Genomic DNA, 57671 nt, shown 5'->3' on the forward strand with positions numbered 1-57671 from the left:
CGACAGCTTCTTCGGACCGTATTGGGCGATCACACGGTTCGACGACATCAGAGAGATCGAGGTCAATACCCAGGTATTCTCCTCCGATTCGCACTTCGGGGGTATTCAGCCCTACGATCTGCCACCTGAAGCCGCGTTGCGCACCTTCTTCATGATGGATCCGCCCGACCACACCCAACACCGTGAAGTGCTCAAGATCCTCGGGCTACCCCAAGGCGTTGCGGCGCTCGAGAACCTGATTCGCCAGAGCACGCGCGAGGTGCTTGCCGGTCTGCCCCGGGGCGACGAGTTCGACTGGACGGAGCGCGTGTCCATCGAGCTCACTTCAACGATGCTCGCGGCAATGATGGGCTACCCGATCGAAAAACGACGCGACCTCGTCTACTGGTCGGAAGTCATGACATGTTTCCTTGACGATCCCGATGCTCCGATCTCTTCGGAGCAAGAGCGCGAGGCCGAGAAACTGAGATTCGCTGAAACAATGATGACGCTGTGGGAGCAGAGTTCCAAAGAACCAGCGAGCACTAGTTTGCTGTCAATTCTGGCCCATAGCGATCTCATGAACTCACTGTCGCTTCAGGAGCGAATGGGTACGCTCCTCACCTTCCTAGTCGGCGGGAACGACACCACCCGAAACACCATGAGTGGCGGCCTTTGGGCCTTATGGGAGCATCCAGACGAGCTCCGCAAGCTGCGCGAGACGCCCACGCTCGTGCGACCGTTCGTTCAGGAGTCGTTGCGATGGCAGACTCCGGCGTTATGCATGCGGCGAAACGCGCTGCAGGACATCGACTTCAAGGGTAAAAGCATCAAAAGGGGAGACAAAGTCATTCTGTGGTACATCTCCGCCAATCGGGACGACGAGGCCATCGAACGGGCCAGCGAGTTCATCGTAGATCGGGAGCGGCCGTCCCGGCATCTAACTTTCGGCCACGGTATTCACCGCTGCATTGGAGCGCGGCTCGCCGAGGTGCAACTGGCGATCCTCTGGGAGGAATTCTTGGCGCACGGATACGAATTCGAAGTCCTCGCCAAGCCCGAGTACGCCTATTCATCCGCGTTCCGGGCCATCCGCCACCTGCCGGTACGCATAACGAACTAGTTATAACGACCAGGCAGGTGGTGAACGGCCTGGCTTGAGGACGAAGATGAGCACCTCGGGTATCGGTGTGGTGCCACGCAACCCGAACACCGCGGTCCTTATGTCTCAACGCTTTTCGCCACCACGCTGCCGCCGACGACACTGTTCGCCCGCTTCAGCACCGTCCCATCCAGGTGGACATGCTCGATGCGTCCGCAACCAGCTGATGGGCCGGCCGCACAACGCGGTTCCACTCCCCGAAAAGCGCATTGGCGCCGCTTGGAGCGAGAGCGCATCGTCTTTGGGTGAGCCAATCCGTATCCGCCGTTACACATGAGACCGATCTCCGGCCGGCGACACCCCTGTGGACGGTCGACCAGGTGTCCGAGGTGCTCGAACTGCAGCGGCGTGCGCAGCTGGAAGCCGGACCGCCCTCGCACGCCCTGCGTGTGGACCGACTTGACCGGCTCGGAGCCGCCCTTGCCGAACACGCCGACCGCATCGTTCGGGCGGTCAGTGCCGATTTCGGCAACCGGCCATTCGGTGGAGCGCTGGCTGGAGAAGTCCTTCTCCAGCTGGAAGAGATCAGAGCTACCAAACGCAGCCTGCGGGCGTGGATGGCGCCGCAGCGACCGCAACCCAAATACGTGCGTGCCGTCGGCGTGCAGGCCTGGGTCGAGCCCACCCCGTTGGGGGTGGTCGGCATCATGTCACCCTGGAACTTTCCTGTCGGGCTCTCAGTGCAGCCGGCGATCGCGGCGATCGCGGCCGGGAATCGCGTCATGATCAAGATGTCGGAGATGGCCCCCCGGACCGGCGAAGCCCTGCACACCGCGCTAGCGGAGCGATTTGGGGTCAAGGAGCTGGCCGTGGTCTGCGGCGAACTCGACGTGGCCGTGGCGTTCAGCGCCTTGCCGTTCGACCATCTGTTCTTCACCGGCTCCTCCGCGGTCGCCAAGCAGGTGTCGCGTGCTGCTGCAGCGAATTTGACGCCCGTCACTCTGGAGCTGGGCGGCAAGAACCCGACCGTCGTCGGTACCGGGGCGGACATCGCCACGGCCGCGAAGCGGATCGTCACGGCCCGCCTGGCCAACAGCGGTCAGATCTGCCTGAGTCCCGACTACGTATTCGTCCCGCGCCACCGCACCGGACAATTTCTCGACGTCGCTGAAAAAGCCTGTCGTGCAGCACTTCCGACGCTTCTCGACAACGGCGACGTATGCACCATCATCAATGACAAGCATTACCAACGAATCTGTGCGCTGATCGAGGATGCGCGCAGACGCGGCGCCGCGCTACGCCAAGTCGTCCCGCCCGGCGAGCAGATTCCGCCGCCGGCAACCCGAAGGATTCCCTTCACCCTGATCAGCGACGTCACAGCCGACATGGCGATCATGCAGGAGGAGATCTTCGGACCGGTGCTCCCGGTGATCGGCTACGACGACATCGCTGAAGTCATCGACTTCGTCAATGCGCGGCCGACTCCGCTCGCGGCGTACTGGTTCGGTCCGGACTCGCCCGCCTTCCGCACCTACGCTGCCCGTACCCGCAGCGGCGGAGTGACCCGGAACGACTTTGCGCTGCACGCGACCGTTCCGGGCCTTCCGTTTGGCGGTGTGGGATCCAGCGGAACCGGCTACTACCACGGTCGGTATGGCTTCGAGACCTTCAGTCACATGCGGGCGTTCGCGGTCTCGCCCGTGCTCTTCAGTCCCGTCGCGCTGCTCAGCCCGCCTTTCAACCCTCGCCTCGAGAAGGTACTCGCCGCGGGCATCGCCATGTGGGGGAGGCGCTTCGTCAAGCGATCGCGGCGCCGGACCAACGGCCGTGCCCGCGGCGAAAGCACGACCCGGTGACTGTCGTGAGAAAGCGTATATCCGGCAAGTGCGGAACTGTCCCCGGGGGCCAGGCCGGAGTGGGCGGATCCGCAGTCGAGTACGTGATACACGTGGCGGGCGGCCCTCGATGCAATTGTACCGGCCGACCGGGTGACTGGCGCTGAACACCAGATCCAACCAGGTGATATCACTGACCGCGATCGGCGCGGCACCGTGATATGTCAACAATCACGTTGACACACACGCCGGCGGTAGTGACCCTCGTACCACGGTCGCACGACCCCCGGGGCTGCAACCAGATCCAGCGGACCCCGGCCCGCGGCAGCCACCGGGTGCCCTCAGCCCCCTATTGCGGCCGTGTAACTCTTTCGGAAAGGCGGCGCAGATGGAGCTCGGAGTCTATTCGTTTGCCGAGACTGTGCCTTATCCCGGCGGCGATACACCGACAATCACAGCCGCTGAGCGCGTCCGCGAGATCATCGAAGAGATCGAGATTGCCGACCAGGTAGGGCTGGATGTCTACGGACTCGGGGAGCACCATCGCAAGGAATTCGCAGTATCGTCGCCGGCAGTCGTTCTTGCCGCGGCAGCCGCGCGTACCAGCCACATCCGACTCACCAGTGCCACCACGGTTCTCGGGTCGGCCGATCCGGTACAGATCTTCCAGGAATTCGCCACCCTCGATCTTGTCTCCGGTGGACGCGCCGAGATCATGGCCGGGCGCGGAGCATTCACGGAATCTTTCCCGCTTTTCGGCTACCGCCTTGAGGACTACGCACAGTTGTTCAGCGAGAAACTGGACCTGTTGCTGCGCTTGCGCGACCGCGACACCGTGTCGTGGTCGGGCAAGTTCCGGGCGGCCCTTCATGACCAGCCCGTCTTTCCTCGGCCCGTACAGCATCAGCTGCCCGTCTGGGTTGGTGTCGGAGGCAACCCAGACTCTGCTCGGCACGCCGGCGCGGCGGGTCTACCGATGGCGCTGGCCATCATTGCCGGCGACGTCCGCCGATCCGCACCACTGGCCGAGGCGTATCGCGCCGCCGCCGCTCAAGGCGGGCACTCCCAGTCCGCCCGGATCAGCATCAATTCGCACGGTTATGTGGCCGGCACGACACAGCAGGCGATTGATGACTCCTACCCGGGATTCGTCGAGGGGATGCACGCGTTCCTCGGCACCCCGCGACACATGCTGCCCAGCCGCGACCAGTATGCGCAGGAACTCGACATTAATGGTGCGCTCATTGCTGGCAGCCCAGAACAGGTCGCCGAGAAGATCATTCATCAACAGCGCCTGTTTGGGCATGACCGCACCTTGCTGCAGTTCAGCGTGGGCACCCTGCCGCACCGCCACGTGCTTGACGCCATCGAACTTCTGGGCACCAAAGTCGCACCAATTGTGCGAACAGAACTTTCCCAAAGCTCCGGGCAATCGGGCTGATCGCCGCCCGCGCCTGGTCGGGCCGTCTCGAGATAGTTATCCCATACGCTTATCCCATAAGTTGAATCAAGTCGGGCGCAAAAGGCTTGCGAGCGGGATTGTGCTTCACGTCATCGCAGCCGGCGCCGTGTATTCGAGGGTTGTGACCAACAGTCCCAATTCAGCTGTGCGCGTTATCAAGTCGTTAGACTCTAGAATCCCAAAGCGAGAAGCCAGAGCGACAGACGCGGAGTTTGAGAATAGGGAGATCTGATCGCGTCCAACCGGAATTAATAGGAATATCGCACCTCGATTGCAGAATGCTCCATTGACCTCCGGGTCAGCGGCATTTCAGCAGCGTCGAGTCGTCGACACCGGGCACCGGCACGGGCGTCGCGCCAGTCGAGCCCTGCAGCCAACTCTAACCGGGTGTGGTGCGGACGGGCTACGTGCTGCCAGACGTTGCCGGAACGTCGGGGCGATGGGCCCCGTTGAGCAACTCTTTTTCCGTGAACCCCGTTTTGAGCCGTTGTCGAACGGTGGTGAGGAACCGGGCCGCGTCGGCGCCGTCGACGACGCGGTGGTCGTAGGTGATGGAGAGATACACAACGGCGCGCACGCTGAATCCGACTGCACCGTCCGGGCCCCGCAGGGGAACCACTCTCTCGACCACGGAACCGGTACCCAGGATTGCCGATTCGGGTCGGTTCAGAATCGGCGTATCGAACAAGGCTCCTCGGCTGCCCGTGTTGGTGATGGTAAAGGTGCCACCCGTCAGGGCGTCGGGACTTATCGTTCCGGCGCGTACGTGGTCTGCCACCTCGGCAATGCCGGCGGCCAATTCCGCGATGCTCAGCCGGTCGGCATGGCGGATGACCGGGACGATCAATCCTTTGGGACCGTCCACGGCGATTCCGAGATTTACGCTGTGGTGATAGGTGATTTCGGTGCAATCCGCGTTGACCGAGGCGCTGAGAACAGGGTGCTCGGCCAGGGCTTCCACGGTTGCCTTGGCGAAGAACGGCAGAAATGACAGTTTGGTGCCGGTCGCCTTCTGGAATTCCGCTTTGTGCGCGGTGCGCAACGTGCTGATGCTGGTTACGTCGGCTTCAACAACGGTGGTGAGCTGGGCAGAACCGTGCAGTGACTCCATCATGCGTCGGGCGATCGTTTGACGGATCCTGGGAAGCTTTTCGACTGAGGTATCGGCGCCGTTCGTCACCGCGGGAGGCGCCGTGGCAACCGAGACGGACGGAGTGTCAATGGGGGTGTCGGTCTCGGCCGGTCCATCGGAGGCAGCACTCTGGGCGGCCGCACTCCCGGATGGGGTGGCAGCTTCAGCCGTCACGGGTTCGGGCTCCGCCGTCATAGGTTCGGGCTCCGCCGTCACGAGTCGGGGCTCTTCGTCGGGCTGCGAGGCGGGAGCGGTGGTGATGGTGGCAAGGGCTGCACCGACTTCCACGACGTCGTTCTCTGCGACGAGAATGGTGGCGACGGTGCCCGCGTGCGGCGAGGGGATCTCGGTATCAACTTTGTCGGTCGCGACTTCCAACAACGGCGTTTCGACCTCCACCGTGTCGCCTGGCTCGACGAGCCAGCGCGTAACGGTAGCCTCGGTGACGTCCTCGCCCAGGGATGGCAGGATTATAGTGAACTCCGCGTCTGTCATGTTTTTCCTACTCACTCGGCGAGATCGAGCGCGGCGCGCACGATTGAATCGGTATCAATCTCGTGGTACCGGTACACGTCGTACAAATCGCCGACCTGTCCGAATCGGCTGACGCCTAACGACTTCAACGGGACACGATTGATTCCGGCGAGGAAGGCCAGGGTGTGGGGGTGTCCATCGAGAATGGTGATCATCGGCGCGGCACGTTGAGCCGGGAAGATCTGGTCGAGGATCCAGGAGGGTTGGTCACCCCGGCCTTGGCGAGCCTGAAGGGATTCGAACAGCAATCCAGGATTGGTAACGCAGACTACCTCGGCGGCGAGCTTCATCTCTGCAAGCCGATCTGCCGCCTCGATTGCTTCGGTGACCATCGCGCCGACAGCCACGATGCACACCGCTGGGTTCACGCACGGACGCAGCGTGTACCCGCCGGCGATGACCTGGCGGCGACGGCGCTCCCGAGCTGCAGGATCGGTGGGCAGATCGGCGAGGTCCTGGCGAACGGGCCGGGTGGACAGCCGCAAGTAGGAAGATTCACCGTCCGGGCGGCCCAGCCGCGAAATGCAGTGCAGCAGTGTCCATTCGACTTCGATGGCGAATGCGGGTTCGTAACTGATGCAGCCGGGTTGCTCAAGCCCGATCGAGGGTGTCTTGATCGATTGATGCGCACCCCCCTCGGCCGCTAGCGTGACTCCTGCCGGGGTTCCAACAAGAATGGACTGGCCACCGGCATAGATGCCGTAGGACCAGGGCTCCAGAGCTCGCTCGACGAAGGGGTCGTACAGCACGCCGATGGGAAATAACGGTTGTCCCCAGCGACTCCAGGTGGCGCCGAGCTCCCCGAGCAGCCCTACCAGGTTGGTTTCGGCGATCCCGAGTTCCATATGTTGGCCAGTCGGCCTCTCGCGCCAATGCAGGATGGTTTCACGGTCATCGTCGAACCAGTTGTGGCGTTCGTCGGGTGACCAAATACCCACCTTGTTGAGCCAGCCTGCGAGGTTAGTGCTCGAGCTGACGTCGGGGCTTACGGTGACCACTCGCTTGGCCACCTCGGGGGCCTCGCGGCTCAGGTCGAGCAGCGTTCGGCCCAACGCCGCCTGGGTTGTGGTGGTGGCAAGCGGAGTGCGGCCGATTTCGGTGGGCACCGTTGGCGGCACTGCGATTGTCGGCGCGGTGCGGCGCAGACGCTGCGCGGCCGCTAAGCACAGTTCACCGGCCAGGGACTGGGCATCAAAGCGCTGCCAGGGTCGTTCGGGATCATTGCCCAGGGTTTCTGCCAGGTGCTGGAATTGCTCGACGGAAAGAAGCGAGGAATGGTTCTGGGGGTGTCCTTGGGTCGGCAGCCCGTACCCCTTGATGGTGTAAGCGATGATGACCGTCGGCCGGGAATCGTCGATCTCCGCGAACGCCGACCGCAGCGTGTTCAGGTCGTGGCCGCCCAGGTTGCCGATGGCTTTGATTAGGGTGGCGTCATCGAGTTGCGCTATGAGTTCGTTGATGGCCTCGGCATCAGGCTGCTGGGCGGGCAACCGCCGGCGCAGTTCGTCGGCCGTGCAGCGCAACAGCCGCTGGTACTCGGGATTGGGCATCTCCACAATCCTGCGACGCAGCGCCGATCCGCCCGGACGGCCGAAGAGCTGTTCGAGCAACCGGCCGAATCTGACTGGGATGACCTGCCATCCCGCCGCGGAGAACATTGATTCCATCCGCCCGGCCGCGATGTTGGGCACCACCCGGTCGAGGGACTGACGGTTCATGTCGATGATCCAGACGATTTCGCCAAGCTCCTGGACAGCCGGATCCAGAATCGCTTCCCAGACCGCGCCCTCGTCGAGTTCGGCATCACCGACTAGCGAGTATTGACGGCCCGACCCGGTGCTGCCGAAAGCGGCGTCGACATAACGACGCGCGATCACGCCCCAGATTGGTGCGGTGGCGCCAATCCCCACGGACCCGGTCGAATAGTCCACCGGGTCTGGATCCTTGGACCGACTCGGATAGCTTTGCAGGCCGCCGAACTGCCGCAGAGTCGTCAGGTAGGACTCGTCGAGTGTGCCGAGCAGGTAGTTGATCGCATGCAACACGGGTGAAGCGTGCGGCTTGACCGACACGCGGTCGCCGGACTGTAGCTGCTCGAAGTACAGCGAGGTCATGATCGACACCATTGATGCGCAGGAGGCCTGATGACCGCCGACTTTCAGCCCGCTGGGATTTGGTCGAACGTGGTTGGCGTGATGGATGATTGCGGTCGACAGCCACAGCACGCGTGCGGCGATTTCATCGAGTGCCGGTTCCCTCTCGGCCTTGGCGGCTGGCACATTGGGCTGGATTGTGGTCATCGTGACTCCCTGTATGCACGCTCGCTGCATGTGACGACTGGTTCTTGCCGACGGTCTCGGCAAGATGGGAAGGGATCGGTGGCTCCGGTCAGAGCAGGCCGGACAGGCCGATGCACATTTCGGTCAGCAAACCGTTCCCGAAACGGTCGAACCCGGAGAAATTGATTTATTACCAAGGGCTGGTCAACGCCTTGGCTTCAACAGGAAGATCGGAGCAGGATGCACCGGCCACCGATGTCCATCACTTCGACCTGCCGCGATCTCGCGCTGTGACGGGCGACGGAGGCTCATGACGAAAATTGGACCGCGCGGCACGATTACTCAACCGAGCGCGGAGAGGTCGACATAGACGCGGTAGCCCTTGATGAGGTCGTCGGTGTTGAAGGTAAGGACGACCGCGGCCGGATATTCGCTTGTCGTGTCGTCGAGCTGGACGTACCGCACCCGCAGTTCAACGACAACAGTGCGCTGAGCAAGGTCTGTGTAAAAAGAATTGAGGGTGTGTCGAACGCTCTTGACTGCGTCTTTGTGCAGGGCAGCAAATTCCAACATCGCGTCAAGTCCCTTGATGGGCGCGTTGTTGGCGAATCGGAATTCTATGTCTCGGCTCAGATAGTCGCCGAACGATGCGAATTCCCAACGATCGGAAAGCGCGAAATAATCGGTGATCTGGCGCGCCCACCTTACCTCTGAGGTTTCCTCAAGGGTTGCGTCGTCGATAGTCACGAAGCATCCTTCCATAATGGCAACGAGCGTCATGGTGGTCAGTTGGTGTCGCTCGCTCCACAGCAGCGTAGGGTCCCGCACCCTTCTCAGTCAACACTGATGTTGATCGGGCGAGCAGATCGCCCGCTAAGCAGCTTTACTGCAGTGAACTGTGGGAGTAAGCGGCGCCGAGGCGCGTGACTTGCTCCGCGGTTAAGGCCAGATCCGCCGCCGGAAGTATCCCCTCGAGTTGGGACACTGTGCGTGCGCTCGTGATTGTTGCGGTGACGTGGTCTTGGGCGAGCAACCAGGCCAGGGATACTGCGGCGACCGTGGTCTGGTGAGCTTCGGCGACGTCGTCGAGTACTGCCAGCAGCGCTATGCCGTGTGCATCAAGGTAGAGCGTCGGGTTCGCCGGGCGCGCCTCGGCGGCGGTGCGGACGCTGTCCGTCGTGGTGCCCGGCCGATACTTTCCAGTCAGGAACCCGGCCGCCAACGCGTAGTAGGGCATCACGGATAGCCCCAACTGGTCGACTACGCTGGCATGCGTTGTCTCGAAGTCGCGTTCGACCAGGCTGTAGAGCGATTGAGTGGCCGCGAACCCAGCGAGATGCTCACGCTGGGCGATCGCGGCTGCCCTGGCCAACCGCTCTGCGCCGAATCGAGAAGCAGCGATGTAGCGCACTTTTCCCGCGCGGACGAGCGCGTCGAGACCCGATAGGGTCTCTTCCAGCGGGGTGTCAGGATCGTCGGTATGGGCGTACAGCAAATCAATCGTATCGACGCCCAGCCGCTTCATGCTGGCCTCGGTATACCTGCGGATGTTGGAGGCGGTCAGTCCGCCGGTCATGCCGTCGAGGCACCCGATTTTTGTCGAGACCACCATGCGGTCCCGGCAGCGTCGCTGCCGCATCCACTCGCCGATGATGGTTTCTGATTCACCGCCGACGTTGCCCGGCAAGAATTTCCAGTACACATCCGAAGTATCAAAGAAATTTCCGCCGCCTTCGGCGAACGCGTCGAGTACGACGAAGGCCTCATCTTGGGCCACGGTCCATCCAAAGACGTTGCAGCCCAGGCAGATCGGAAAGACCTCGAGGTCGGTGTGGGCAATGGCGCGCATCATTTTCCAGGGGGAGCGACGGCTGGCGGAGTGGCTCAGGTTCGGGCGAACTGGACGGGAACCGTCCATTCGGACGGGGGCACCGACGCCGGCGGCTCCGGCGTGATGATCGTCAGATGACGTTCGGGGCGATCCTCGGCGTTCCATACGCGATATGGCGCCCCGGCGGGTACCACCACCAGATCGTGGCGGTTGGCGGTGTGAACTTCACCGCTGACGTCGACCGTCAGTGCTCCTTCTAAAACGAACCAGAACTCATCGAAGGGATGCACGCTGTAACCCTCCGGAGCAGGGCAGGGCGCGACACGGGTGACCGCTATCATGCCGTGCTCGGAGCCGCTGGCGCGATTTGCGAGCACCTGCACTTCGAGCCGGCCGCCGGGAACACTGGACCACCCATCTGGGCGCACGGGGGTCAGACAGTTTGGCGGGGGCGGCGCCTGAAGGTCCGAACAGAGTTCCTTAATGGGAATCAACTTCCCACCGCTGGCCGGAACCGGCGCAGGCAAGAGAATCTCCATCTGGACGACTTCGTCCACTCCCTCGTTGAGGGCGTAGTGGGGGAGCCCCGCGGGGATTCGGACCAAAGTGTCGGCCTGTGCATGCACCTTGTCGATGCCCAGCTGTACGTCGGTGGCGCCACTGAGAACGAAATAGAATTGGTCGAATCGATGCGTGTGCAACGGATCCGCGACAGTGCCGGCGGGAATGCCTCCCTTGACAACCGCGCAGTTCTCCAGGTGAGCCATGAACTCGGGAGAGTGGGTGCCCGGCTCGGTTGGGATGTCGTCAAATCGTCTTAGCACTCGCATGGATGTCCTCCTCGACAGCAATAATGAATGTGTTCGAGAGATGAGTCAACAACTATGTTGATCACTATAGATACCGAGTTGCGCTTAGTGACCCGTGCCATCAGGCGTGCGGATTACGACACACCAGGCACCATGGGGTCCGGGGATATTCACAATCACAACGACTCGCGGCCTGGAAAAACAAAACCGCTCAGGAGCCCCTTCTTATCCTGCGATCGCGCAGCAGCATGCCGAGCTCACGTACCAACCCGCCTACCCTTGTGCCTCCTGATGGGCGCGGATGCCTTTGCCGTCAACAATAGTGTTGACACTGCGGACGCGGAGGTGGCACCATCCGGTGGCGGCCTCCTCGCCAACGTCGAGGCGCACGGCGCTTTGAGCGCCGAACCCCATCCTGGTTTACGGAGAGACTCGCCTGGCGCCCACCGAGCGCTTGCCCTCAGCCCCTGGAGGTTCGATGCAGGGTCTGTCTGCCACATATATGCAAAGGATGGTTCATCGGCGATGTTCATCGCGACCTGCGTTCTCAGCGCTGTACTGGCTGCACTGCTCGTGCTTTCGGCATACGGAAAGCTCACTCGCAACCCTGAACAGACCGCCACCATAGTGAAAGTCGGTTTTCCCGAGCGCTACATCTGGCTGCTCGCATCGTGCGAGCTCGCGGCTGCAGCAGGCATCGTGCTGGGTTTGTTCTGGTGGCCGATCGGGATCGCTGCGGGAATCGGCGCGGTGCTGTACTTCGTTCTCGCTGTTGCCTCGCATCTCCGACGAAAGATGTACGACGTGCAGTCGTCGGGAGCCATTCTGCTGCTCTCCGTGGCGGTGCTTGTCTTGAGAGCGCTCACGATCTAGAGCTTTTGTAGACCGCATCGCCATAGGATTCGCTGAGTTCACCCCTCGGCACCTGGGCTGGACCAGTGAGCGCGACGCGTGTGCGGCGGTCTCATCATCTGGTGTCTAACGTCCGGCCTGTGCCGTCGATCCAGCGTCGCGCGCGCGAGGGTCGTCATCTCCGACTGAACGGGCACAAAGGTCGTCAACGTTGACGTTGACTCTCACTGATTAGTCGTCCTAGGATGATCCCTAGTTATACGCATTCCGTTAGGGGGATCCGCCGATTAGCAGTCAGCAGCACTTGCGCGCCGACGTGCGCGAATTCGTCGGTCACGAAATGGCCGCCCGGGGGCTTGAACGGCACTGCGATTCCTGGATGATGGGCTTTAGCCCGGAGTTCAGCCGCGCGTTGGGTGCCCGCGGATGGGTCGGAATGACCTTTCCGCGTGACTTCGGCGGTGCTCAAGTTTCCAGCGAGCAGCGCTACGTGGTGATCGAGGAACTTCTGGCCGCTGGGGCACCGGTCGCCGCCCATTGGTTCGCTGATCGCCAGGTCGGGCCGGCCCTGCTGCGCCACGGAACGCCAGCGCAGCAAGCTGAGCATCTACCGCCGATCGCGCGTGGTGAACGGTACTTCTCGATCGGAATGTCTGAACCCGACAGCGGATCCGATCTCGCATCGATCAGAACTCGCGCCAAAGAGGTCGACGGCGGCTGGAGACTGAGCGGTGCGAAGGTGTGGACCAGCCTCGCCCACGTGGCCCATTACGCCCTTGTCCTCGCGCGAACCGAGCCCGTCGACAGTGATAACCGGCATGCAGGGCTTTCGCAATTCCTGGTCGACCTGAAAAGCCCCGGGGTCGAGGTTCGGCCGATAATTTCTCTCGACGGCGGCCACTACTTCAACGAAGTCATCTTTGACGACATCCCACTCGCCGATGATGCGCTACTCGGCGCACCGGGACGAGGCTGGGCGCAGGTGATGCAAGAACTAGCCCTGGAGCGCAGTGGCCCGGAGCGATTCCTATCCACGATGCCGTTGCTGCGCTGCCTCATCGAACGCGGCCGTGTCTCCGACACCGTTGAACTCGGGGTGTTGCTGGCGCAACTGCGCAGCATTCGCGCCATGTCGCTCGAAGTCGCTCAGGCGCTCGGTCGAGGCGAGACTCCCAATGTCGAAAGCGCTGTCGTCAAGGATCTCGGTACCCAATTCGAGGGCAGAATCGTCGGACTGGTGCGTGCCTCTTTCGGAGTCGGTCCGGACCTGGACTCGGACGATGAGCTGGCCAGGCTGCTGGCGGAGGCCGTATTGCGCGGCCCCGACCGTACATTGCGCGGCGGCACGAACGAGATTCTGCGAGGCATCGTTGCTCGAGAGCTGGTCACCTCATGACCGGCCAGATCGGTGAGGCCGTTCGTTCCACCCTTGACCACCAGTCTCAGGCGGGCGCGGACTGGGCCTGGGACGAATCGGCGGGCCGTTCAGCTACCCAGCAGCTCGCTGCTGGAGGCTGGCTGGGAGTGGGGCTCGACGGCGATCTGGACGGGGAAGGGGGTGACCTCGCCGACGCGGTGGCGGTCGTCGATGCGGTCTCCAGTGGCGGTTGGCCGTCACCAGTGGCCGATCTCGTTTTGGTGACCAACGGCGTCAAGAGCCTTGCCGGCATAGCTGCGGACGATGCCGGCCTGACCGTCGTCGTGCCCGACATCGGCTGGATCGACGACGACGGCCGCGTCAACGTCGACGCGGACTGGGTACCGTGGGCCACCTGGGCCAGCCAGCTGATCGTGATCATCGCGGACCGCAACGGCGACGCGGGGATCGCCGTGATCGACGCCGATTGCGCACAGCGCGCGCCGCGGCGCAGCCTCAACGGCGCACCCTGGGCCAGCGTCATTGTCAGCGGAGCTCCAGCCACGACGCTGATCCCCTTGCGCCGTCCGGCCGAAGAGGTCGCCGAGGAGATACTGGTATGCGGCGCCTTAGCCCGCAGCGTGCAGATCTCGTCGGCCCTGGCCCGGGTTCAAGAACTGACCGTCGAGCACATCGCGACCCGCAAGCAGTTCGGTCGGCCACTGTCCGCGTTTCAAGCGGTTCAGCAGAGCGTCGCCGCACTGGCAGGAGCCGTCACGGCAGCGCAGGCCGCCGTCGCCGATGCCACGCGCGGAGTCTCACACGCGGCGCAGCTACGCACCGATCCACGTCTGGCAACGGCCAAGATCCAGACCGCAAAGGCGGCCACCGAAGTGGCGGCCGTCGCACACCAGCTGCATGGTGCGCTGGGTACAGCGCGTGAGCACGAGCTGCATCGTCATACGTTGAGTCTGTGGACCTGGCGGGAGGAGTTCGGCGCCGAGCACTACTGGGCAAGTCGGCTGGCCAGCGACGCGTTGGCCGCGCCCGACCTGTGGGCGTGGCTTACCGAGGACGGCGCGGGCGTTGAAGTTGCCCGAGTGCCGTGATGGCTCCAGTGGTGAGTGTCGACCGTCGTGGACCGGTGGCGGTCCTTGCTTTGGACGATCCCGATCGGCGTAACGTGCTGTCCGCTGCCATGGTGGGCGAGATCGCGGTTGCGATGGATGATCTGGAGGCCGATCCGGCGATACGAGCGTTAGTGGTGACCGGTGCGGGCACGACGTTTTGCGCCGGAGCCGAACTCGCCACCCTCGAACAGGCCGCAGAAGGCGACTTCGGGCTGATCCGCGGAGTTTACGGGGGCTTTCTGCGCATCCTGAATTCCCCACTCGTCACGATCGGAGCGATCAACGGTGCGGCGGTGGGCGCCGGGTTTAACTTGGCTTTGGCCTGTGACGTACGTGTCGCCGCCGACACAGCCCGTTTCGTATGCCGGTTCGCCGAACTGCGCATCTTTCCCGGGGGAGGTCACGGTTGGCTGCTCTCGCGGGCGGTCGGCCATCAACAAGCAACCCTGGCGCTGCTGCTCGGTCAGACGTGGAACGCCGACCAGGCATACCGGGTAGGACTGGTGGCCGATGTCGTTGACCGCCCGAAAGTAGTTGACAATGCCATAGGACTCGCCGCCGGTCTCGGCGACATGGAAGCCGAATACGTGCGACGGCTGGTGGGCTGGTTGCGCCGAGCACCGCTGGTAGCCGATCACACTGACGCGCTCGAGACCGAAGCGGTGCAGCAGGAATGGTCAACGCGCCGCCCCGCGTTTCTTCGCGGGCTTACCGACATCAGGGCGTCGATCGGACAGCGGAACGCGAAGCCGGCGGTCGACAGGGCGGGGGCGCCGTCCATCCGGAAGGGTGGGACCGTCTGATGAGCCAAAACGCTCATGCGGAACAGGAATTCGACCTCGTGGTCACCGAGCGCCGTGACGAGGCTGAGGACGTCGTCGCGTTGCGGCTCGCACGGCCAGACGGCGCCGGGATGCCGAAGTGGCAACCGGGCGCCCACATCGATCTGATGCTCGACTGCGGCCTTATCCGACAGTATTCGTTGACCGGCAACGCCGTTTCAGGCGGGTCCAGCTGGGAAATCGCGGTGCTGCGCGAGCACGATGGGCGGGGTGGGTCGCGGTGGATCTTCGACTCGCTGCAACCCGCATCGAAGGTTCGGGTGCGAGGCCCGCGCAATCATTTCGCGCTGGAGCCGGCGCCGAACTACCTCTTCGTTGCCGGCGGGATCGGCATCACGCCGATCCGTGCGATGGTGGCCGCCGCCGAGCACGCCGGTAATCCATGGCGGCTGCTCTACGGCGGGCGCCGCGCTTCCTCGATGGCCTACGTGGAGGAACTGGTATCAGAGTATGGCGAGAAGGTGCTCGTGCGGCCCGAGGACCAATTCGGCTTGCTCGACCTGGCCGGCTTCGTGGCCGAGGCACCGCCGGGGACCAAGTTGTATTGCTGCGGGCCGGAGCCGCTGCTGACGGCGGCCGAACGGCAGTGTGCCAGCGAGGCGGCGTGTGACCTGCGGGTCGAACGTTTCTCGGCGCGCCCGGCCGAGCCCGGCGTCGTGGACCGCGAGTGCGAGGTGGAACTCGCTCAAACCGGCGCCACCGTAACCGTGCCGCCCGGGGTGTCCATTCTGGCCGCCGCCGAGGAGGCGGGCGCGTTCGTGACGTCGTCGTGTGAGGAAGGCACCTGCGGATCCTGTGAGACCGCGGTGCTCTCCGGCACACCCGAGCACCGCGACTCCGTGTTGAACGCCCAGCAGAGGGCCGCCGGGGACACCATGATGATCTGCGTATCGCGATGCGCGGGCGGCAAACTGGTGCTCGACCTGTGAACCTGATAGTCCTTATTCGGTCTGCTCGGCGTCGATGAGCTCGATCGCCGCCATCGGACAGGCGTCGGCGGCCTTGGTCAACTCGGCGTCGGTCCACTGACCGTCCGGGTCGAACACCGAGAGGCCGTTGGCATCGAGATGGAAGGCGTTCGGCGCCTTCTGCACACATTGGGACGCGCTCGCGCACAGGTCGGGATCGACGAACGCGTGCATCCGGGACTGCCCGCTCATCGCTCGCGAAACCGGACTTCGAGGCTTTGCAGGCTGCGGGAGGATAGCGTCTTGTTGTAGCGCAGCTCGGGGGTCAGCACCTCGATGCCGGAGAATTCCTCGCTGAGGTATGCGTAGGCCTCCTGAGCCTCTAACCGGGCCAGCGGCGCCCCCAGGCAGGTGTGTATTCCCTGGCCGAATCCGAGATGCTTATTAGGCCAGCGGGTGGGGTCGAACTGCTCGGGTGCGTCGAAGAACTGCGGGTCGTGGTTGGCGCCGTGCTGGACCAGCAGCAGCCGGTCGAGCTTCTTGATCTGTTTGCCGTGCAGTTCGAACCCCTCCCTGGCCCAGCGCGCGAGGCCGCGGATCGGCCCGTCGAACCGCAGTACTTCTTCGACCGCGGTGCGGACCGTCCGGGGGTCGTCAGCGACCTGCTGCCAGGTGCCGGGGAACATGTCGAAGGCCACCACACCGTTGGAAATCAGGTTCATCGTGGTCTCGTGTCCGGCGAACACCATGAGAACGACGTTGGCGATGATCTCCTCTTCGGTGAACCGTTCGCCGTCGAGCTCGGCGTGCACCATGCCGGAGATCAAGTCGTTGCCCGGCTCGCTCGCGCGGGCCCGCACGATCGGGCGGATCAGGTCGACCAGGCCTTGCATCGCCTTCGCGCCGGTTTCGAATCGGTTCGCGTTCTGCCCCTCGAAGAAGATCACCGCGCCAAGATCTTCCGACCATTCACGCAATTGATGACGGCCCTCCGCGGGCACCCCGAGGTACTCGGCTATCACCACGACGGGCAAGGTGAAGGCGAATTCGCCGAGGAAATTCACCCGCTCGCGGCCCCGCAGCGGCTCGGCCAATTCGCGCACCAGTTCGCGGATGCGCGGCCGCAGCACATCCACGCTCTTCGGGGTGAACGCGGTGTTGACCAAGGACCGCAAATGGGTGTGGTACGGGCGGTCCTTGGTGAACATCCACTTGTTCATGAAGTCGATGAGCTGCTGGTAACGGGAGGCGGAGCCGATCAGGTCCTTCGCGAACGGCCCCTCGAACCTGTCGGAGGACAGTCGGTCGTGATCACGAAAACCGGCGGCGACGTCGTCGTACGCGGTAAGTATCCACCCGTTCCAGCGAGCGTTCCAATACACCGGGTCGGTGTCACGAAGGCGCTTGTAGAAGGTGCGCGGTTCGTTGATGGCCTCGAAGCTCAGGAGGTCGTCGAGGTCGGGGGACACGGTTTGAGACGACTCTGGCACATGTGCTCCTTGGTCGGGGGTGGCGGACGCTTTCTTGGTGCGCGACCGATGGACCCGCAGCCGATACCGCGGCGGCATACCCATCTTCAGTCGACCGACCTTCTTGTGTCAACATTCGCGTTGACGGCTCACAGTCTCTTGGGAGGACGGCGACGCCACTTGTCACGTATCGGCTCTCGGCCAAATGTGCCGAGAACTCGGCCAAACTTAATCAACAACTGTGTTGACAGTTTCAAAGTTGTCGACAAGTATGAGGCCCGTGAACGTGATCGAACACACATCAGCGCCTCATTGTGAGTGAGCAGGCCACTCGGCCGGACCGTCTCCGGGCGGCGTTCGGCTGGGTTTGGTGCGACGGTGTCGCCGCGTCGATTTCGGTGTGGCCGAAGGCGAGAGGAGCGTAGAGAAATGGCGTCTGATCTGGAGTTGGCGCATGTGGTGTTCCAGACCAGCAGGATCAACGAGATGAGGGACTTCTACGCGCAAGTTCTCGGCGCTCGCGTGGTGTTCGAGACTGATGAGTCGTGTTTGATCACCTTCGACGAGGAGCATCACCGGGTGGCATTCACCCAGCCGCCATTTCCGCTAGAGAACAAGTCGCCCGCGGCCGCGGGGCTGCATCACTCCGCGTATACCGTCCCCTCGATCGACGCGTTGTTGGAGCGTTACTCGGAGCTGGCCGCGGGCGGGGTGCAGCCGGCGGTTTGCGCCCAGCATGGGGTGACCACATCCATGTACTACCTGGATCCGGATGGCAATTTCTGTGAGTTCCAGGTGGATAATTTCCCGACTCCCGAGACGTCAGTCGAGTACATGGAGGGCCCTGAGTACTCCGCCGATGCTGCGGGGCCGACCTTCGATCCTGAGCGGATGATTCAAGCGCGACGCGAGGGCGTGGATGTCGGGGTGGTGTCGACGCGGTCGTGGGCGTTGGCGGGGGCGCCGCTACCGGGGGTGATGGAGGCGTTCGGGGCGGCGTTGGCAGATTACGCCTCCGCGAGGTCCTGAGCGCATGCGACTGCTGAATTACCGGGGGCGTGCTGCACTCTTGGCCGGCCCAGGTGAGGGAATCGATGTCGAGGCGGCGTTCGCCGCCGACCTCGGGTCGATTTACGACCGCTGGTCGGAGTTTTGCTCCTGGGCGTCGGGCGCAAGCGATTACCCGAAGTTTCCTATCGAGGACGACGACATCGGACCTCCCGTGCCGGCGCCTCGCCAGGTTTTTGCGGTCGGCTTGAACTATCGGGACCACGCCGAGGAGGGTGGTCTGGGGGTCCCCGACGAGCCGATGATCTTCACCAAGTTCCCGGCCAGTGTCACTGGGCCGTTCGCCGATATCGAATTGCCCTCTGACGCAGTCGATTTCGAGTCCGAACTGGTCGTCGTAATAGGTCACCGCGCCTATCGGGTGCCGGAAGCTCTGGCCTGGGATTACGTGGCGGGCCTAACCGGTGGGCAGGACCTGTCCGAGCGGCGTCTGCAAACGTCAGGCGCTCCTCCGCAGCAGTTTTCGCTGGCGAAGTCGTTTTCCGGATTCGCCCCAATTGGTCCGTACCTTGTCACCCCCGATGAACTCGACAACCCCAACGACATCGGTTTGGGGTGTCGGCTCAATGGCCAGCCCATGCAAACTGACCGCACTAGAAACATGATCTTCTCGGTCGCGCAATTGGTTGCGTACCTGTCGGCGGTGCTACCGCTGCTGCCGGGGGATCTGATCTTCACCGGTACACCGTCGGGCATCGGGTGGACACGTGACCCCCAGGTGACATTGAGTGCCGGTGATCAACTGGTCACCGAATTCGACGGAATCGGGTCGATGCGCAACCACTTCATAGCAAAGAGCTAATACAGAGGAGTAACTCGGTCATGCGAGAAATCAATGTCCCGGTGTTCGTCGTCGGCGGCGGCGGCTGTGGGCTGTCGTTTTCCATATTCCTGTCCAACCTCGGTGTCGAACATCTGGTGTGCGAGCGTCGGGAGGGGACCTCGCGCAAACCCAAAGCGCACTATCTCAATCAGCGCACGATGGAGATCTTCCGTCAGCACGGCATCGCCGATTCGTTGCGAGCTGCCAGCGCCCCCATCGACAAGATGGGGCGGGTGCAGTGGATGACGTCGCTAGGGGGCGATGGCCCGCTGGATCGTCGGGTGTTTCACACGATGGAGGCCTTTGGTGGGGGGTCGTTGCGGACCCGTTACGAGGAGGACTCGCCGGTGTTGTCCGGCAATTTGCCGCAGATTCGACTGGAGCCGTTGTTGCGGCGCTGCGCGGCGGATCGAGCACCGTCGAGTGTGCTGTTCAACCATTTGGTAACCAAGGTCAGCCAGGACGCCGATGGGGTCACCGCGCTGGTCGAGAACAATGACAACGGAGAGGTGTTTCGGGTCAACGCCCAGTATCTGGTGGGTGCGGATGCGGGCCGGTTGGTCGGTCCGACGTTCGGGATCGACGTGCAGGGCCCGACCGGTCTGCTGGAGATGGTGGGTGTGCACTTCAGCGCCGACCTGTCGCAGTGGTGGAACGACGACATCTTGTTGACGTTCTTCACCAACCCCGAGGGGGTTGGAGACTTACTGGGCAGTGGTGCGATGGCGGTGCTGGGTCCGACCTGGGGCAAGCATTCCGAAGAGTGGGTTATCCAGTTCGCGTTCGGTGCCAACGATCCGGCCCGTAAGAACGACAGGGCCATGGTGCCGCGAGTCCGGGAACTGCTCAAGCTCCCGGATCTGGAGTTGGAGGTGCACGGAATCAACCACTGGGTGCTCGAGGGGATCCTGGCCGACAAGTATCAGGTCGGGCGTGCGTTTATCGCCGGTGACGCCGCGCACCGTCACCCCCCAACCACCGGTCTGGGGTTGAACACCGCCTTCGGTGATGCGCACAATCTGGCGTGGAAACTGGCGTTGGTGCTCAACCAGGGCGTCTCGCCAGCACTGCTGGACACCTACGGGCCCGAGCGCCGAGAGACCGGGCGAGAGAATGTGGACTGGGCGATGTTCACCTTCATGAACCATGGGGTGCTGGACGCTGGGCTGGGTTTGACTCCGGGGGCGCCGCTGGAGCAATCCAAAGCGGCGTTCGAGACGTTATTCTCCGACAGTCCAATGGGTGAATGGGTACGCGCGCGCGCCGAACAGGTGTTCCGCACGCACCACGTCGAGACGCAGGCCCACGACCGCGAGATCGGCTATTCCTACCGCTCCGGCGCTTTGGTCCCGGATGGCACGGAGCCTCCGCCGCGCGACCCGGTGGGCCTGGTCTACACGCCGACCACCCGCCCCGGTCACCGACTGCCGCACGCCTGGATCGAGTCCGCGGAACGGGGCCGCGTTTCCACCCATGACCTGACCCCGGTCGAACCGTCATTCGTACTGATCACCGGTGACGACGGCAGCCCCTGGCGGGAGGTGGCCGAACGGGTGGGCAAGGGTCTGGGCGTGACCGTCATACCCGTGTCCATCGGCGAGCGCGGCGACTACACCGACCCCAGTGGCAAATGGCAGGCCGTCCGGGAGATCGGCGACGGCGGGGCGATCCTGGTCCGCCCCGACAACCACATCGGCTGGCGCGCCATGTCCGCCGTCGCCGACCCCGGCGTCGAACTCACCACCGCGCTCGCCCACGTACTTGGCGCCCACACCTAACGCAGAAGCACCAGCAAAAAAGAGATACGGCGGGCATCGTGGAAACCCATGACCTAACGGCGGCCATTCAGCAGTATGAAAGTGTCGGCGCGTTGTTGGCGGCGCGAGCGGCTGAGCATCCCGACCGCACCTTGCTCAAATGGGAGAGCCAGTCGATCAGCTACCAACAAATGTTCGACGACGCCTGCCGGGTCGCGCACTCGTTGTCTGAACAAGGTATCGCCAAAGGGGACCGCGTGGCGGTCATGATGGCGACATCGCCGGACTGGCTCAGGGTGTGGTTCGGCACCGTTCTGCTCGGCGGAGTGTTGGTTCCGATCAATTCCGCGCATATCGGCGACGGACTGCTTTATCAGCTGAACGATTCCGAGGCCGCAGCGGTGATTATTGACGCTGAGTTCGTGGAGCGTGTCGAGGCGGTCGCACAGAACTTGTCGATCAAGCGCGTATTCGTCAGGGGCCCGGTGCCAGACACGTCGACGCTGTCGCAGGTGGAATCCCTGGATAAACTGATGGGTGGAACGACGGCGAGTGTGCCGGCGGTGTCGGTTTGGATCGAGGATCCGGCGACTATCCTCTACACCTCGGGTACGACTGGGCCGCCCAAAGGTTGCGTCTTGCCCCACGGCCAATACGTGGCGGCTGCGTTCCTTCATGCCGACCACTGTGGGTACGACGCAGACACTGTCATCTACACCTGCCTGCCACTCTTTCACATCAATGCGCAGATTTACTCGGTTCTTTCCGCAGTATCTGCAGGCGCCACATTGGCGATGGATCAGCGATTCAGTGCGAGCCGGTTCTGGGGCAGGCTGCGTGCCGTGGGTGCGACGGCCTTCAACTTCGTTGGGTCGATGGCGATCTCGTTGTGGAATCAGCCTCCGAGCCCCCAGGACAGGGACCATAACGCCGCGGTCGCTTTCGGCGTTCCCATCCCACTGGACATTTGGGGTGAGTGGGAAGAGCGATTCGGATGCAAAGTCGTCTACGCCTACGGTATGACCGAGAACGCCTTACCGGCAATTTTTCACCACAACGAGACTCCGGTGTTGCCACGCTTGCGGGGCGCCGCAGGCAAGGGAAGTCTGACCACCGAGGTCGCGATCGTCGACGACCGGGATAACCCCGTCGCGGCCGGGGTTACCGGGGAAATCGTGACTCGACCGCGAATCCCGTGGACGATGATGACCGAGTACTGGCGCAAGCCACAAGCCACCATCGAGGCGTTCCGAGGCTGCTGGTTTCACACTGGCGACTTGGGCTACGTGGACTCCGACGGATACCTGTTCTACGTCGATCGGAAGAAGGACGCCGTACGACGAAAAGGGGAAATGGTGTCTTCGTGGGAGGTCGAGACGGCGGTGGGACGGTTCGCCGCCGTCGAGGAGTGTGCGATGGTGGCAGTGCCCTCAGAGATGGGCGAAGACGAGATCATGGTGGTGGTGGTGCCCCGCGACGGCGCCCTCGTCGATCCGGCAGAGTTGATTGAGTTTTGCCGCGACCGGATTCCGAAATTTCAGATACCCCGCTACGTGAGGATCGTCGCCGATCTGCCCATGACCGCGACAGCGAGGGTCGCGAAGTATCAACTCCGCAAGGAGGGTGTGACCGCTGATACCTGGGACGCTGCGGCCGCCCCCACAATCGGCATATGAGTCAGGACAATCCACGTCGTGTCGAGATTCGGGATTCCAGTCAACAATGGTGTTGACGTAACCTTCGTCAGCCTTTTATTGTCGATCAATCCGCTTGATCGTGCACTCAACGACGGTCCAATCCAACCAATCGGGAGACTCGGATGACAGCTGTGGCGGCCGCATTGGCCCGAGGTGCATCCGAGCGCTGGGGCGACCGTGAATGCACGAGTCTGGATGACGACCGACTGACCTTCACGCAGCTAGATACCTGGGCGGATCAGGTGGCGCGCAACTTTATTGACGCCGGAGTCGCGCCCGCAGACCGTGTTCTGGTGCTGCTACCCAACTGCCTCGAAATACTGCCCGCCGTCTGCGCGGCGTGGCGGATCGGCGCGGTGGCGACGCCGGTAGTCGCGATATACCGGCAACACGAACTACGTTCGATCGTGCGGGAGGTGCAGCCGGCCGTCGTCGTGACGGCAGTGGAGTTCGCCGGCCGATCGATGTGCTCCGAACTTGACGACTGCTTCGATGAGATCGGTTTTCAGCCCGTCGTGAAGTACGCGACGGGACTGAATGCAGGCCAGGCCACTTCGTGGCGCCCATTCCCAGGGCGAAATGAAGCCAGCGGCCCGTCGATATCCATCCCCATGCCATCCGAGCCCGACGCAGAATGCCTGCGGCTCTACACATCTGGGTCTACCTCGGCGCCGAAAGGCGTCAGATTGTCGTCAACGGCGGTCATCGCGGGTGCGCTGCAGTATCAGAGGAGCCTGGACTTCGGGCCGGATGACGTCAGCGCCGTACTGTCGCCCCTCGCGCACGTTGCAGGTTTGCTCGGTGCGTGTTTGGTGCCGCTGACGTCCGGAATACGCAGTGTCGTTCTCCGGCGCTGGAACCCACGCGCAGCTGTCGACCTCATCGACCGGGAAAAGGCAACTTGGTCACTGGGAGCCGCTACCTTCCTGCACGACATTGTGAAGGAATACGACGAATCGGACCGGCCGCTGCACAAACTCCACTACTTCGTCTGCGGTGGCGCGCGGACCCCACCTGAACTCATCGAACGGGCCGACGAGCATGGGATCAAGGCGTTCCGGGCCTACGGAATGACGGAATGCGCCGGCAACGCGACATTCGCGGAGCCCACCTCATCTCTGAGTCGGCGGGCGCACTGGGATGGACAGATCAATCCCGGCGTCGACATCCGGATCGTCGATCCGTCCGGCGCCCTCGTCGCGGAGGGCGAAGAAGGCGTGATCGAGATCGGAGGTGCTCAGGTGATGCTGGGCTACTGCGACCCAGAGCTGACCGCACAACAGATGCGGGAGGGGTGGTTCGACACCGGCGATGTCGGCAGGGTCTCGCCCGACGGTTGGGTACAGATCACCGGACGGACCAAGGAGATCATCAATCGGGGCGGAGAGAAATTTTCCGTCAAGGACATCGAGGAGGTCCTCACACGTCATCCAGACGTGGAGGCCGCTGCCGTGATCGGCGTTCACGACGATCGACTTGGCGAAGCCGTCTGCGCCTACGTCGTGCCGAATAAGGGTTCATCGTCGTTCGACCCGAAAGCGCTGGCCGACTTCATGATCGAAGCGCACATGACAAAAGCCAAGATTCCGACCGAATGGCATCAACTCGAGTCGCTGCCCATATCGGCGACCGGAAAGGTGCAAAAGCATCTCCTGCGCCAAGATCGGTCTTAGGTCCGAGGACATCGTGTATCGACTCAGCCCGGCAAAACAGGAGTCAGTCGATCACTTCATTGGTGGCAAATAAAATCCGAAAGAAGAAAGAAGGTACCGATGAGCGACCTGCGTGGAAAGGTAGTCGTAATCACCGGTTCGGGCCGAGGAATTGGAAGAGAGCATGCGTTGGCATTCGCCGACCTCGGCGCACACGTGATCGTGAACGACTTGGATTCCGACGTCGTCGATTCGGTAGTCGGAGAGATCTCCTCCGGCGGCGGATCAGCCGAGGCGAATAGCGACGACATATCGAGTTGGGATGGCGGGCAACGGATCGTCGAACAGGCGATTGCCAATCACGGCAAGCTCGACGTCCTCGTGTGCAATGCCGGTATCGTCCGTGATCGCATGGTGTGGAATATGACCGAGGCCGAGTGGGACAGCGTGGTGTTGTCACATTTGAAGGGCCACTTCGTCCCCATCCGAACCGCGTGTGCGCACTGGCGTGAGACCGCGAAAAAGACCGGCGTTCCCGCCAACGGGCGGATTATCACGACCTCGTCCGAGGCCGGACTCTACGGTCACGATGGCCAAGCTAACTACGCCGCAGCCAAAGCCGGTGTCGTGGGACTGACCTTCGGCGTAGCTAGGGAAATGCAGCGGTACGGTGTGACAGCCAATGCCATTTGCCCGCGCGGCCGCAGCCGAATGACCGATGGCGCATTCGGTGCGGTAGAACTCAAAAGCGGAGATTTCGACCTCTGGGACCCGGCAAACGTCGCCCCGTGGCTGACCTACCTGGCCAGCGATGCCGCCGCGAACATCACCGGGCAAGTGTTTGTCGTACACGGCGGCACGGTCTCATGGCTCAAAGGCTGGACCGAGACTGCAAACATCGAGCAGGATCGCCGTTGGACCCTCGAGGAACTCGACGAAGCGGCAGCCCAACTGATTCCAGAACTTTCGGTGGTCCCTGAGCCCTTCCCGGTCTTCATTCCCACCGCCGATGCGACGACAACCAAGTGAAACCCGCTGCGCTGTATGACTTCCACTGACTCACGACCGATCAGCACCGTACTTACGCCGCTGACCCTTACCGACCTCGTCAGGTACGCCGGCGCCTCGGGCGATTTCAATCCGATTCATCACGACATTGAGTTCGCCCGGGCCAACGGCCATCCGGGGGTGTTCGCGATGGGGATGCTCGGCGCTGGAATGCTCGGGGACGCGGTGCTTTCGCACTGCGGTGCATCCGCGGTCGCTGATTGGAAGGTCAAGTTTCACGCGCCGATCTGGGTCGGGGATGAATTGACCTGCAGATTGACCGCGCAAGAGTCTGTCGGAAAAGAGGAGAGGTATCACCTCGAAGTACTAGTCGCCGATCAGGTTCGGATATCCGGCAGTGTGCGCACAGCCCAGGACAAGCCTGAACTTGATGAGATTGGCAGGTCAGCCGACATTATCTCCGAGATCGCCGAACGTGAGTTAACTGACGTCGAATTCGTCGTCGAACGCGGAAAGGTGTCCGAATTGGCGCGTGCCCTTCGAAGCTCGAACCCGCTCCACTTCGACAGCGACGTCGCGCAGAATGCCGGCTTTCCCGATTGCGTCGCACCACTCACCATTGGTGTAGTGAGTGCCCATTGGGATACCGGAGATGCCACGGCGCTGCCCGCTGCATTGGGCCTCGACGTCAGCAGGGTCGTCCACGGAACCCAATCGTGGTCCTACCGCCGAATTCCACACGTCGGTGACGTACTTCAGGGCCGGCGCAGGGTCGTGTCCGCTCGCCACAAGCCGACGCGATCGTCTTCGCAACCAATGACCGTCGTCGAGATCGAGACGGAATACCGAGATATTGCCGGCCTGCCGGTGGTGCGTGAAGTCATCGGCATCATCGAGCTACCCGCATAGGTGCTCGTGCGGCGCCCGGTCGGCGAGGTCATCGATGTCGATCGTCCGAGCGCGGCGAGATGGACTAGCTCCCCAAGCTGAGCACCTCGTCGAAGCCCGCGTGCAGGCATTTCGAAAATCCGTCGACGTCGACGATGGCGTCAGGGTCGAAGTTGATTCCGATGCAGCACGTCGCATCGTAGGACAGCATTGTCACCATCGCCGTGACCCCTGGGCGCGGCCCGATGATGTAGAGCCGCTCCACTTTTGAGCCGGCCAGGTAAAACGTTCTTTCAATCGCCGCCATGTTCGAGGCTTGTAGGTCCAAGACGCCGCTCATGCCGCTGGCGATCTGGGTGAGCAGTACGCCGGGAAGGCGACTGAGAACGGGAGCGACGAGATCGGGGAGCCCTATCGCCGGTTCCGACCGCGCATCGGAGATCAGCTCGTGGATCTCAGCGATCCGCAGTCGAGGGTCGCTCTCGCCGACAGGCGCCGCAAATCGGGCGCCGGCGAAGCGATTTCCGCCCAACGGGTCGTCGTCGGTTCGTAGACTGACAGGTATTCCTATTGGCAGGTAGTCGACGTCGACGCCGTTCGCCTCGTGATACATCCGTACCGCGCCAAGAAGCGCGGCGAGGAACGCGTCGTTGACCGAGCCTTCCGCGGCCTTCGCGGCGCTCTTCAGAGCAGCCAGCGGCACGTCTAGTGTGATGAAGTGGTAGCGGCTGCCACCCTCCCCGAACGCAGGTGAGCGCTTCGCCTGCGGTGGCTTCAAGACCCGGCGCAACGACTTGCCAAAACGAATGGCGTCAGTGGTGATACGGACCGGGTCTCCGGTGAAGCGGCCCAGCGTGTGCACCGCCTCACGACCGAGTTCGACGGGCGCGGCAGTCGCCCGAGTAACGAGCCGATTGGCGAGAAGGCCCCATGGCGACTCGGCCGGACGAACGGTTGACGGCGCGCTGACCGCGGGCTCACTAGGCTCGCGGCTGTGCCCATGAGTCATGTCGAGCAACTGGAGCATGCCGAGTCCGTCGGAGAGGCTGTGGTGAAGCTTGAACAAGTAGGCTGCCCGGCCATCGGGTAGCCCGCCGACAAGCAGGGATTCCCATGGCGGCCGATCGAGATCCAGCGGCGCGGCAGCCATTTCTGCCGCGATCGCGTACATATCGACGAGGGAGCCTCCCTGCGGCAGTTGCACGTGTTTCAGGTGATGGCCCATGTCGAAGTGGGGATCGGGCGACCACGCCGGCGCAACCAACGGCAGCGGAGGTTCTACCACTCGGTCGCGTAGACGGGTAATGCGCCTGGTCAGCCGTTCATGAGCCGCGACCAGACGATCCCAATCCGGTTCTTGGTCGAGCAACTCGACCACCACACCGGACGACCGTGTTCGATGGTCTCCTTCGGCCCGCCACATAAGTGCCTCCCAGGCGCTGAGGTCTGGCGGGCCACCCCAACTCGCCAGAAGGTCCTTGCGGTCATCCATGTCTTCTCACCCAACTGTCTCGTTCGGCGACGTCGTGGCGTCGACGGCTCGGGTCACTTCGAGGATCAGCCGCGCGACCCCAGCCGGATCGTCGGACATCGGGACGTGGCCGGCATCGTCGATTCGCACCAGTTCTGCGCCCGGAAGTCGCTCGACCATAGAGGCCCCGAAGTGCTGGTAGGGCAACACCCGGTCGCGCTGCGGCCATATAAGGCGGATCGGGTAGTCCCGGTCGGCCGGCAGCGGTGCGACCTGCTCCTCGTGCGGTAACACCTTGAGGAGTTCGACCACCCCCGGCATGCTGGCCGCCCCCCGGATGCTGACCGCAACCGCTTCTGGAGACACCCGGCTGGGGTAGGCAACCTGGGTGTACAACATGGGCCACCGCAGCAGCGGTCGTGACGCAATGACGTCGGCGAACGCGGTGAGCCGGGCCATCCGTTGAATCGACAACCTGATGATCGACGACGTCAGCTCGAGTCGCCACTGAGACCGCGTCGTGCCGCCCGGACTGATCAGCACCAGTGAACGTGCTCGGCCGCGACGGGCGAGCTCGATCGCGACCCAGCCGCCAAGCGAGTTGCCCACCACGTGCACTCGGTCGAGGCCCGCACGGTCGAGTTCTGCTTCGACGCCGTCGACGAGCGCCGTGAGTGAGGGTTTGTTCGAACTGTCAAATGGCCGCGCGCCAGGGTGTCCCAGCAAGGTCGGCGCCAACACGTCATGATGGCACTCGAGGTGCGGCAGCACCGGCGACCAAACCCGCCAGCTCGCCGTGACACCGTGCACCAGCAGGAGCGCGCTGCCCGAGCCACCCCGATGGACAGGGGTGTGCTCCAAACGCGGGACCGCGGGACGCGGCGTCCGCAAGTGAAGCCAGACCATCGTGCCCGCCGCTAAACCCATAATCCCCACGAAGTCGCGCAGTAGCGAGTGCGGGAGACGCGTGGCGTATTTCATTCGTTCACACCTTTCGGATAAATCGAAATTGGCGATGTTCCTCGGTCCGCGAGGATGCCGATGGCTTGCTCAAGCCCAGCCAGCTGGTCGACGAGGTCGCGGCGGAGCTCGGCAAGCTTGCTGGGAGAAGCCGTCGGATCGAGCAGGCCGCGATGGCGAGCCATCTTCAAACCGGTGCTGAACATCTCCCCTGAGACCGATTCTTCGCTCGCGATGATGCGTTGCAGCGACCATTGCCTGGCCAGTCGCAGGCACCCATCGAGAACTCGCCGCTCGTCGAAATCTTCGTCCGGATCCAGGTCGAGCAGTTCTGCGGCGACTACCCGGTAGGCGTCGATATACGGGCGCAAGACCAGGTGAGCGACTAGCAAAGCGCTATTGGACAGCCACTGCGCGGCTTTCGCCGGATCGACATCGACGTGGCGATCATGGTCAGCGCCGACGCCGGCCATGATCGCGACCTCATTCCAAAGTTCGTCGGCGAATTCGTCACGGCCGGCGAAAAAGAAGTCGAACTTCAGCAATTCACGCAGTTCCAGCGCCTTTTCCCAGGCGGCACGGGTATCGCCGTCTGGTAGCCGCACCAACGACAACAGGGCGAGCTCGGCGATCGCGCGGACTAATAGCACGTGCACCGCGCTATTTCGGTAAACCGCCGCGACGAGGTGCTGATCCCGTCCGACACCCCAGATGGTCTCGGGACCGCCGGCATATTTCGTCAGCACACCGGAGTCGACGAGGTCCGTCAGGGTGCGGGCCACTGTGGCGCGGTCGGTCAGGTTGGCTCCTCCTGCGACGGGCCATCCCCGGATGGCCAAATAGTGCGCCAGAGGCGCCACGGTGGCGCACACCTCGTTGAGAGTGAGGGCACGGACTTCGCCGAGCATGGCCACGCAGACGGCCGCTGTTGCAGTCACCGGCGTGGTCCGATTGATGCGGTGACAGATGTCCAGTGCCATGCGTTCGACGACCTCCTTGTCGTCCAGCCCCTCTTCGCGTAGCGCAGTGAGGCGGTCGTAGACCGGAATAGGCGCGCCGAAATCCAAGTAGATCCGTCCCAGTTGCGCTTCGAGTCGGCGAGCGTAGTTCACGAGCCAACGCATGTCCTCCGGCTGTTTACCGAGGCCGCGGGACTCTGCGGTCATCAGTTCCAACTCGTGCAGGGGCAACTGGTCATACATGATCGAGACGGGCACTATCAGTGCGTCCTCGGCCGCAACCGATTCGATCGCATCGGTCACGTACCGCAGCAGCCCATAGCGGGGCGGTCGCAGCTTGCCGGTTCGGGTCCGGCCCCCCTCGATAGACCACACCAGATTCCTGCCGGCGGTCACCATCCCCCCGACCAGGGAACGCAACGCCAACCGGTAGACGGGCAAGTTGCTGGATGCCCGCCGGACATGCATAGTTCCGTTCCGCCGGGCCAGCGTGCCCAATGGGAAAAAGTTCAGGTTGGCGCCGGCCAGCCCGAAGGGAGGGGAAATCCCCGCCTGGACCAGACTCTGCGGCAAGGTGAAGCCGTCCAGATAGGACCGGTGCGAGAGGAGAAAGATCAATGTGTGTTTGCGGTCCAACCTGCGCAGGGTGGCCAGTTCCTCGTCGTTGGTGATCAGCTTGTAACCGCGTGTCAACCACGCCGAGAGTCGCTCCCACGCTCCCAGTACCGCGGGATTGTGGGTGGCCGCTATCTCGCGGACGTAGCCACAGGCCTCGGCATAAACGTCGACGGCGTCGCGCCCCAGCTGCGTGGCCAGTTGCGTTGTCGCACGCCCGAATTCCTCGGACACGATCAGTGCGGCGGTCTCGGGCGAATCGGCTGGCCGCAGCCGGCCGATGTTCAGTCCGCGAGTGATGGAGCCCAGCATTTCAGGTACCCCTCGACGTGGCGGCAGCAATCGCCAGCGACCATTGCCGGCCCGCTTCAACGCCCGGCCAGTCGTCGAGCGTGTCAACATAAAGTTGTCGCACCTGGGGCAGCCAGGTGTTGATATCGTTCCTAGACCAGCCGTCTGTCGGGAGCGGCTGGTGGACCGCCACCTCAATGGTTCCCGCCTGAGCGATCATCGAGTTACGCCACATTATTTCCCCCGCGTTGCGGATGACGATGGGCACGATCGGCACTTGGGCGTCCCGCGCGAGGTGAAACCCACCCTTTTTGAATGGCCCGATGGTCGGGGTGAGCGAGCGGGTTCCCTCCGGCGCTATCGCTATGGAGACACCGTCGCGCAACTTGTCGAGCGCCGGCTGCAGAGCCGAGATCGCCGCAGACGTGTCGGACCGATTGACGAACGCAACACCGGCGAGGTCGAACATCCGGCCGACCACCGGCACCTTCCTGATTTCGGCCTTGGCGACCACTGTGAACCCCCGCCGCACGACCCGCGAGGCGACAAGCATGTCGATCAGGCCGCTCTGGTGGTTGACGAAGAACACCGCCGGACGATGCGACTGCGAATGCTCGCCGCCGGTTACATCGAATTTGATGGCACCCAAGGGGCCCGCCGCCCGACCGAACAGCGTCGTGGCGAGATCCACGCCGCGACGGTGGTCGCGAGTCGCGACGCCGACGACGGCACCGACGCCGGCGGCCGCCAGCAAACTGCCGAACATCGCGGCTGTGCGCAGGGCGGGGGCTGGGCCACGCCGTGCTGGTTGGGTCGCGATCTCCAACGACGACCACCCACTGCGGTCCGCATGCGCACGCAGTGCAGCTTCGGGGTTGACCGGGTGCGGCGAACCGACCGCATCCAGCAGCGCGATATCCTCGTCACCGTTAGCGTAGGCATGGCATTGCCGTAGGTCGATATTGTTGCGCGTGGCGAATTGAGACACGGCGGCCAGTTTTCCGTCGCCCCACAGCGGCCGGCCCGCCACCTGACCCGTCACTACGCCGCCTTCGGTTGCCATTGCGGTGTAGAGCACATGGTCGATTCCCAATTCACGGGCGAAGGGTTCTGCCTCCATCCGCGTCCCCGACGTCACGAGCACGACCATGTGTCCCTGGTTCTGATGCGCGCGGACCAGTCGCCAGCACCCGTAGATCAGCCCGGCGGCCGCGCCGTCGACGAAGAGCTGCTCGGCTTCCTCCCGCAGTTCGTCCTCAGTTCGCCCAATCCATAGTCGAATTGATTGCTCGAACCGCTCGGCGAAGGATTGCTCGTCCACAGCGTGACCGGACTCTCCAGGCACTGTGGGGCGGGTTGCGATCAGCGTGCCCTCGAAGTCGAAGATGGCCGCGACGCGCTGGCCGGGATGGTCAGCGCGAACGCAGGCAACCACGGAATCGACGCTGAGCGTGGTCATAACGTCCTCCGAAGCGATGTCGGTCGGTCCGGCTGAGGGGACGCGACGCGACGCGACGACTGTGTCCTGGGTAACAGTAAGGACGCACGAGGCAACTGTCAACGCGGTCGTTGACGGCCAAACGAGCCTCAACGCCCCCGTTCGACCCGATGGATGGGGGAGCGTCAATCAGGCCCTGGAGCTTGCTATGTGTCGTCGGACGCCCGCCCGTGCAAGCCGCCCCCGCATCCCGGTGTCGCGAGACCACCTGAATCTGCTCATCACGCGGCGCCAGTCTTAACCCAGGTGTACGCGACATCGCGGGCTCGCCGACACCAGGCGGCCGTTGGCCGCGCGTTCCGCAAGATTGCATCAACGTAGGTGTTGACGAAAGCGAGATGACAGTTCTACTCTGCGAGGCGAATCACACCCGCAGGCGATTATGGCGGTCGCCATGGTTGGCGAGGAGGCAGCCTTATGGCGGCTGGATAACGCGGACCTCTCGGGACGATACGGGAACGGTCAAGCCGCGCTGGCAAGCACGTTCCGAATCCACCGCTCTCGAGTGAGTTTGCACCTCAATACCCAAGTCGCAGTGGCGACTTCAGGTGAACTGCCCGGCTGTCGAGAGGTCGAGGTGATGCTCCAGCTTGCCGCCGCTTACGCGTCAGCTCCTGCGCCTCTTTTCCGCCTCGAGAAACCCTGCGGCAACGGTAAAGATTAGGAATCAAATGGAGCAATTGTCAGGCACCGACTCGATGTTCACTTGGGCGGAACGCCCACCGGAACTGCCTATGCATATGGGGATGGTGATCGTCTACGACGCTGCCAGCGCGCAAGGAGGTAACCACCATGCCCAGGACCTGCGAGATCACCTCGAATCGCGTGTTCGGACATTACCGGTGCTCAAGGAACGTCTTGTTCGAGTTCCCTTCGACCTCGATCACGCGTACCGCACTCCTGCTGCCCGATTCGACTTCAACGAACACATCACTGTCGAAGCGCTTCCGGCACCGGGGGGCATGCGTGAGCTGACGAATGTGGCACTGAGATTCACCAACGAGATCATGCCGGACCCCGAGAAGCCGCCGTGGCGGTTCTGCATCGTGGAGGGGTTGATGACCGTGCCCGGCGCGGCGCCCGGCAGCCTTGCACTCATCACGAAATATCACCATGCGCTCGTCGATGGCGTGCTGGCCTTCCAACTGCTGAACGCGCTGCATGATTCGGATGCGCGACCACAAGAAGTGGTGCCTGTCATTGCCGGCTCGGAAAAAATTCCCGGTCAAGCCTCGCTCCTGATGAGCGCTGCGGCGCACACGGCGACACGAGGCGTCACTGCTATCCGCGTCGGGAGCCGCGTGTTTCGGAAAATCGCCGCAGCGCAGTTCCGACGCGGCCTGGAAAGGCCAGGAACCGTGACCCGCCCGACAACCCCGTTCAGCGGACCCGTCTCGGCTGCGAGAGTCTTTTCGACCTGGCGATGCACACTTGCCGAGGCGAAAAGGCTCAAACGGCAAGTCCCGGAGGCGACGGTCAATGACGTGATGATGACCCTTATCGGGGGTGCGCTACGCCTGTACCTGGCGGGCAAGGACGAGTTGCCGGACGAAACGCTTGCAGCGCTGTGCCCGATTTCTTTTCGCGCGGAAGGCGCGAAGGAAGTTGCCGGCAATCACGCCACCATGATGTTGGCGCCTATCGGCACTGACATCGAAAATCCCGTACTGCGGTTGGCGATCATCGCCGACGCCACGAAGTCGGCCAAGGCGACAGTGTCGGATCTGGGTCCTCAGACGTTTGCCGAGGTGGCCACGCTGTTACCCGGAGCAATAGGCAGTCCGTTGTTACGGGTGATGCACGTTCTGGCGGGCAAGGTCCCGTTGCCGTTCAGCGGACTGGCCATCAGTAACGTACCGGGCCCGCGCGAGCCCCTATCGGCAGGTGGAGTACGAGTTGCCGACATCTTCGCGATGAGTTTCCTCATCGACGGCATGGGGCTCGTGGTCGGAATCATGAACTATCTGGACGACCTCATTCTCACGGTCACGGCCGACGGTGCCGCGATGCCGGATCTCGACTTCTTCGTCGAATGTATCGATCAGTCGTGGAAGGAGCTCAGCGCGCTGCCGGAATAGGATCGCGGCCCGTCCTAACTAGCGACTGGACACGACAGCGAGGAATAGTCGGCGGCATCGATGGTGCTTGACGAGTCAACGAGACCGACGCCCGCATGCGTGAGCGAACGGCAGCCCGCGAAATGTCCGTTGCACACGCCTCCACCGTCGGTCAACGTTAGTGTTGACGAAATTTAGACCATGCCGTTCAATGGGTTCCAAGACGTCCTGTATCGGCGGCAGCATGTCCGCGGGAGAGAAGTGAATCGAGCATGAGCGTGATCGACACAGAGATTTCGGTCGACATCGACAACATCTATGCGGCCTGGCTGGAGCGTTTTGGCGACGCGTTGGAGCGTCGAGCGGTTGTCGAACTGATGCATCTGTTCGACGACGATAGCTACTGGAAGGACGTCCTGGCGTTCACCGGGGGTTACCGCACTTTCGGTAAGAAGCCTGATATCGCCCGGGCGTTGGAGGCCACGCTCGATGGCGCCGGGCCCAAGCGGGTGCGGCAGGCTAACGGGCGGACGGCGCCCCGCCTGGTCCGTCGGTCGGCAAAGTGGGTCATAGAGGCCTACTTCGACTTCGATACCTCGATCGGGACCGGCACCGGGTTCGTCCGCTTACTGCACGACGAGGCCGATCCGGCAAATCCCCGCCTCTGGATTCTGCTGACCACGCTGCAGGAATTAGCGGGCCTGGAAGAAGGTGTCGGGCCGCGGCGCCCCAGCGGACTGGAGTACTCACACACGTTCGCCGGTGATAACTGGGCCGATCAACGCCGCAAGGCGCACGAACAGGCGGGCGACCACCCAGAGGTGCTGGTCGTGGGTGCGGGTCAGGCCGGACTGGCGTTGGGCGCGCGGCTCTCTCAGCTCGGCGTCAAGACGCTGCTGGTGGAGAAGAACGCGGCAGTCGGCGACAATTGGCGCAATCGGTACCACTCGTTGACACTGCACAACGAAGTGTGGTCCAACCACCTGCCCTATCTGCCGTTTCCGGACAGCTGGCCTGCGTTCGTGCCGAAAGACAAACTCGCCGGATGGTTGGAGGCGTACGCAGAGTTCATGGAGCTCAATGTGTGGACTTCCACACAGTTTCTCGGGGCCGACTTCGACCCGGCCGCCAAGCGGTGGTCAGCGCGTGTACGCCGCGGCGACGGATCCATCGACGTGATCTGCGCTCAGCACCTGGTCTGGGCTTCCGGCGGCACGAGCGGCGTACCAAACATCCCCGCGTTGCCCGGATTGGCCGACTTCGCCGGACCTGTCATACATTCGAGCAGCTTCTTGGGCGGCAATGAATTCAGCGGCAAGAGAGCATTAGTGATCGGCACCGGCACCAGTGGACATGACGTGGCTCAGGATCTGCACAGCAATGGTGCCGCGGTGACGATGATGCAGCGCAGTCCCACTTGCGTCGTCAGCTTGGTCCCCGGCGGGACGCTCGTGTATGCGGTCTATTCCGAGGGGCCTCCAGCCGACGATGTGGACCTGGTCACCGCCGCGATCCCGTTTCCGGTGTTGCAGAACAGCTATCAGTACCTGACCAAAAAGACAACGGAGCTGGACCGCGACTTGCTTGACGGACTCAAGGCCCGCGGATTCAAACTCGACACCGGTCCGGATCAGACTGGATTTCACATGCTTTACCTTCGGCGCGGAGGTGGGTACTACATCAACGTGGGCTGCTCGGAGCTCATCGCCGCTGGTGAAATCGCGTTGATGCAGTTCGAGGAATTCGAGACCTTCGTCCCAGGTGGTCTGCAGACCCACTACGGCGGCACCCGCGACTTCGATGTCGTGGTGCTGGCCACCGGCTATCGCGACCAGAAGGAAGGGATTCGCGACGCGCTCGGCGAGACCGTGGCAGGACGGGTCGGGACCGTGTGGGGGTTTGACGACAACTACATAATGAGCAACATGTGGCAGCGCACCGGACAGGAGAACTTCTGGCTGGCCGGTGGCTCGTTACTCGATTGCCGTCTGTACTCGAGGTTTCTGGCGTTGCTGATCCAGGCAGATCTGGCTCACGTCGCTCTCCCGGAAACCCAGCTGGTGTCCACAAGTTACGACTCAAGTGGGTTGACCAGCATCATCGGCGCACCATAGCCGGCTTAGCTCTCGGCCCCTCCGCGGTGCCCGCCTTTCAAGCCGCCCACGATGAGATTGGCCATTTCCACGCCTAGCTGCTCACCGGACAACTGGCCTCCCGGGTGGTACCAGCGGTGCGTCCAGTTGATCGCGCCGATCACGTAATTCATGGCGATGTGCCGGTGGCCGATCGCGAACACACCCTCGGACAGACCTTCGTCGATAATGCCGAGGAGCGCGACTTCGAAGCGGTGCGAGAGCTCGATTATCGTACGGGCCCACACCTCATCCTGAGACGCCGAGTCAATCCGAGTCATATCCTCCTGGATGAAGACAAACATGTACGGATAATGGTCGCCGTACTTCTTCAATGTGGTGACGATGAGCTGACGCAGGCGAGTGACCGCGTCAGAGTTCTCTTTCCGTATGGCCTCGGCCGCAGTCACCACCTCTTCGATCGCGTTGCGGGTCACCAGCTGGAACAGCTCGTTTTTGCTTGCCACGTAGTAATACAGTGAAGCGCGGTCGGTGCCCATGAGTTCGGCAACATCGCGCAGGCTGGCCGCCTCGTATCCGCGTTCCCTGAACACCTTCGCGCCTGCCGCGATGATCTCCCTGCGTCGCTGAGCGTAGCCTTCGCCGCCATCCCTGAGCGCGGCGGTGCGCCGTCGTCCGATTCCACTCTTGGCCATACCGAGGATGCTAACGGGTCCCACCTCCTAAAAGCGCTGTCAACGCTTGTGTTGACGAACGCAGTTTCTTCTGCGAAGGTGAAGCCGTGCCTACCCGCGCCGCCATTCCGGCCTGTATCGAGGGATATGCGTCGTATGTCGGCCATGCTGACGCCCGTCGCTCGCTGCCCGAGCTCATCTTCGACGTGGTCTCCGACGCACTGCGCGCGGCCGATTGCACGATGAACGATATGGATGGGGTGGTCATCGCCGCTCACGACCTTGTCGACGGCCGGTCGTTGTCCAGCATGATCACCGGACCGGCAGCGGGCGCCTACCTGCGCGACGAAATTCGTGTCTCGGACGATGGCTTGGTCGCGGTGTCCTTGGCGGCGGCCAGGATCCAGGCCGGTGAGGCCGGCAAGGTGATCGTCGCAGCGTGGGGCCGAGCCAGCGAAGGTGATGTGGAGCAATCGTCGCGCGCCGCGTTTGATCCGGTGACCGAACAACCGCTCGGACTCTCCGACCGTGCGGTGTCCGCGTTGCGGGCGTCCGCCTATCTGAAGTTGCACGACTGCCCAGCCCGCGAGCGCGCGGCTGTGGAGCGGCGGCGCAGAGCCGAAGCCAGCCAGCGGGCCCTCCGCACGGCCCCGTACGAGGCAGTTTTTCCGCTCCGGCCGGACGAAGCGGGCGTGCCGTCGGACGCGGTGGCCGCTGTTGTCCTCAGCACAGTAGGCCCCAACGTAATAACCGGCACTGGCCATGGAACCGATCCTGCGCGCATCGGCGACCGTCAGATCGCTCAGTTCGAGGGGGCGCGCAGGGCGATCGCCGACGCGTTGGCCACAGCGGGTCGGACACCGGCTGAGCTCACGGTCGCCGAACTAGGCGGCTCGACATTATTCGATGAGGCTCTGCTGCTGGAAGCCGCCGGTTTAGCCGCACCTGGAGCCGGTCTGGACTGCTACGCCGACAACACCTGGATCAATCACGTGGGCGGCGCGGCGGCGGGCGACTGCTACCCCTGCCGGGGCCTGCTCCGGGTGGTAGACGCGCTGCGCCACCTGGACGCCCAGTCAGATACACGTCCGGCGATTGCCCTGGTGGCGGGTGGCTCCGCGGTGGCCGACCAGACCGCCGCCGCCGTGATCATCGAGGCGCGATGAGCGAGCCAGTCGGCATCATCGGCGTCGGGCAGACGCCGTATCGCAAAAACAACCCCGATAAGTCGGCTGGCGAGCTAGCCAGAATGGCCATCGTCGAGGCGCTGTCGGACGCAGGCGTCGAACCAGACGCCATCGGCGCCGTGATCGGAGGTGTCGCGCCCGACGCTTTGAGTGGGATCGGCGATATCGATAAAGCGGCCATCGCCATGCCGGGCAAGCCGTACTTCCACATCAACACCGGAGGCGCGACAGGCTCGTCGGCCCTGTTGGCGGCCAAGACGTGGATCGACGCCGGACGGGCGGACGTCGTGTTGGTGGTCGCGTTGGAGCGGATGGGTCAGGCGGCGACGGCGCAGAGCATCTTCAACACCATCTTCGACCCGATCTACGAGAAGGATTTCGTGCTGACCACGATCACCATGGCCGCGCTGCGGGCGACCATGTTGATGAACCGCGATGGGTTCACCAGCGAGCATTGGGCTGGGATCGCTTCGCGCAACTTCACGCAAGCCACCCGCAATCCTCTGGTAATCGGGGCAAAGGCCCGCAGCGTGGCTGACGTACTGGCATCGCCCGTTTTGGCGTGGCCGCTGCACCTTTACGAGGCCTGCCCGATTTCAGAGGGAGCCTGTGCAGTGGTGGTTGCCCGAGGCGACATCGCACGCTCACGTAATACCGCCTGGATACATGGCACCGGGGCGTTCAGCGATACCTACTCAATGGGTGACCGAATGCACCGTGCGGAGGGCAGCCTCATCGAAATGGTGCCGCTGCGGCGCGCGGCAGAAGCAGCCTATCGCCAGGCTGGGATCAGCGACCCGCTCCATCAGCTCGACCTGCTCGAACTGCAGGCCCCCTTCGCCATCATCGAGGCGATGGCCTATCCGGCACTCGGATTATGTGATATCGACGCCAACCGCTCCTTCGTCGAACTGGTCATCAGCGAGGACGCCCCTATCGCGATTAATCCATCCGGCGGCGCTCAAGCGGCCAATCCCGTTTCCGCGACCGCGCTCGTACGCATCGCGGAAACTGCCCTCCAAGTTCGCGGCAACGCCGGCGATCGTCAGGTGTCCGGTGCCCAGCTCGCCCTCGCCACCGGTCAAGGCGGGGCAACACAGTTCTCAACAGTCTGCATACTCGGAAGTGATGTGCCATGAACCCAGACGACCTGCTGATCCTGCCGGGCAACTGGAACTTCGACTACAACTATTTTGCAGGCGAGACCGCCAGCCGCTTCTTCGCCGAACTGCGCGATCATCAGCAGATCATGGGTCGACGTTGCCCGTCGTGTGAGCGCTTGCTCATTCCGGCACGGTCATACTGCGACGCCTGCTACGTCGAGACGGGGGAGTGGGAGCAGGTTGGTCTCAGCGGCAGCATCGAGGCCTTCGCCATCATTCAAGCGCAGTTTCCCGGCCTGCCGAAACCTCCACTGGCGATCGGGTTCGTCACACTCGACGGGGCCGACTCGGCGATCCTGAATTTCATCCGCGGCATCGACCTGACCGATGTTGATGCCGCCGGAGCGCGCCTATTCACCGAAAAACGCGCGTCAGTCGAATTCTCCGACAACCCGCAAGGGCGCATCACCGACTTTCACTTCGTGCTCGATTGATGACGAACCGGCCCGGACAGTGATGCACGCCGCCACCGCACCGAAACTGTCATCAACGTGATTGTTGATCCCGAGAGTCACCCAGCTAGATTTTCACCTAGCGTGCAGCCGCCGGGTGACAGCCGTAGCCCATCCCTGCGCCCCACGTCATGAGAATCAGGGCGTGACCTTCGGAAAGTTGGTTATCGATGTTCATCGCGACATGTGTGCTCGGGGTCCTTTTGGCCTTGATGCTGCTGTTTTCCGCTTATGGCAAGCTCACGCACAATCCTCAAGTGATCGACACCGTCGTCGGGGTCGGCTTTCCCCGCCGATTCATCTGGCTGCTTGCAGCGTGTGAGTGCGCCGGCGCGGTAGGCATTCTGGTTGGCCTGTATTGGTGGCCAATCGGCGTCGCCGCGGCGATCGGGGTAGTCACCTACTTCGTGCTTGCCATCGTTGCGCACCTGCGCGCCAAGCGTTTCGATCTGCTCGGAGCCGGCATGCTTCTGGCACTGGCCATCGCTGTGCTTGTTCTGCGGCTACTAACTAGATAAGGTGTGATCCAAGGCTCAATCGCAGCTGCCGCCAAGTCTGACCTGCGGCGCAGCCGGCTCCTATACGTGGTGGCGCGTCAGTGAGATCCCGCGAGTGGCGTTGCCGACGATCGATCGATTAGGGTTTACGGAGCAGTGTCAACAGCGATGTTGACAGACCGGATCCACTTGAAGGATATTGGTCTTATAGCGGTGATCGACCGCACCGCAGATGCTGGCGCGTTGACAATTTCGCCGTCGCGCCGGCGCGTGGTGAGCAGCACGACGAAATCACCCGCCGGCATCCCGAGCGCCCACACTCAACCGTGCCCACGAACATAACGAAGGAACCATGACAACACCTCACACTCCAACCGCGACCGTCATCGCCGGAGCCGTCTATATCCCGAGTTGCGCTCAACCCGACCGGAAAAGGCAATTACGGGTGTGCGCCGCCGACGAAGACGCCGTCACGATGGCGGTCGAAGCCGGGGCGCGCGCCTTGAAGAGTTGGAACGCCGACGCTTCCGCGGTGGACGCACTGGTCGTCGCACTGCACCAGAGGACGGCCGAGGCCGGTAGCGCTGTCGACGCGCACGTCGTCCGAGAGGCCCTGGGGCTGGCCAACACCGTCCGTGTCGTCTCGATGGCGGGCGCTGACGCACTGAGCGGTCTGGCAGCGTTGCAGGCTGTGCATGATTTGACCACGTTGGTGATTGCCTCCGAGGCGGCTGGGGGTCGGCAATCGGCGGCCGCAGCCGCCCTCATCTGCGTGCCAACGACCAGTGATCCGGGCAACACCGTGCGGGTCAGCGAGGTGGCGCGCGCGTCGGAGTTGACCCATGAGCGATGGACAGGTTCCGACACGTCGGCCAAGGAGCCGGACTATCGCTTCTTGGCGCACCGGTACCAGGAGCTCACTGATCAGATCGTGAGCCAAATCGTCGGGGCCGATCTCGGCCGCATTTCGCAGCTGTGCGTATCAGCACCGTCGTCCATTGACGTCCGCGCGCTGTGGATAGCGCTGGGCGGCCAGGATCCGACGTCGCCCCAGCCCCGCGCCGCCGAAGATCGTGGTGTAGCCGGACCACTGACCGCGATCGTGGATTCCGTTCTTCATCGGCCATCAAGTGGTCGTGGTGCGCTTTATGCAGCCGGGTCGGGTCAGTCGGTTGTTGTCGAGCTGACCGTCCCTGCCGGCGTAGAGAGCAATTTCACCTGGTCTGAATCGTCGGTGGTGTCCGCACCTTCACCGTCGGTGTCGGAGGGGCCGCAATTGTCGTTTCCGTTGGAGTCGCCGTTCTTCGTGCGTAACTGGGCATCAACGCTACGTCTGGAAGCAGCCAGCTGCACCAAGTGTGGTTACGTGGCATTTCCGCCGAGCCAACGCCCGATCTGCCCGAGCTGCCACGCTCGCACCTGGGTGCCCGAGGAGTTGCCGCGCGAGGGGCACGTCTATGCGAGCATGGAAAACTTTTTCCTGCCCGCAGGGTTCTCTAAATCCCTGGTCTTGGTCTTGGGCGAGCTGAGCAACGGATTCAAGTACTGGGCGCCGATGCCTCCCGAGACGCGTCGGGAGGACGTCGAGATCGGCGATCCGGTCAGGCTTGTGCTGCGCTCGATCACTCAGCGCGACGGGGTCACTGCTTACGCGATGAAGTTCCTGCCGAGTGACGCCGATGCCGAGCTAGAAGGCGCTGAATCCGCGACAGCGAGCGCGTAGATGGCCAAAATCAAACGGATGCTCGGAGGGCACGATGGGTAGGAGCGGAAACGTGACGGGTTGGAACAAGGTAGCCATCATCGGCACCGGTATGACCGAGTTTGGCGAATTATTCGACATGAGCCTCGAGCAGCTGGCGGCGGAGGCATTCATCAATGCTGTTGACAACGTCGACAGGGGCATCGCGCCCGATCGCATCGATACGGCCTATTTCGGCAATGTGATGGGATCCCTGCAGGGCAATGAAATTCCCTCGGGAGCGACGCTGGCGAATGCCATCGGGATGCCCGGAATCGCCGCGTCGCGAGTCGAGAACGGGTGCCCCACCGGCAGCGATGCCTTCCGGCAGGCCTGCCTCGCGGTGGGGTCGGGAATCTCCGAGGTCGCGGTGGTGGTCGGCGCCGAGAAGCTTCGAGAGCGCTCGACCAAGAACAGCCTGCTGGAATCGGGACGCATGGGTCACCCCGTGTTGTCTTACGGCGGGACCGCCACGACACTGTTCGCCACCCAGGTGATCCGTCACATGCACGAGTACGGCACCACGGCCGAACAGATGGCGATGGTTGCCGAGAAGAACTGGGCGAACGCCAGCCTGAACCCCAAGGCCCAGCGCAATGAACTGATCACGGTGGAACAGGTACTCGCCAGCCCCATGGTGTGCGATCCGTTCCACGTCCTGGACTGCTGCCCGCAGTCCGACGGGGGAGCCGCAATCATCATTTGCCGGGCCGACATCGCCCACGAGTTCACCGATACGCCCGTCATGGTCGCCGGCCTCGGTCTGGCGTCGGATCCGTTGTATCTGCACGAGAAGCGGATCTTCACCGGCTGGGAGTGCAGTCGTCTCGCCAGTCAGCGAGCCTATGAGATGGCGGGCATCGCGCCTGCAGATCTCGATCTGGCCGAGGTACACGACTGCTTCAGCGGAGTCGAACTGATCAACATCGAAGACCTCGGTCTGTGTGCGCCCGGCACTGCCGGCAAGGCGACTGAGGCAGGCGAAACTCGCATCGGGGGCCGTGTCGCGGTCAACCCCAGCGGCGGATTACTGGCCAAGGGACACCCCATTGGCGCCAGCGGTGTGGCGCAACTGTCGGAGCTCTACACCCAGCTGCGTGAGGAAGCCGGCGTCCGGCAGGTCCCGCTAAAGCGAGGCTATGGGTTACAGCACAACGTCGGCGGTTACAGCGTCGGTATTTCGGCGGTCACGGTCCTGGCGCGCCAGTGAGCCGGATCCCGATCCGGTCCGGCGAATAGCACCGTTCGCAACCTGAATCGGCGACTGAACCGCGATGCGTTAATAACCCAGCCGCGCCCGCTAGCCACTGAGGGGCTCTTCGCCCCGATGCAGGATCTCGTCGGAAACCGAGCCATGCCGGATGCGACAGGCCGACGGGTGGCGTTCCGCGACTTTTCTCGCTTCGTCGATTACAGGACCTGAGGCATGCAACGCATGGCAAGCATCGACGATGCTCGGTGCGACATCGAGGGCCGCGGCGGTCCAGCGGCCATCGGAGCGGGTGTGAATGGAAAACGCTTCTCGGGCATTTGTTTGCAAGAAGAAAGCCATCGTGCGCGCTTCGGCGAGCCCCAGCAGCAAAGTCGTGACGTGAGTGCAGCCAGCCGTCGCTCCGAGTATGTCGAATACCGTCCCGCGCCACTTGCTGGCGAGCGACATGCCCACCAGCGCTTGACAACTGGATAGTATCGCCGGGCACTGGTGGTAGGGGTGCGCGTGCGCCTGGACGTCCAGTTCGGCGACGACCAGTTGTGGGCCCTCCAAGCGGGCTTCAACGACGAAATCGTGAATGACCCGAGCGCACGAAGAGTCGCCAACCGCGTCAGCGCCATAGTGCCCGTGCAGTGAGATGTCGTTGAGCCGGGCATAAAGTCGATACTGCTCAGGACCGATAGCCGTGAGCTCCATCGTCTTAGTGCGGGTCACGGTCGGTGTGTCCGGGGGTTCGGCCGTCGCGCTCACAGGACGGCCACCGGGGCGACCGGGCTCCCGACGCCGCCGACCAGCGGTAGTGGGGCCAGGACGAACAGAAAGGTCGCGCGCTTGGCCGCAGCCAGCTGGGCAAGGTCCATCAGTTCGGAGAAGTACACGCCGTGGCCGCGCAGCAGCTTGACATGGAGCGGGACCTGGCAGTCGGGGTCGGAGGACGGGAAGGCCTCCACGCCGACGTTGTCGGCGCCGAGCAGAGCGACGTCGCATTCGGCGAGCCATTCGGCGCAATCGTGATCCAGTCCTGGCCATTGTTTTCCGTCGACGATTCCGGTGTTCGCCGCCTCGAGCCAGCCGGTCCGGATCAGCAGCGCATCTCCGGGGGCGAGCTCGACACCGCTGTCGGCCACTAGGCTTTTAAGCTCGGCAACGTGGATCGGATTCGACGGCGACCGGTAGCCGCCGGGCGCGGAGTCGACGAACACGCCACGCGTCACGACCGGCGACATCTTGTCGATTCCGAGTCTGGTCGCGCCTCGGCTGGTCACCCGTTGTGCTGGGTGGCCGTTGTACATTTGCCCGTCTTGCCAGACATGCGCCAGCGCATCCACGTGGGTGACCCCGTGTGTCGGCAGTGTGATCACGTCATCGGCAAAACCGAACCCCCCGCGTTCGGGAATGCCCGCGGCGTAGTCGCCACCGTCGCGAATCATGTAGTGCGCGGGCGCGGGCCGTCCAACGACACCGAACCCCCGCCCTCCGCGGATGGGCGCCGCGAGCGCGACCACGGTGCCGTCCCGGACTTCGGCGATACCGCGCCGAATCTGCTCGGCACCGAGTAGGTTCAGCGAACCTCGCTCGTCGTCGGTTCCCCATCGGCCCCAGCTCTGCATGGTCTCGTGTCCTTTCGATGCCGGTTTAAGACCATGAAACTCTCGCGCCGCCGGTCAGTCAACATTGGCGTTGACCGAACCGGCATCGTGCACGCACGCGGTGGGCCCCTGGCAAGCCGCGCGCACCACCCGACGTTTTTGCTGAGGCGCGATCACCGGAGCGAGCTTGATTACCACCTGATGCAACGGCGCTCGGAAACGGTGACGCGGACGTAATTTGCATCGTCGCTAATTAGGTCGATACTGCTGCTGTCCAGCACTCTTGTCGATAATCAACATCACTGTTGACATTATTCCGTTTGGAAGTTTACTGTTGCGCGAGTCTCAATGTAGGCCAGTGAGCCAGGTGAGTCACAGCGCGGGAGGGGATCGAATGGCAACGGCAGCATGCGGTCAGCGACTCAGGGCGCACCGCAGACCGTGGCGATCTCGGTCGCTTCATTCGCAGGCTTCTCAATCCCGGTTGTCGAATCGTGTGCCTCGCTCAGCGAGTGCCGGGGAGGTGACCCATGACATCTTTGTCTAGCGCTGTCAAGCCCGTTCGCTCGATTGGCGACTTTTTCGCGATGTCGCTCGACACCTTTGTGCAAATGTTCAAGCCCCCGTGGGCCTGGCGTGAATTTCTCTTGCAGACATGGTTCGTGGCGCGCGTTTCGATCGTTCCGACATTGATGCTGACCATTCCGTTCACCGTCCTGATCGTGTTCACACTCAACATCCTGTTGATTGAGTTCGGCGCAGCCGACTTCTCCGGGACCGGCGCAGCGACCGCGGCCATAACTCAAGTGGGCCCAGTGGTGACGGTGCTCGTGATCGCCGGGGCGGGTGCAACAGCGATGTGCGCTGACCTAGGCGCCCGTACCATCCGTGAGGAACTCGACGCGCTGCGCGTGCTCGGCATCAACCCGGTGCAGGCGCTAGTGGTGCCCAGAGTGTTAGCCGCGACTTTGGTGGCCACTGTGCTGGTATCCCTGGTGTCGATTGTTGGCCTCGCGGGCTCGTTCTTCTTCTCAGTGTTCGCCCAGCACGTAACACCCGGTGCTTTCGCTAGCGGTTTGACGCTGTTAACCGGCCTGTCCGATGTGATCACGGGCATTATCAAGGGAGCGCTATTCGGAATGTCGGCCGCGTTGATCGCCTGCTATAAGGGGATGTCGGTGGGTGGCGGTCCGCAGGGTGTCGGTAACGCAGTCAACGAGACCGTTGTCTACTCGTTCATGGCGCTATTCGTGATCAATATCGTCGCGACGGCAGTCTTCTACGTGGGGCCGAAGTGAGCGCGACAACCGTTCTGGGCCAGCGGTTTCCGCGGCTTCGCCGCTCGACCCGTAGCGGTATCGACAGCTGGAACCGGGTCGGTAACCAGATGGCGTTCTATGTCCAGACCCTGGCCGAGATCCGAGTCGCATTTGCCCGCTACAAGGAGGAAATTCTTCGACTGATCGCTGGTATGAGCCTGGGAGTGGGTGCGTTGGCGGTAATTGGCGGCACAGTCGTCATTGTTGGCTTTTTAACGCTATCTACCGGCGCGATCATCGCCGTGCAGGGCTACAACCAGCTGTCCGGCATTGGTGTGGAGGCGTTGACGGGATTTCTCGCCGCGTACGTGAACGTGCGTATCACCGCACCCGCTACGGCGGGCATTGCGCTGGCCGCAACGATCGGGGCTGGTGCCACCGCACAGTTGGGTGCCATGCGGATCTCCGAGGAGATCGACGCACTCGAGGTAATGGGCATTCGATCGGTCGCCTACCTTGCGTCGACCCGGCTTGTGTCTGGGGTCATCGTCGTTATCCCGCTGTACTGTATCGCGATACTGATGACGTTCGTGTCGGCTCGGCTCAGTACGACGGCGATCTACGGCCAGTCCACGGGCGTTTACGACCACTATTTCAACACGTTCCTCAGCCCGACCGACATACTCTGGTCCTTCTTCACTGCGATCGTCTTGGCCGTCGTGATCATGCTCGTGCACACCTACTACGGGTACAACGCCTCGGGTGGGCCGGCCGGTGTCGGCGAGGCCGTGGGGCGTGCTGTTCGCGCGTCACTGATTGTCGGATCCATGGCGGTGTTGATCGTTGCACTGGCCGTTTACGGGCAGTCCGGCAACTTCAATCTGTCGGGCTGACCCATGGCCGCCAGAGCTTCAGGTCAACATCGCATCCAACCCGCCTGGTGGACAGTGATGCTCATCGCCGTCATCGGGACCATCCTCGCCACGACGAGTGCGTTGTTCACGGGTGCGCTGAAATCCCCCGTCAAGGTCACATTGCTCTCCGATCGTGCCGGCCTGGTCATGGAGCCCGGCAGCAAGGTCAAGCTGAACGGCGTTCAGGTCGGTCGGGTGGCCTTGATTACCGGTGGGAACGCGCCAGTCAGGTTAACTCTCGACATTGAACCCGACCAACTCCCCTATATTCCAGCCAATGTGCGGGCACAAATCCGCGCGACCACGGCCTTCGGCGCGAAATACGTCGACCTGATCTTTCCCAGCGATCCCAGCCCACAACGGTTGTCCGCCGGAGCGGTCATCAGGTCTCAGAACGTGAGCACCGAGGTCAATACGGTCTTTCAAAATCTCACCGGAGTTCTGCATCAGATCGACCCGGTCAAACTCAACGGCACTCTCTCAGCACTATCCGACGGGCTGCGCGGGCAGGGGGACCTCATCGGTCATGGAATCACCGACGCCAATCAAGTTCTCACCGCGCTCAACGGACGCAGCGACACGATCCGCTCGGATTGGCGGGCGATCAAGGGATTCAGCGACACCTACAGCGCGGCGGCGCACAACATCTTGACCGTACTTGATGCGGCGAGCACGACGAGCGCGACGATCACCGCGAACCAGAAGACACTGGACGCGCTGTTGCTGAGCACGATCGGCTTCTCGCGTAGCGGAATTGCGCTTTTGGGCCCGAACAAGGACAACCTGGTCAGAGCAATCAACACCACCCAGCCCACGACGGGCCTGTTGATGAAGTACAACCCGGAACTGACCTGCATGCTTGTCGGAGGCAAGAACGCCCTCGACATGGGTTGGACAAAGGTGGCAGGGGACGCCGACGGCACTTCGTCGATCCTGGACGTGGCGCTGCTGCTCGGCGACGACCCCTACAGATACCCGGAAAACCTGCCGATCGTTGGCGCCAAGGGCGGCCCCGGCGGCAAGCCAGGCTGTGGATCGCTGCCCGACGCGACCAAGAATTGGCCAGTCCGTTACCTGGTGACCAACACCGGATGGGGCACCGGCCTGGACGTGCGGCCCAACCCCGGCATCGGGTTCCCCGGCTACGCGAACTACTTACCCACCACGCGCGGGACACCCGAGGCCCCGAGCATCCGCCACCCCGGCCCTCCGGCGCCTGGTCCGGTGCCCGGAACGGATGGATACAACAGCCCGGCACCGTACGGCGCGCCGTTGTATGCGCCGGATGGCACACCGCTGTTCCCGGGTCTGCCACCGGCGCCGCCGCCGGGAGCACCTCGCGACCCGGGTCCCACGCCCGGATCAGAACCTTTCGTCGCGCCGCACCCGGCCCAGCTGCAACCGACTTATGCGTTCCAGCCGCCGCCCCTGCCCCCGCCGGTAGCGCCGTGACCGTGATCTCCGATCAAGCCCAATCAGCCAGCAAAGGAGGCGACTCATAAGGGACAACCTGGGGGGCGCCATCTGGCGTCTCACCATATTCATGCTCGTGTGCGCGCTTGGGACATTTGCTGTGCTCGCGATCTTTGCCCAGCTGCGCTTCCAGCCAGAGAACACCTACAGCGCCGAGTTCAGCAACGTCTCGGGACTCAAGAACGGCAACTTCGTCCGTATTGCCGGGGTCGAGGTCGGCAAGATCAAACGAGTCTCGATTCAGCCGGACGCGACCGTGCGGGTCGAGTTCACTGCCGACGACTCGGTCGTGCTCACTGACGGCACCAAAGTCGTCATCCGCTACAACGATCTGATCGGCGGACGCTACGTTGCTCTCGAACAGGGAGCCGGGGGCAAGAGGCTTGCGCCGGGTGCAACGATTCCCGTTGCCCGCACCTCACCGGCGCTGGACCTGGACGCGCTGATCGGTGGCTTCCGACCGTTGTTTCGCGCACTGGATCCCATTCAGGTCAACGCACTGTCGGGCCAGTTGATCGCGGCTCTTCAGGGCGAAGGCCCGAGCATCAGCGCATTTTTCGAGCACACCGCCGCATTGACGAACACCCTGGCCGACCGCGATCAATTGATCGGTCAGGTGATCGGAAACCTCAACGTCGTGCTGGGCTCACTCGGCGACCAGGATAAGCAGTTCGCCAAAGCCGTCGACTCGCTGAGCCAGCTGGTGGGCACCTTGGCCGGACGAAAGCAGGACATCACTAACGCGGTGGCCTATGCCAATGCCGCCTCGGGAACTTTCGCCGATCTACTCTCGCAGGCACGTCCGGCAGTGACAAAGGTGGTGCACGAAACGGACCGTACTGCGGCCACGGTGCTAGCCGACAAAGACTACTTCGACAACCTGCTCGCCACCCTGCCCGACGCGTATCAGGTCCTCGGCAGGCAAGCCGTCTACGGAGACTTCTTCGCCTTCTATTTGTGCAACTTAGTTCTCAAGGTCAACGGCAAGGGCGGTCAGCCAGTGTTCATCAAGGTGGCCGGGCAATCGACCGGAAGGTGCACGCCGCGATGAAGTCCTTCCAGGAACGCAACACGCTCGTGATCGGACTCATCGGTATTTTCGCGGTAGCCGTCCTGCTGGTCACCGCTCTCAACTACACGAGACTGCCTTTCGTGAGCCGGGACAAGGCCTATCAGGCGTACTTCGCCGAGCTAGGCGGATTGCGGACTGGTTCGCCCGTGGAGGTGTCAGGTTTTGAGGTCGGGGCTGTAGCCGACGTCAAATTGGAACGTGGACAAGTGCTGGTGAAGTTCACGGTCGCGGATAACGTCCGGCTTGGCGAGCGCACCGAGGCCGCCATCAAGACCAAGAGTCTGCTCGGGGCGAAGATCCTCGACATCAGCCCGCGCGGCTACGGTACCCAGACCGGGCCGATCCCGATTGAGCGAACGACGTCGCCGTATCAGCTGCCCGACGCCCTCGGTGATCTCTCGGCCACCATCAGCGGACTCAACACCAACCAGCTGTCCGACTCGCTCTCGACACTGGCCAACACGTTCAAGGACACCCCACCGGACCTGAAGGTCGCCGTCGAAGGCGTCGCACGCTTCTCCCAGACGCTGGATGCCCGCGACGCCGAACTCCGGAAGCTATTGAGCAACGCCAAAAAGGCGACCGGCGTGCTGTCCCAGCGCAGCGACGAGGTGGTGACCCTAATCGCCGACACCGACGCCCTGCTGCTCCAGTTGCGAAGCCAGAGCACGGCCCTCGGGCAGATCTCCAACAACGTCTCGGCGGTCACCCGGCAACTGAAAGGGTTCATCGACGAAAACAAGCAGACCTTGAGGCCCGCGCTGGACAAGCTCAACGGCGTGCTGACGATTGTCGACAACCGCAAAGAGGCAGTACAGCAGGCCATCAAAGGCGTCAACATCTACGCGATGTCGCTGGGCGAGTCGGTGTCCTCCGGCCCATTCTTCAAGGCGTACCTTGCCAACCTACTGCCGGGCCAGTTCGTGCAGCCCTTTGTCGATGCCGCGTTCTCCGACTTGGGCCTGGATCCCCACGTGCTGCTGCCTTCGGATCGCTCCGACCCTCAGATCGGCCAGCCCGGCACACCGCCCCTGCCGTTGCCCTACCCGCGCACGGGTCAGGGCGGGCCACCCAAACGGACGCTGCCCGACGCCATCACCGGCAACCCGGGCGACCAGCCGTGCAGTGTGCCGGGCAGGCCCGGCGCCCCTGGCTGCTATCCCTACCGCGAACCGCTGCCGGCACCCCCGCCTGGTGGCCCCCCGCCCGGACCGCCCGCTCCGATTCCGCCGGAACTGCGAGGCTCTACTCCGCAACAGACCCCCAGAGGAATCTTAGTGCCGGCACCAAACGAGGTCCCTGCGACTCAAACGGCTCCCAACCAGGCAGGACGGTGACCAGGATGACCGACGTTGAGAACCGCAGTCGAGCCGTTCTGGCGGCAGGTACCCGGCTCGGGTACGGCTGCGCCGAGGACGACCGATGATGGGGTCACGAACCGCACGGATTGGCGTGAGCGCAACGCTGGTGGCCGTGTTGATCGCGGGGATCGTGGTGGCGCTGCGATTAGCAGCAGGCGCGGGCCATACGACGATCACCGCCTACTTCGTCAACACCAACGGGATGTTCGTTGGTGACGAGGTGCGCATCCTCGGCGTCCCGGTCGGCAAGATCGACCGGATCGAACCGGAACCGCAGCGCGCCAAGGTCACGTTTTACGTCGAGGACGAATTCAAAGTGCCCGCGGACGCGAAGGCCGTGGTCATATCACCGAATCTGGTGACCTCGCGGGCGATTCAGTTGACCCCTGCCTACATCAGCGGGCCAGTGCTGCAGACCAATTCGGTGATTCCACTGGAGCGCACGGCGGTTCCGGTGGAGTTCGACGACCTGCGTCAGCAGTTACAAAAGCTGACCGAGGCCCTGCAGCCCACCGAAGCCGGCGGTGTCAGCAAGCTGGGCGCATTCATCGACAGCGCGGCAGACAACTTGCGCGGCAATGGCGCCAGCATTCGCGACACCATCATCAAACTGTCGCAGGCGTTTTCGGCGCTGGGTGATCACAGCACCGACCTCTTCAGCACCATCAAGAACTTGTCGATTGTGGTGTCGGCGCTGGAATCCAGTGCCAACTTGGTGCGCCAACTCAACGTAAACCTGGCCGCGACCACCGGCCTTTTGTCCGATGGTCCTACCCAGGTCGGCACGGCCGTCGCTGACATCAATTCCGTGGTCGGCGACGTGCAGAGCTTCGTGGCCGACAATAAAGACGCGGTGGGCACCGCCTCGGACAAGTTGGCGTCGGTCACCACGGCGCTGTACCAGAGTCTGGACGACATCAAGCAGACGCTGCACATTGCCCCCAACGCATTCCAGAACTTTGTGAACATCTATCAGCCTGCGCAGGGCACGTTGACCGGGGCTCTGGCCGTGACAAACTTCGCCAATCCGATCACGTTCATCTGCGGCGCCATCCAGGCGGCGGCGCGGCTGAACGCGAAAGATTCGTCGAAACTGTGTGTGCAGTATCTGGCCCCGATCATTAAGAATCGACAGATCAATTTCCCGCCGATCGGCGAGAATCTCATCAACGGGGCGACCGCGCGGCCCAACGAGGTCACCTTCAGCGAGGACTGGCTGCGTCCGGACTACGTGCCTCCGCCTGGACCCAACGCTGCGCCGGCGCCCCACGCCGGTCCGGCGTCGGGCGCAGCGCCGCCGGACTCCGCGCCGCTACCAGCTGAGGTGAAGCAGACTAATCCTGCCAAGGGGCTGCCTGGCCTCATGGTGACCCAGAGTGGTGGCTGATGAGGCCTACCAGAGGGGTGCGCACAGTACTGATTAGTGCCTTGTTGATCTTGGCCATGTCCGGCTTGCCTAGTTGCGGGTGGCGCGGCGTCAACTCGATTCCGCTGCCCGGAACCAAGGGCGGCGGGCCTGGTTCGTTCACGATCCAGGCCCAACTTCCCGATGTGAACAACATCGAACAGAACTCTCGGGTCCGAGTGGGAGACGTGACGGTCGGCAATGTCACCCGGATCGAACGGCAGGGCTGGCACGCGCTGCTGACGATGACGCTCAACGGAGACGTCGACTTGCCGGTCAACGCGACGGCCACTATCGGGCAGACCAGCCTGCTCGGCTCGCTGCACGTCGAGCTGGCAGCGCCGAAAGACTCGACGCCCGAAGGCAGATTGCATGAGGGCTCGCTGATTCCGCTGTCGTCGGGAGGCGCTTACCCGTCCACCGAGCAGACATTGGCCGCCGTCTCGCTGCTGTTGAACGGCGGGGGCACTGGGCAGATTCAAGAGATCACTCGTACGCTCAGCACCGCGTTCGCCGGACGCGAGGAGGACCTTCGCAGTTTGATCCATCAACTCGACGGTTTCGCCACCTACGTCAATGACCAGACTGGCGACATCATCGCCGCGAGCGACAGCCTCAATAATCTGGTGGGTCAATTCGCGGACCACGAGCCCGTGGTGGATAAGGCGTTGAAGACCATTCCGGACGCGCTGGGTGTTCTCAAGGATGAACGCAACACGTTGGCCGACGCCCTTGATCAGCTGGGCAAGTTCAGCGCTCTGGCAGCGTATTCGGTCAACCAGACGAAAGAGAATCTGGTCAAGGAGCTCAAGGATCTCGGGCCCGTGCTTCAGTCGCTCGCTGACGCCGGCCCAGCATTGACTCGTTCGCTGGGCTTTTACGCGACGTACCCGTTCCCGAAGGACACCCTCAAGAAGTGGCTTCGTGGTGACTACGCGAACCTCACCGCCGTCGTTGACCTCACTCTGAGCCGGCTGGACGCCGGGTTGTTCACCGGTACCCGCTATGAGGGCAATCTCACCGAGCTGGAGATGCAGTGGGGCCGCACCATCGGACAGATGCCCAGCCCGTACACGGCTGCCAATCCGCTTATCGTTCCGTACCGCTGGGATCAGGGGCGCTGACATGCATTTGACGAGGCGGATCCGCATCCAGTTGATGATTTTTTCGGCGATATCCATGGCAGCTCTACTGATCATGGCTTTCGGCTACATCAGGTTACCTGCGTTGTTGTTCGGAGTCGGTCACTATAAAGTGACTCTCTCGCTGCCCACTACCGGCGGGTTGTACAAGAGCGGCAACGTCACTTATCGCGGTACTGAGGTTGGTCGGGTCGCGAGCGTGCGCTTGACCAAAACCGGTGTTGTCAATGCGGAGCTCTCGTTGAGATCCGATGTCTCGATACCGTCTGACCTCGACGCACAAATACACAGCACGTCAGCGATCGGTGAGCAGTACGTCGCGCTGTCGCCACGTAACGGCACGTCGCGGCCGTTACGAGACGGCGACAAGATCCCCATCTCGCGGGTTACGGTTCCCCCCGATATCAATGCGTTGCTGGACGCGACTAACCGCGGACTGTTGGCGATACCGCATGGAAACTTAAAAACGGTCGTCGACGAGTCCTATACCGCATTCGAGGGTCTGGGGCCTGACCTGGCGCGGCTCGTCAAAGGTGGTTCCCACCTGGCGATCGACGCGCGCAACGACCTCGATCCACTGCTGACGCTCATCGACAAGACCAAACCAGTCTTGGACACCCAGATCGACACTGCCGGTTCGGTGCAGGCGTGGGCAGCGCATCTCGCCGACATCACCTCCTCGTTGCAGCGCAACGACACGGCGGTACGCGGCGTGCTCCAGAACGCCGGTCCTGCGGCCGAGGAGGTTCGCGGGCTCCTAGACCGGGTGAACCCCACACTGCCGGTAGTGCTGGCCAATCTGGTGAGCGTGAACCAGGTGGCGATCACCTATCAGGCTGACCTCGAGCAGATCCTGGTGCTGTTACCCCAAGGGGCTCAGGCGATTCAGGGCGTCAACGTGGCCAACCACGACACCAAGCAGTCTTACAAGGGTGGGTTTTTGAGCTTCAACCTCAATCTGAACCTACCCCCGCCCTGCACCACAGGATTCTATCCGGCCCAGCAGCAGCGGTCGGCGTCCGATATCGACTACCCCGATCGCCCCCTGGGAGACGTGTACTGCCGTGTGCCGCAGGATTCACCGCTGAACGTCCGCGGTGCGCGCAATACGCCGTGTGAAACCAAGCCTGGCAAGCGCGCTCCCACGGCCAAGATGTGCGAAAGCGATGACTACTACGTGCCGCTCAACGACGGCTTCAACTGGAAAGGCGACCCCAACGCAACCCTATCCGGACAGGGAATTCCGCAACGCGCGGACAACACTCCGCCGGCGCCCGGGCCGCCGCCGACACCCGTACCTCTGGTCGGCACGGCCACTTACGACCCAAACACCGGCAGTTACGTGGGACCAGACGGGCGCGTCTACACGCAGGGGAACCTGAGCAGCGGTGCCAACCCGGGTCAGACCTGGCAATCAATGTTGTTGCCCCCGAAGGGAAATTGAAACATGCTGTCGCCAACGAGTCCTGAAGTCGAGAATCCGGTAGGGTCGGCCCACTCAAATGCAGCGTGTTCCGACGCGGCGACACCCGTGAGCGATGTTGACGAGGACGCTACCGAACTCAATGGCGGCGGCACCCAAAACGGCAGTAGGACAATGACTTACCCTGGTGTGTCACAGGTATGGATGGTGACGCGGCTGGGCATCCTCATCGTCGTCGCGCTCGTGGGCTTGGTCGGCTGGCTGAGTTACCGCTCCCACGTGTCTCACCGAGAGGCTGAGCGGCGCGATTTGTTGCTTCAGGTAGGTAAGCAGGCCGCTTTGAATCTAACGACGATCAACTGGCAGGAAGCCGACGCCGACATTCAGCGCATCCTCGACGGAGCGACCAGCACGTTCTACGACGACTTCGCCAAGCGCAGTCAACCCTTCGTCAGTGTCGTCAAAGAAGCGAAATCCAAGTCGGTCGGAACCATCACGGCGGCGGGCCTAGAGTCACAGACTCCCCATGCGGCGGAGGTGCTTGTCGCCGTCAGCGTGAAAACCTCTACTGCCGATGGGCCCGAACAGGATCCACGCTCTTGGCGAATGCGAATCTCGGTCCAGCAGGTCGGTGATCAAGCGAAGGTTTCCAGGGTGGAGTTCGTGCCATGAACAAGACCGATGGTGGAAAACGGATCGATGGCATCGAAGACCCAGTGACGAATACCACCGCCGCGTCCAGCGAGACCCAGGGCGAGGGTTCGACTGAGGATGCGGTCGCTGTTGAGACGACGACTATCACGGACGATGCTTATGTATCGGCGTACGGCCCCGTAGAAGGCGCTGACCAAGACACCGCGGACGCCGAACTGAAGGAACCGAGACCGGGAATACGGCAGTCGAAGATGCTGGCTTTCGGTGTAATGCCGGCGCTCGCAATAGTTCTCGGCTCGACTGCGGGTTACCTCAAATGGCAGGAATCGTCCGACCGCGTCGCCGACCTGGTCCGTATCGAATCGATGACAACTGCCCGCAACGCGACGATCGCGATGCTGTCCTACCAGCCTGACACCGTCGACAAACAGCTCGAGGCGGCGCGCGACTTACTCACCGGGCCGTTTCGGGATTCTTACGCCTCCCTGACGAACGATGTCGTCATCCCAGGCGCCAAACAGAAGCGGATTTCGGCGATCGCATCGGTACCCGCGATCGCGTCGGTGACGGCGAATCCGAATCATGCTGTCGCGCTGGTGTTCGTCGACCAGACGGTTACCGTCGGTGCCGACGCACCGACCGACACGGCGTCCACCGTACGAGTAACGATGGATGAGGTTGGAAACCGTTGGCTTATTTCCGGTTTCGACCCCGTCTGATGACTGCGGCGACTCGGTGGCAGATCAGACCCTTCAAGTCGAAGGGTGGGCGCGCAGCAGCGGTATGGATCGCCTCAGGGTCTGTAAGTACAACCGACCCAGGGGCCAATCGCCGATCTGGCCCGAAACCGTTGGCGATCAACGCACTGCGTGCCCAACCGTCAGGCCGCTTCATCTTTAAGGGATCAACAGGAGAAGGGCCGCGCGTATGACACTCGGAAAGCTACGGCGCTGCGCCGCCGTGACACCGCCTGTTCTCACGGTGTTGAGCATCGCCGGGGCGCTCTGGGCGGCGCAAGCCGCCCATGCGGACAACAAGCGGCTCAACGACTCGGTTGTGGCCAACGTCTACACCATTCAGCACCACGCCGGGTGCACCAACGACGTCAAGATCAACCCGCAGCTACGGCTGGCTGCACAATGGCACACCGACGATGTTCTCAACAACCGCAATCTCGACGGCGACGTCGGGTCCGACGGGTCAACGGTTCAGGACAGAGTCAATGCTGCCGGCTTCAAGGGCGCCGCCGCGGAGACCGTGGCAATCAACCCGGCACTGGCCATCAGCGGCATTGAGATTCTCAATCAATGGTACTACCGGCCCGACTACATGGCGATCATGTCCAATTGCGCGAATACCCAGATGGGGGTGTGGTCAGAAAACCGCCTTGACCGCACCGTCGTCGTTGCCGTATACGGCATCCCGAGTTGATCAACGTGTAGCTGGCCGATTCGAATGCTAGCCACCTGCAGCCGCTAGCGGGTTAGGTGAGGGTTCCTAACTCGGTCGCCAACATCAAAAACGAAGGAGGGATGGCAAATGAGGTATTTCGGGGCCCTGGCGAAGACGTTCGTTGGATCGCTGGGCTTCACAGCACTGAGCGTCCTGTGTTGTCTTCCGGCGCACGCCGAACCGGCTGACGGTTCGTGTCCGTTGGCGATGCCGTTGATCTGCCGGTTCGTGCCAATCGAGCCGGATCTGGAGGGCGACGTCGACCTTACGACGCAACTGCCTCCAGCCGGTCCAGGCGTCCCTGCGCCGGACTTGCTGCCGCCGACCGCTGCGTGTGCGCGCGGCTGTGCCTAGACGAGCCGACGATCTATCGACTCAGGCCACAAAAAGGACGGTCCTTCCTCAGCGTGGGCTGGGCCAACGCATCAACCGCTGCGAGATCTACGTATGGAGCCAGGCCATGAATCGCAATGGATCAACTGCCACTCCGATTCTCGCCGCCGCAGCATCAAGGAATGGCACGGTCAGCTATCGCGACGCGACACGAGACAACGTCACCCAGGGCGATTCATTTGTTCCGAAGCGGTCGCTGCGCTGCGAATACCTGGGTGATTGAGGTTGTCACGCAGAGTTTTTCGGTGT

Annotated in this window: 48 protein-coding genes and 1 pseudogene (1 of these 49 running past the window's edge); 35 read left to right on the forward strand and 14 right to left on the reverse strand. The window is 62.9% G+C overall.

All coding sequences use genetic code 11. The features are described from left to right. The 3 genes from ACQY5A_RS03555 to ACQY5A_RS03565 all read left to right on the forward strand — a co-directional run. Window positions 1-1102: the 3' portion of a cytochrome P450 gene (locus ACQY5A_RS03555; RefSeq protein ID WP_428338996.1), read on the forward strand. 131 nt of this gene lie to the left of the window's left edge; 1102 of the gene's 1233 nt are visible here — the last part of the coding sequence; the start codon falls outside the window, past its left edge; the stop codon is at window positions 1100-1102. 284 nt (window positions 1103-1386) lie between these two features. Continuing rightward, a complete protein-coding gene (locus ACQY5A_RS03560) occupies window positions 1387-2937 on the forward strand; it encodes an aldehyde dehydrogenase family protein (protein WP_428338997.1) in 1551 nt (516 codons plus the stop codon). Between the two features lie 367 nt (window positions 2938-3304). Further along, window positions 3305-4357: an LLM class flavin-dependent oxidoreductase gene (locus tag ACQY5A_RS03565; RefSeq protein WP_428338998.1), complete on the forward strand. Its 1053-nt coding sequence runs from the start codon at window positions 3305-3307 to the stop codon at window positions 4355-4357. 424 nt (window positions 4358-4781) lie between these two features. Here ACQY5A_RS03565 and ACQY5A_RS03570 read toward each other — a convergent pair whose 3' ends face one another. From ACQY5A_RS03570 to ACQY5A_RS03590, 5 genes are all read right to left on the reverse strand, one after another. Next, the gene (locus ACQY5A_RS03570; protein WP_428338999.1) at window positions 4782-6005 is read right to left on the reverse strand and encodes a dihydrolipoamide acetyltransferase family protein; all 1224 of its coding nucleotides are present in this window, start codon (window positions 6003-6005) and stop codon (window positions 4782-4784) included. Window positions 6006-6016: 11 nt separating this feature from the next. Beyond that, window positions 6017-8344 carry a transketolase-like TK C-terminal-containing protein gene (locus tag ACQY5A_RS03575; RefSeq protein WP_428339001.1) on the reverse strand — a complete coding sequence of 776 codons (2328 nt, stop codon included), beginning with the start codon at window positions 8342-8344 and terminating at the stop codon, window positions 6017-6019. Between the two features lie 321 nt (window positions 8345-8665). Continuing rightward, window positions 8666-9070 carry a nuclear transport factor 2 family protein gene (locus ACQY5A_RS03580; RefSeq protein ID WP_428339002.1) on the reverse strand — a complete coding sequence of 135 codons (405 nt, stop codon included), beginning with the start codon at window positions 9068-9070 and terminating at the stop codon, window positions 8666-8668. 136 nt (window positions 9071-9206) lie between these two features. Beyond that, a complete protein-coding gene (locus ACQY5A_RS03585) occupies window positions 9207-10175 on the reverse strand; it encodes an aldo/keto reductase (RefSeq protein ID WP_428339003.1) in 969 nt (322 codons plus the stop codon). A gap of 32 nt (window positions 10176-10207) precedes the next feature. Next, a complete protein-coding gene (locus tag ACQY5A_RS03590) occupies window positions 10208-10984 on the reverse strand; it encodes a cupin domain-containing protein (protein ID WP_428339004.1) in 777 nt (258 codons plus the stop codon). 270 nt (window positions 10985-11254) lie between these two features. Here ACQY5A_RS03590 and ACQY5A_RS03595 point away from each other — a divergent pair, with 270 nt between their 5' ends. The 5 genes from ACQY5A_RS03595 to ACQY5A_RS03615 all read left to right on the forward strand — a co-directional run bounded on the left by ACQY5A_RS03595 (window position 11255) and on the right by ACQY5A_RS03615 (window position 16073). Next, the gene (locus ACQY5A_RS03595) at window positions 11255-11836 is read left to right on the forward strand and encodes a DoxX family protein (RefSeq protein ID WP_428339005.1); all 582 of its coding nucleotides are present in this window, start codon (window positions 11255-11257) and stop codon (window positions 11834-11836) included. Between the two features lie 283 nt (window positions 11837-12119). Further along, window positions 12120-13211 (forward strand): acyl-CoA dehydrogenase family protein, encoded by a 1092-nt coding sequence (locus tag ACQY5A_RS03600; protein WP_428339006.1) that lies wholly within the window; start codon window positions 12120-12122, stop codon window positions 13209-13211. Continuing rightward, window positions 13208-14281 (forward strand): acyl-CoA dehydrogenase family protein, encoded by a 1074-nt coding sequence (locus ACQY5A_RS03605; RefSeq protein ID WP_428339007.1) that lies wholly within the window; start codon window positions 13208-13210, stop codon window positions 14279-14281. Before ACQY5A_RS03600 ends, ACQY5A_RS03605 begins: the two co-directional genes overlap by 4 nt. Window positions 14282-14292: 11 nt before the next feature. Beyond that, window positions 14293-15105 carry an enoyl-CoA hydratase-related protein gene (locus ACQY5A_RS03610; protein ID WP_428339008.1) on the forward strand — a complete coding sequence of 271 codons (813 nt, stop codon included), beginning with the start codon at window positions 14293-14295 and terminating at the stop codon, window positions 15103-15105. Then, a complete protein-coding gene (locus ACQY5A_RS03615) occupies window positions 15105-16073 on the forward strand; it encodes a PDR/VanB family oxidoreductase (protein ID WP_428339009.1) in 969 nt (322 codons plus the stop codon). The genes ACQY5A_RS03610 and ACQY5A_RS03615 overlap by 1 nt, the downstream gene beginning before the upstream one ends. Window positions 16074-16085: 12 nt before the next feature. Here ACQY5A_RS03615 and ACQY5A_RS03620 read toward each other — a convergent pair whose 3' ends face one another. Next, window positions 16086-16304 (reverse strand): ferredoxin, encoded by a 219-nt coding sequence (locus ACQY5A_RS03620; RefSeq protein ID WP_428339010.1) that lies wholly within the window; start codon window positions 16302-16304, stop codon window positions 16086-16088. Beyond that, window positions 16301-17542 (reverse strand): cytochrome P450, encoded by a 1242-nt coding sequence (locus ACQY5A_RS03625; protein ID WP_428339011.1) that lies wholly within the window; start codon window positions 17540-17542, stop codon window positions 16301-16303. The genes ACQY5A_RS03620 and ACQY5A_RS03625 overlap by 4 nt, the downstream gene beginning before the upstream one ends. 408 nt (window positions 17543-17950) lie before the next feature. Between ACQY5A_RS03625 and ACQY5A_RS03630 the strand changes: the two genes are divergently transcribed. From ACQY5A_RS03630 to ACQY5A_RS03660, 7 genes are all read left to right on the forward strand, one after another. Continuing rightward, the gene (locus ACQY5A_RS03630; RefSeq protein ID WP_428339012.1) at window positions 17951-18550 is read left to right on the forward strand and encodes a VOC family protein; all 600 of its coding nucleotides are present in this window, start codon (window positions 17951-17953) and stop codon (window positions 18548-18550) included. A 4-nt stretch (window positions 18551-18554) separates the two neighbouring features. Then, the gene (locus ACQY5A_RS03635) at window positions 18555-19391 is read left to right on the forward strand and encodes a fumarylacetoacetate hydrolase family protein (protein WP_428339013.1); all 837 of its coding nucleotides are present in this window, start codon (window positions 18555-18557) and stop codon (window positions 19389-19391) included. Between the two features lie 20 nt (window positions 19392-19411). Next, window positions 19412-21190 carry an FAD-dependent monooxygenase gene (locus ACQY5A_RS03640; RefSeq protein WP_428339014.1) on the forward strand — a complete coding sequence of 593 codons (1779 nt, stop codon included), beginning with the start codon at window positions 19412-19414 and terminating at the stop codon, window positions 21188-21190. A gap of 38 nt (window positions 21191-21228) precedes the next feature. Further along, window positions 21229-22845, forward strand: coding sequence for an AMP-binding protein (locus ACQY5A_RS03645; protein ID WP_428339015.1), 1617 nt, complete (start codon window positions 21229-21231; stop codon window positions 22843-22845). Window positions 22846-22988: 143 nt separating this feature from the next. Then, the gene (locus ACQY5A_RS03650; RefSeq protein WP_428339016.1) at window positions 22989-24539 is read left to right on the forward strand and encodes a class I adenylate-forming enzyme family protein; all 1551 of its coding nucleotides are present in this window, start codon (window positions 22989-22991) and stop codon (window positions 24537-24539) included. Window positions 24540-24638: 99 nt separating this feature from the next. Next, window positions 24639-25547: an SDR family NAD(P)-dependent oxidoreductase gene (locus tag ACQY5A_RS03655; protein WP_428339017.1), complete on the forward strand. Its 909-nt coding sequence runs from the start codon at window positions 24639-24641 to the stop codon at window positions 25545-25547. A 15-nt stretch (window positions 25548-25562) separates the two neighbouring features. Then, window positions 25563-26435, forward strand: coding sequence for an FAS1-like dehydratase domain-containing protein (locus tag ACQY5A_RS03660; RefSeq protein ID WP_428339018.1), 873 nt, complete (start codon window positions 25563-25565; stop codon window positions 26433-26435). A gap of 64 nt (window positions 26436-26499) precedes the next feature. On the opposite strand, the gene ACQY5A_RS03665 is transcribed toward ACQY5A_RS03660, so the two are convergent. Genes ACQY5A_RS03665 through ACQY5A_RS03680 form a run of 4 tightly spaced genes read right to left on the reverse strand, consistent with a single transcriptional unit; the run spans window position 26500 to window position 32169 of the window. Further along, complete coding sequence (locus ACQY5A_RS03665; RefSeq protein WP_428339019.1) at window positions 26500-27906, reverse strand: wax ester/triacylglycerol synthase domain-containing protein; 1407 nt, start codon at window positions 27904-27906, stop codon at window positions 26500-26502. Between the two features lie 6 nt (window positions 27907-27912). Beyond that, entirely contained in the window at window positions 27913-28866 is a 954-nt protein-coding gene (locus tag ACQY5A_RS03670) for an alpha/beta fold hydrolase (protein WP_428339020.1), read from the reverse strand. Continuing rightward, window positions 28863-30731 carry a 1-acyl-sn-glycerol-3-phosphate acyltransferase gene (locus ACQY5A_RS03675; protein WP_428339021.1) on the reverse strand — a complete coding sequence of 623 codons (1869 nt, stop codon included), beginning with the start codon at window positions 30729-30731 and terminating at the stop codon, window positions 28863-28865. Before ACQY5A_RS03675 ends, ACQY5A_RS03670 begins: the two co-directional genes overlap by 4 nt. A 1-nt stretch (window position 30732) precedes the next feature. Further along, on the reverse strand, window positions 30733-32169 hold the full coding sequence (locus tag ACQY5A_RS03680; RefSeq protein ID WP_428339022.1) for an HAD-IB family hydrolase: 1437 nt from the start codon (window positions 32167-32169) through the stop codon (window positions 30733-30735). Window positions 32170-32879: 710 nt separating this feature from the next. Here ACQY5A_RS03680 and ACQY5A_RS03685 point away from each other — a divergent pair. Continuing rightward, a complete protein-coding gene (locus tag ACQY5A_RS03685) occupies window positions 32880-34286 on the forward strand; it encodes a wax ester/triacylglycerol synthase family O-acyltransferase (RefSeq protein ID WP_428339119.1) in 1407 nt (468 codons plus the stop codon). Window positions 34287-34537: 251 nt separating this feature from the next. After that, a complete protein-coding gene (locus ACQY5A_RS03690; protein ID WP_428339023.1) occupies window positions 34538-36379 on the forward strand; it encodes a flavin-containing monooxygenase in 1842 nt (613 codons plus the stop codon). Window positions 36380-36384: 5 nt separating this feature from the next. On the opposite strand, the gene ACQY5A_RS03695 is transcribed toward ACQY5A_RS03690, so the two are convergent. Further along, on the reverse strand, window positions 36385-37053 hold the full coding sequence (locus ACQY5A_RS03695) for a TetR/AcrR family transcriptional regulator (RefSeq protein WP_428339024.1): 669 nt from the start codon (window positions 37051-37053) through the stop codon (window positions 36385-36387). A gap of 86 nt (window positions 37054-37139) precedes the next feature. On the opposite strand from ACQY5A_RS03695, the gene ACQY5A_RS03700 reads away from it, so the two are divergent. The 6 genes from ACQY5A_RS03700 (at window position 37140) to ACQY5A_RS03725 (ending at window position 43282) form a co-directional block, all read left to right on the forward strand. Next, window positions 37140-38198: a hypothetical protein gene (locus tag ACQY5A_RS03700; RefSeq protein ID WP_428339025.1), complete on the forward strand. Its 1059-nt coding sequence runs from the start codon at window positions 37140-37142 to the stop codon at window positions 38196-38198. Next, the gene (locus ACQY5A_RS03705) at window positions 38195-39358 is read left to right on the forward strand and encodes a thiolase family protein (protein ID WP_428339027.1); all 1164 of its coding nucleotides are present in this window, start codon (window positions 38195-38197) and stop codon (window positions 39356-39358) included. The genes ACQY5A_RS03700 and ACQY5A_RS03705 overlap by 4 nt, the downstream gene beginning before the upstream one ends. Next, window positions 39355-39816 (forward strand): Zn-ribbon domain-containing OB-fold protein, encoded by a 462-nt coding sequence (locus ACQY5A_RS03710; protein WP_428339028.1) that lies wholly within the window; start codon window positions 39355-39357, stop codon window positions 39814-39816. Before ACQY5A_RS03705 ends, ACQY5A_RS03710 begins: the two co-directional genes overlap by 4 nt. 188 nt (window positions 39817-40004) lie before the next feature. Next, a complete protein-coding gene (locus ACQY5A_RS03715; RefSeq protein ID WP_428339030.1) occupies window positions 40005-40352 on the forward strand; it encodes a DoxX family protein in 348 nt (115 codons plus the stop codon). 331 nt (window positions 40353-40683) lie between these two features. After that, window positions 40684-42054, forward strand: coding sequence for a hypothetical protein (locus ACQY5A_RS03720; RefSeq protein ID WP_428339031.1), 1371 nt, complete (start codon window positions 40684-40686; stop codon window positions 42052-42054). Window positions 42055-42106: 52 nt separating this feature from the next. Then, window positions 42107-43282: a thiolase C-terminal domain-containing protein gene (locus ACQY5A_RS03725; RefSeq protein WP_428339033.1), complete on the forward strand. Its 1176-nt coding sequence runs from the start codon at window positions 42107-42109 to the stop codon at window positions 43280-43282. A gap of 90 nt (window positions 43283-43372) precedes the next feature. Here ACQY5A_RS03725 and ACQY5A_RS03730 read toward each other — a convergent pair whose 3' ends face one another. Beyond that, window positions 43373-43999 (reverse strand): DUF2889 domain-containing protein, encoded by a 627-nt coding sequence (locus ACQY5A_RS03730; RefSeq protein WP_428339034.1) that lies wholly within the window; start codon window positions 43997-43999, stop codon window positions 43373-43375. 32 nt (window positions 44000-44031) lie between these two features. Further along, window positions 44032-44895: a cyclase family protein gene (locus ACQY5A_RS03735; protein ID WP_428339035.1), complete on the reverse strand. Its 864-nt coding sequence runs from the start codon at window positions 44893-44895 to the stop codon at window positions 44032-44034. Window positions 44896-45404: 509 nt separating this feature from the next. On the opposite strand from ACQY5A_RS03735, the gene ACQY5A_RS03740 reads away from it, so the two are divergent. From ACQY5A_RS03740 to ACQY5A_RS03795, 12 genes and pseudogenes are all read left to right on the forward strand, one after another. Next, a complete protein-coding gene (locus ACQY5A_RS03740; RefSeq protein ID WP_428339036.1) occupies window positions 45405-46172 on the forward strand; it encodes an MlaE family ABC transporter permease in 768 nt (255 codons plus the stop codon). Further along, window positions 46169-47026, forward strand: coding sequence for an ABC transporter permease (locus tag ACQY5A_RS03745; RefSeq protein WP_428339038.1), 858 nt, complete (start codon window positions 46169-46171; stop codon window positions 47024-47026). The genes ACQY5A_RS03740 and ACQY5A_RS03745 overlap by 4 nt, the downstream gene beginning before the upstream one ends. A 57-nt stretch (window positions 47027-47083) precedes the next feature. Continuing rightward, window positions 47084-48499, forward strand: a complete 1416-nt coding sequence (locus ACQY5A_RS03750; RefSeq protein WP_428339039.1) for an MCE family protein — start codon at window positions 47084-47086, stop codon at window positions 48497-48499. A gap of 46 nt (window positions 48500-48545) precedes the next feature. Further along, window positions 48546-49571 carry an MCE family protein gene (locus ACQY5A_RS03755; protein WP_428339120.1) on the forward strand — a complete coding sequence of 342 codons (1026 nt, stop codon included), beginning with the start codon at window positions 48546-48548 and terminating at the stop codon, window positions 49569-49571. Continuing rightward, a complete protein-coding gene (locus ACQY5A_RS03760) occupies window positions 49568-50929 on the forward strand; it encodes an MCE family protein (protein WP_428339040.1) in 1362 nt (453 codons plus the stop codon). The genes ACQY5A_RS03755 and ACQY5A_RS03760 overlap by 4 nt, the downstream gene beginning before the upstream one ends. A gap of 88 nt (window positions 50930-51017) precedes the next feature. Next, window positions 51018-52340, forward strand: a complete 1323-nt coding sequence (locus ACQY5A_RS03765) for an MCE family protein (protein ID WP_428339121.1) — start codon at window positions 51018-51020, stop codon at window positions 52338-52340. Window positions 52341-52396: 56 nt separating this feature from the next. Then, the gene (locus tag ACQY5A_RS03770) at window positions 52397-53482 is read left to right on the forward strand and encodes a virulence factor Mce family protein (RefSeq protein WP_428339122.1); all 1086 of its coding nucleotides are present in this window, start codon (window positions 52397-52399) and stop codon (window positions 53480-53482) included. 1 nt (window position 53483) lies between these two features. Further along, on the forward strand, window positions 53484-54944 hold the full coding sequence (locus ACQY5A_RS03775) for an MCE family protein (protein ID WP_428339041.1): 1461 nt from the start codon (window positions 53484-53486) through the stop codon (window positions 54942-54944). A gap of 87 nt (window positions 54945-55031) precedes the next feature. Further along, window positions 55032-55595 carry an Mce protein gene (locus tag ACQY5A_RS03780; RefSeq protein ID WP_428339042.1) on the forward strand — a complete coding sequence of 188 codons (564 nt, stop codon included), beginning with the start codon at window positions 55032-55034 and terminating at the stop codon, window positions 55593-55595. Beyond that, the gene (locus ACQY5A_RS03785) at window positions 55592-56296 is read left to right on the forward strand and encodes a hypothetical protein (RefSeq protein ID WP_428339043.1); all 705 of its coding nucleotides are present in this window, start codon (window positions 55592-55594) and stop codon (window positions 56294-56296) included. The genes ACQY5A_RS03780 and ACQY5A_RS03785 overlap by 4 nt, the downstream gene beginning before the upstream one ends. Window positions 56297-56537: 241 nt before the next feature. Then, window positions 56538-57002: pseudogene (locus ACQY5A_RS03790) on the forward strand (CAP domain-containing protein); the annotation flags it as partial. Between the two features lie 487 nt (window positions 57003-57489). Then, window positions 57490-57645 (forward strand): hypothetical protein, encoded by a 156-nt coding sequence (locus ACQY5A_RS03795; RefSeq protein ID WP_428339044.1) that lies wholly within the window; start codon window positions 57490-57492, stop codon window positions 57643-57645. The last annotated feature ends 26 nt before the right edge of the window (window positions 57646-57671 follow it).

The organism is Mycobacterium sp., assembly GCF_965277065.1.
GTDB lineage: Bacteria > Actinomycetota > Actinomycetes > Mycobacteriales > Mycobacteriaceae > Mycobacterium.

What these genes read in the sequence shown, in the direction of transcription:
- ACQY5A_RS03565 (WP_428338998.1), top strand. Translation starts at nt 3,305, where the DNA reads ATGGAGCTCGGAGTCTATTCGTTTGCCGAGACTGTGCCTTATCCCGGC.
- ACQY5A_RS03570 (WP_428338999.1), bottom strand. Translation starts at nt 6,005, where the DNA reads ATGACAGACGCGGAGTTCACTATAATCCTGCCATCCCTGGGCGAGGAC.
- ACQY5A_RS03575 (WP_428339001.1), bottom strand. Translation starts at nt 8,344, where the DNA reads ATGACCACAATCCAGCCCAATGTGCCAGCCGCCAAGGCCGAGAGGGAA.
- ACQY5A_RS03585 (WP_428339003.1), bottom strand. Translation starts at nt 10,175, where the DNA reads ATGATGCGCGCCATTGCCCACACCGACCTCGAGGTCTTTCCGATCTGC.
- ACQY5A_RS03590 (WP_428339004.1), bottom strand. Translation starts at nt 10,984, where the DNA reads ATGCGAGTGCTAAGACGATTTGACGACATCCCAACCGAGCCGGGCACC.
- ACQY5A_RS03595 (WP_428339005.1), top strand. Translation starts at nt 11,255, where the DNA reads ATGGGCGCGGATGCCTTTGCCGTCAACAATAGTGTTGACACTGCGGAC.
- ACQY5A_RS03605 (WP_428339007.1), top strand. Translation starts at nt 13,208, where the DNA reads ATGACCGGCCAGATCGGTGAGGCCGTTCGTTCCACCCTTGACCACCAG.
- ACQY5A_RS03615 (WP_428339009.1), top strand. Translation starts at nt 15,105, where the DNA reads ATGAGCCAAAACGCTCATGCGGAACAGGAATTCGACCTCGTGGTCACC.
- ACQY5A_RS03620 (WP_428339010.1), bottom strand. Translation starts at nt 16,304, where the DNA reads ATGAGCGGGCAGTCCCGGATGCACGCGTTCGTCGATCCCGACCTGTGC.
- ACQY5A_RS03630 (WP_428339012.1), top strand. Translation starts at nt 17,951, where the DNA reads ATGGCGTCTGATCTGGAGTTGGCGCATGTGGTGTTCCAGACCAGCAGG.
- ACQY5A_RS03635 (WP_428339013.1), top strand. Translation starts at nt 18,555, where the DNA reads ATGCGACTGCTGAATTACCGGGGGCGTGCTGCACTCTTGGCCGGCCCA.
- ACQY5A_RS03640 (WP_428339014.1), top strand. Translation starts at nt 19,412, where the DNA reads ATGCGAGAAATCAATGTCCCGGTGTTCGTCGTCGGCGGCGGCGGCTGT.
- ACQY5A_RS03650 (WP_428339016.1), top strand. Translation starts at nt 22,989, where the DNA reads ATGACAGCTGTGGCGGCCGCATTGGCCCGAGGTGCATCCGAGCGCTGG.
- ACQY5A_RS03655 (WP_428339017.1), top strand. Translation starts at nt 24,639, where the DNA reads ATGAGCGACCTGCGTGGAAAGGTAGTCGTAATCACCGGTTCGGGCCGA.
- ACQY5A_RS03660 (WP_428339018.1), top strand. Translation starts at nt 25,563, where the DNA reads ATGACTTCCACTGACTCACGACCGATCAGCACCGTACTTACGCCGCTG.
- ACQY5A_RS03665 (WP_428339019.1), bottom strand. Translation starts at nt 27,906, where the DNA reads ATGGATGACCGCAAGGACCTTCTGGCGAGTTGGGGTGGCCCGCCAGAC.
- ACQY5A_RS03670 (WP_428339020.1), bottom strand. Translation starts at nt 28,866, where the DNA reads ATGAAATACGCCACGCGTCTCCCGCACTCGCTACTGCGCGACTTCGTG.
- ACQY5A_RS03675 (WP_428339021.1), bottom strand. Translation starts at nt 30,731, where the DNA reads ATGCTGGGCTCCATCACTCGCGGACTGAACATCGGCCGGCTGCGGCCA.
- ACQY5A_RS03680 (WP_428339022.1), bottom strand. Translation starts at nt 32,169, where the DNA reads ATGACCACGCTCAGCGTCGATTCCGTGGTTGCCTGCGTTCGCGCTGAC.
- ACQY5A_RS03685 (WP_428339119.1), top strand. Translation starts at nt 32,880, where the DNA reads ATGGAGCAATTGTCAGGCACCGACTCGATGTTCACTTGGGCGGAACGC.
- ACQY5A_RS03690 (WP_428339023.1), top strand. Translation starts at nt 34,538, where the DNA reads ATGAGCGTGATCGACACAGAGATTTCGGTCGACATCGACAACATCTAT.
- ACQY5A_RS03695 (WP_428339024.1), bottom strand. Translation starts at nt 37,053, where the DNA reads ATGGCCAAGAGTGGAATCGGACGACGGCGCACCGCCGCGCTCAGGGAT.
- ACQY5A_RS03705 (WP_428339027.1), top strand. Translation starts at nt 38,195, where the DNA reads ATGAGCGAGCCAGTCGGCATCATCGGCGTCGGGCAGACGCCGTATCGC.
- ACQY5A_RS03710 (WP_428339028.1), top strand. Translation starts at nt 39,355, where the DNA reads ATGAACCCAGACGACCTGCTGATCCTGCCGGGCAACTGGAACTTCGAC.
- ACQY5A_RS03715 (WP_428339030.1), top strand. Translation starts at nt 40,005, where the DNA reads ATGTTCATCGCGACATGTGTGCTCGGGGTCCTTTTGGCCTTGATGCTG.
- ACQY5A_RS03720 (WP_428339031.1), top strand. Translation starts at nt 40,684, where the DNA reads ATGACAACACCTCACACTCCAACCGCGACCGTCATCGCCGGAGCCGTC.
- ACQY5A_RS03735 (WP_428339035.1), bottom strand. Translation starts at nt 44,895, where the DNA reads ATGCAGAGCTGGGGCCGATGGGGAACCGACGACGAGCGAGGTTCGCTG.
- ACQY5A_RS03740 (WP_428339036.1), top strand. Translation starts at nt 45,405, where the DNA reads ATGACATCTTTGTCTAGCGCTGTCAAGCCCGTTCGCTCGATTGGCGAC.
- ACQY5A_RS03750 (WP_428339039.1), top strand. Translation starts at nt 47,084, where the DNA reads ATGCTCATCGCCGTCATCGGGACCATCCTCGCCACGACGAGTGCGTTG.
- ACQY5A_RS03760 (WP_428339040.1), top strand. Translation starts at nt 49,568, where the DNA reads ATGAAGTCCTTCCAGGAACGCAACACGCTCGTGATCGGACTCATCGGT.
- ACQY5A_RS03765 (WP_428339121.1), top strand. Translation starts at nt 51,018, where the DNA reads ATGGGGTCACGAACCGCACGGATTGGCGTGAGCGCAACGCTGGTGGCC.
- ACQY5A_RS03770 (WP_428339122.1), top strand. Translation starts at nt 52,397, where the DNA reads ATGTCCGGCTTGCCTAGTTGCGGGTGGCGCGGCGTCAACTCGATTCCG.
- ACQY5A_RS03775 (WP_428339041.1), top strand. Translation starts at nt 53,484, where the DNA reads ATGCATTTGACGAGGCGGATCCGCATCCAGTTGATGATTTTTTCGGCG.
- ACQY5A_RS03785 (WP_428339043.1), top strand. Translation starts at nt 55,592, where the DNA reads ATGAACAAGACCGATGGTGGAAAACGGATCGATGGCATCGAAGACCCA.
- ACQY5A_RS03795 (WP_428339044.1), top strand. Translation starts at nt 57,490, where the DNA reads ATGAATCGCAATGGATCAACTGCCACTCCGATTCTCGCCGCCGCAGCA.